Here is a 55,736-nt window from a genome sequence, read left to right on the forward strand (position 1 = left end):
AGATGTGTATAAGAGACAGGCTCCGGCTCGGTCGGGGTCTGGGGTTCGGGCTCGGTCGAGGTCTGAGGTTCCGGCTCGGTGGAGGTGTGTGATTCCGGTTCGGTCGGGGGAAGCGCGTCCTCCGCGGTTGCCGCGGGCGGCTCGGTTGCCGGAGGCGGCTCCTCGGCCGTCATGGGTGCCGTGGGCTCTGCGACGGCCGGGGCGTCCTCAGGTGACGGCGTGGTGGGCACGGGGGCGAAGGGGGGCTGGGCGTTCTCCGGGAGCTGGGTGCCCTCCGGAGCCTGTACGACGTCGGGGGCCTCGTCCTGTGCGGGCACGGGCTCGGCCTGCTCGTCGACCGCTGCCGGGGCCTCCGTCTCCGGAGCCTGTGCGGGCTGCTCCTCGACGGGGACGAACTGCCCGCCGGGCGGTGCCTGGTCCACGGCATGCTGCTCAGGCGCCTCGGCCTGCGCGGTCACTTCGTCCGGCGCCGCGTGGAGCGGCTCGGAGGCGGTGGGTTCGGCCAAGGGGGCCTGTTCCTCGGCGGGGGCCAACTCCTGGTCAGGCAGGGGCTGCTGAGTGGGCGCGGTGTCCTGGACGGGCTGCTCCGGCGCGACGGGCGCGGGCAGCGGCTCCTCCGGAGCGGGCACGGCCTCGGCGTCGAGCGGCTGCAGGGCTGCCTCCGCCTGGGGCACGGTCTCCACCTGCGGCGCGGGCCCCGCGTGCGGAGTCTCCGGCTGGGTCACGGGGTCCACGGCGTGGCCGGTCGCGTCCTGGGAGTCCGTGTCCGGAACCTGGGACACGGCGTCCAGCATGTGATCGGCCTGAACGGCGAGTTGAGGGCCCTGCTCCGCGAGCTGCGGCTGTGGCGCGCTCGGGATGCCCTCCACGCCCGTCTCCGTCGCCTCGTCTCCAGGCGTCGCCTGGGCGGCAGGCGCCTCCTGCGCAGGCTGCGGGTCAGGCACCGGCTGGGGCGCCACCACCTGGTCCTGCACGACAATCTGTTCCTGCACAACCACCTGGTCCTGGACGGCGGCAGGCTGGTCCTCAACGGCGGCCTGCTGGTCCTGCGGGGCCGGCTGGTCCTGCGGGGCCGGCTGCTCCTCGACTGCCGCGACGGGCTCCGTCTCCGTCGGCTGTTCGGCCGGCACCTGCGCCGGCGTCTCGGCGGCCGGAGCCGCACCGTCGAACACCTGCGGGGCCTCGGCCACCGGGAACGCGCTCGGGTCGGGGGCCGAGGGATCCAGGGAGCCGTCCAGCGCGTGCAGGGCCTCGGGGTTGTGTACGGCCTCGGGGACCTGGGGCGAGAGCACCTCCCCCCTCACGGCGGGGGCGGGCGCTGCCGGCGACGCCGTACCCGCTGTCTGCCCGCCTGCCGGGACGACCGTTTCTGCTCCCGTCCCGTCCCCGGGCACGGCTCCACCGGCCGCGCTCCCGACAGGCGCCGCAGCGGACGGCACCGTTTCCACGCCTGCCGAAGCCTGCGGAAACCCGGTGGCCAGCGAGGAGGTCACCGGTACGGCCACCCAGGGCGACGCGGCCCGAGGTGCGGCCTCCGCGTGCTGCGGCACGTCGAGATACTCCGGACCCATCGCGGGCGACCCGGCCTGGCGGACCGCGCCGGGCGGGACCGGGGCACCGGCCGGGCCCCGGTCGGCGAGGGAGCGGACCGGGCTGGGGGAGCCGCCCGGGGTCGGCGGGCCGAGATGCAGCGGGCGGCGGGCCACCGGCGACTGCGGCACGGGCGTGGCGACCGGCGCGCGGCGGGGACCTGACGCGGTCGCGACAGCGGGCGCCTCGGGTGTCTCGGGGGCGACGGCGCTCGGACCGGGCGCACGGACGGCACTCACGTCGACGGCACCGGTGTCCCGGCCGTCCATCTCGTGCGGGCCCGGCTCGTGGACGACCTGGACGACGGACTCCGGGACCGGTGGGGTCGCTTCGTGGCCCCACGCGCCCTGCGCGCCCGGCAGCAGCAGCTCATCGTCCACGGCGGCGGTCTCGGAGAGGTAGGTGTACGCACCCGGCGCGTGGACGCCCGGTTGCTCCACCATGCCTGCGTTCTCCGGCAGCCCCTCGGCCGGGACCTGGCCGGTGTCGGTCATGCGTAACCCCTCGCCCATCCGTTAGTGCTCTTCGCCAGCTGGCTCGGAACGGCGCACCGACCGCCCCACAGTGGAGAACGAGCGTGCGTGCTCAGCGGCACGAGACGATCCGCCCGCAAGTCGACAAAGCCATTCCACATGGCATTGTCGCGGTCGTCCCGCCGTCGCGGCAGCTTGATCCGCAATGGCCCGCTGTGGCCTGCGCCACGTTGCGCGCCCTCCCGTTCCGCCGTACCACGACCCGCCCCAAACCGGGCGCGCTTTCCGGACATTGGACTACGAAGCACCTACCGCCCGAGTGCAGTACAACGATCCGCCAGCCTACCTCGCCGGTACGACAACAGGATCACTGGGAACGTCCGCACGGCCGCCCGTTCGCCACCCGACGCCACTCCTCAGCGAGGGGTTTCGCGCCGCGCGAGTTCCCCTGTGAGCAGGAACGCAACGCTCCGCTCCTTCTCCGCCCAGGCCCGCGTGTCGAGTTCGACGGACTGCACGAGGGCGCACTGGACCTCGTATCCGTGCTCGGTGAGGTCCCTGCCGATGAGTTCGGCGGCATCGCGGGTGGCCGCGTGCGTGACGATGCGCTGCGGGCGGCGGTCGGCAACCGCGGAGACGACGCGCGCTCCGCCGCCGCCGACGCGGACGACGTCGGGTTCGGGGAGGTTCTCCAGGATGTGCGGCGCGGTGCCGTGCACCACTTGGAGTTGGACGCCGAAGCGTCGTGCCGCGAGGGTCGTGCGGCCGCAGGCGTAGGGGGTGCGGTCGACGGCGATGACGGCGGCACCGCAGCGTGCGGCCTCGGTCGCGAAAGCGCCGCTGCCGCAGCCGATGTCCCACACGAGGTCGCCCACGCGCGGGCCGAGGCGGGCGAGTTGGGCCGCGCGCAGCAGATCGGTCTCGCCCTCGCCCAGTTCGCCGCCGTACTCGTCGGCGGGCAGCGCCCAGCCGCGCGGTCCGGCAGCGGGGTCGCGTCCGGCGATCCAGCCGCCGCCCTCGCCGGCGGTGACCGGGCCGCCCATGACGATGACGACGTTGGGGTCGCGCCAGGTGTGGTCGGCCGCCTTGTCGGAGGTCAGGATGGTGACCCGTTCGCGTTCGGTGCCGAGTTCCTCGCAGATGACGAAGGTGCGGTGGATTCCGTCGAGGAGCAGGCCGAGTTCGGCGGGTCCCGCACCGGGCGAGGTGAGGACGGCGACCTTGGTGTGGGCGCGGCATACGTTCACCGCACGGCGCAGGGTACGCCGGTGTGCCACGACCACCTGTGCGTCGTCCCAGGGCATCCCCGCGCGCGCGAAGGCGGCGGCGACGGACGAGACAGCGGGGACGACTTCGACCTCCAGGCCGTACTCGGGCGCCCGCAGGGTGCGAACGACTCCGAAGAAGCCGGGGTCCCCGTCGGCGAGGACGACGGCGGTGCCTCGGTGGCCGGCGATACGGCGGGCGGCGAGGGCGACGCTGCCGAGGCGGATGCGCTCGGCATGCGGGGGCACTTCGTCGAGCGCCAGGTGGTGGGCCGCGCCGGCCACGAGCGTGGCGGCACCGAGGGCGGAGCGCGCCGCGGCGGTCAGCGGCGAGCCGTCCCAGCCGATCACCGTGACCCGGTCGGCCATCGTCGTCAGTCTCCAGGGTTCGCGCAGGTTGTCAGGGGCAGCCCGGACAACGGGCTCCGTGAGGGTACCTGGTCGGGCCCGGGGGCGCCGCGCCGGTCGTACGGCAGAGGGCCGGGGAGTACCGGAGGGGCCTGGCCGGGAGAGCCCGAGCGCGTCGCGCCGGCGGTGGCGCGTGGGGCCGTCGTCGTGCCGTGGCGGGCGATGCCCAGGGGTCGACAGGGGGGCCGAGGGGTCAGTTCCAGATCGAGTACGAGGTGAAGCCGCCGGAGTCGGCCAGTTCCTCGCTGACGCCTTCGAGGTCCTCGGGGAGGAGGCTCCAGACGATGTAGTCGGTGCGGATCTCTGCCCAGCCCTCCTCGGTGCGGGCACGCGCTATGCACGCGTTGCGCAGGACGCCCTCGCTGATGCAGCCGATCTTCTGGGCCACCTGCTGGGAGGCGGTGTTGTCAGCGGCCGTACGGAGCTCGATGCGCTCGAACTTCTGGTCCCGGAACAGCCATCGGGCGGTGGCGAGCGCCGCTTCGGAGGCGTAGCCCTCGCCCCGCGCCCAGGGCGCGATGACGTACAGGAGTTCGGTGGACCGCACGTGCCAGTTGGTCTTGGTCAACTGGATGAGGCCGACCAGTCGCTGGGTCAGGAACTCGGTGACGGCGAGGTCGAGTCCGCGGCCCCCGGTGCGTTCACCGGGGGCGTACTCGGTGATCCAGGTGCGGGCGCCGTCCTCGGTGAAGGGCTGGGGGACGTCCGTCCAGGCCATGACCTGCTCGTCGTTCATCATCTCGGCCAGGGCGGGGACGTCGTCCTCGTCGAAGGGGCGCAGCACCAACCGCTCCGTGCTGATGGAGATGTCGGGGAAGGTGGTAGTCATGCGCCGCTCCGTAACTTCGGAAACCTTCGGGCCTGCTGAACTGCCCAGCATGCAGCATGAAAGCACTGAACCGCACGCGCGGGGTCCACTCCCGGTGAGGAGCGGACCCCGTGCGGTGACGTGGTGCGTGTGCCGGAGGTGGCGGGTGACTCAGAACGACGGAAGGACCGAACCGGCGTACTTGTCCTCGATGAACTTCTTCACCTCGGGGGAGGTGAGCAGCTTGGCGAGCTTCGTGACGCGCGGGTCCTTCTCGTTGCCCTCCTTGACGGCGAGGAAGTTGCCGTAGGGGTTGTTCTTCGGGGACTCCAGGACGAGCGCGTCCTCGGCGGGCTTCAGGTCGGCCTCGATGGCGTAGTTGCCGTTGACGACGGCGGCGTCCACGTCGTCCAGGGAGCGGGGGGTCTGGGCCGCCTCCAGCTCCTTGAACTTGAGGTTCTTGGGGTTCTCGGCGATGTCCGCGGGGGTCGCCGAGTTGTCCGCGCCGTCCTTGAGGGTGATGAGACCGTTCGCGGCGAGCAGCTTCAGGGCGCGCGCCTCGTTGACGGTGTCGTTCGGGACGGCGATGGTCGCACCGCTCTTGAGGGCGCCGACCTTCTCGACCTTGTTCGAGTAGAGGCCGAGGGGCTCCAGGTGGACCGTGACGACGGGCACGATGTGGGTGCCGTTCTTCTTGTTGAAGTCGTCGAGGTACGGCTGGTTCTGGAAGTAGTTGGCGCCCACGGAGCCGTCCTCCGTCGCCGTGTTCGGCGTGACGTAGTCGGTGAACTCCTTGACCTCCAGGTCGAGGCCCGCCTTCTTCGCCAGGTTGTCCTTGACGTAGTTGAGGATCTCGGCATGCGGGGTGGGGCTCGCGGCGACGATCAGCGGGCCGTCGGCGGAGCCGGAGTCCTTGTCCGCGCCGCAGGCGGTGAGCCCGAGAGTGAGGGCTCCTACGGCGACGACGGCGGTGGTGAGCTTGGCGGTGTTACGCACGAAAAGTGCCTTTCCTTTTGGGGTGGTACGACCCCGAATTCAAAGGGGGTCGGCGCGCAGCGCTGTCGTTGAGGGGTGGCGGTCGGGCGACGGGTGGGCGAACGGGGGGTCCGAGGTGGGATCTCAGGCGGCCTTGCCGGTGTCCGCGGTCGCGGGTTCCCTGACCTTGAGCAGGCGCAGCTTCGGGGCGGGGCCCGAGCGCCCGCTGCGCCGGTGCAGCCCGCGGGCCGCGTAGTCACCGGCGAACTGGATGAGTGAGATGACGACGGCGAGGATCGCCACGGTGATCCACATGAGCTCGGTCTCGAAGCGCTGGTAGCCGTAGCGGATGGCGATGTCGCCGAGGCCGCCCGCGCCGACCGTGCCCGCCATCGCCGAGTAGCCGATGAGGGCGACGATCGTGGTGGTGGTGCCGGAGATCAGGGAGGGCAGGGACTCCGGTACGAGGACCTTGCGGACGATCGTCCAGGTGTTGCCGCCCATGGCCTGCACGGCCTCGACGAGCCCGTGGTCCACTTCGCGGACGGACGTCTCGACGAGGCGTGCGAAGAAGGGGATGGCCCCGATGGCGAGCGGCACGATGGCGGCCTCACGGCCGATGGTCGTCCCCGTGATCCAGCGCGTGAAGGTCATCAGCGCGACCATCAGGATGATGAACGGCAGCGAGCGGGTCACGTTCACGACCTGCCCGATGACCTTGTTGGCCACGACATTCTGAAGGAGTTCACCGCGGTCGGTGAGCACGAGCAGCACGCCGAGCGGGAGGCCGCCGACGACCGCGATGAGCGTGGACCAGCCGACCATGTAGAGGGTGTCCCAACAGGCCTGCTCCAGCAGGGGCTGCATCTCCGACCAGGTCATTCGACGGCACCTTCCTTCACCAGTGCGGGCTCCTGTTCGCGGCCCAGGACGTCGATCTGGAGGCCCTGTTCACGCAGGAAGCCGATCGGTACGACGTTGTCCTCGTAGCGGCCGGGGAGTTCGACGCGCATACGGCCGATCTGCTTTCCGGCGACGGTGTCGATGGCCGCGCCGAGGATCGAGATGTCGATGTTGTAGGTGCGCGCGAGCTGGGAGATCACGGGCTGTGTGGCCGCCTCGCCGTGGAAGGTGACGTCGATGACGGTGCGGTCGTCCCCGGAGATGTTCCCGCTGACCGGGAAGAGGGCCGCGGCCAGTTCGGAGCCGGGGGTCGCGAGGAGTTCAGTGACCGTGCCGGACTCGACGATGCGGCCCTGCTCCATGAGGGCCGCGGAGTCGCAGACCGACTTGACGACGTCCATCTCGTGCGTGATGAGCAGGACGGTCAGGCCCAGCTGCTGGTTCAGGTCGCGCAGCAGCTGGAGGATGGATCGCGTGGTCTCCGGGTCGAGGGCGCTGGTCGCCTCGTCGGAGAGGAGCACCTTCGGGTCGCCGGCGAGGGCGCGGGCGATGCCGACGCGCTGCTTCTGGCCGCCGGAGAGCTGGGCCGGGTACGCCTTGGCCTGATCGGCGAGGCCGACGAGGTCGAGGAGTTCGAGCGCCTTGCGGGAACGTTCCTTCCCCGACCTGCCGAGGATTTCCAGCGGCAGCTCCACGTTGTCCTGGACGGTGCGCGAGGACAGCAGGTTGAAGTGCTGGAAGACCATGCCGATCCGGCTGCGCGCCGCGCGGAGTTCCCGGCCGGCCCGCGGGCCGCGCCCGGCCAGGGCCGTGAGGTCCCGCCCGGCGACGGTGACCGTCCCGGCGGTGGGCCGTTCCAGCAGATTGACGCAGCGGATCAGCGAGGACTTGCCGGCGCCCGACTGGCCGATGACGCCGTACACCTCGCCTTCCCGTACGTGCAGGTCGACGCCGTCGAGGGCGGTGACCTCACGGCCGCGTGAGCGGTAGACCTTGGTGAGGCCTGATGTGGTGATCACTGGGGGTTTCCATCACTGTCGAGTGCGCGGGCGTGGGTGTGCCCGGGCACGGAGGGGTGAGGTGCGCGCGGGCGGCTTGAGTCACGTACGGCGAACGGCGCACGGACATGCCGCAGCGGCTCGCTTCGGGGCGCGAGTCTCAGGACTGGTGCGGGGGCCCTCTAGAAGGCGCACATTCGACACAGACAACGAGCACCGGGCGTCAGGGTCGCCTCGGTCGCAGGGATGCGGCAGCTCGTCGTGGTCATGCGATCAGTAAACCAGACCCATGGTCCTGACACGGCACTCCTTGTCCGCATGATGGACAGTGATGGACAGCGCGCTCCGGGCCATCGTCCCTGGTCCGCGGGGTCGGTGGGCTGCGTGGGGGTCCGCCGGGTTGTGGTCAACGCCACGGTGGTCACGCCGGTGGCGAGCCCCGCGGCGGGGAGGCCGGGGGCGAGGGCGTGAGGGCTTTTGGCCCGTAATAGGGTCACGGCATGCTTGATGCCCTGACGGTGGCGACCGCCGTTGCCGCGCTGCTGCTCGCTGCCTGGTGCGGCTGGGCCGCGTATCGCGACCAGCCGACCAAGGACTGGCACTTCATCGGGATGGCCGTGGTGTCGGTGCTGGCCGTGGTGCAGCTGGTGGTCGGGATCGTGCAGTTGGCCCGCGGCGAGAAGCCGGACCAGGGCACCACGATCTTCGTGGCGTATCTGCTCGGGGCGCTGGCCTGCGTTCCCGTGGCCGGTTTCATGTCACTCGCCGAACGCACGCGCTGGGGCAGCGTGACCGTCGCGGCCGGCGGCGTGGTGCTCGCCGTGCTCCAAGTACGGCTCTACGACATCTGGGGAGGCTGAGATGGCGACCTCCGAGGAGGCCGGGGAGCGAACGCGGCTCATCAAGGGGCCGGGCATGCTGCTGGTCTGGCTGTACGGCGTGATGGTCGTCGGTGCGGTGTCGCGCTCCGCGGTGCAGATCTCCACGGAGTTCGAGCATGCGCCACTCGCGTACTCGCTGTCCGCGGTGGCCGGCCTGGTGTACGGGTTCATCACGTACTCACTGGTGCGGGGAGGGGAGACCGCCCGCAAGGCGGCACTCGTGTGCTGCGCCGCCGAGCTGTTGGGCGTGCTGGTCGTGGGGACGTGGACGCTCGTGGAGCCGTCCGCGTTCCCGGACGCGACCGTGTGGTCGGACTACGGGATGGGATACCTGTTCATTCCCGTACTGCTGCCGCTTTCCGCCGTGTACTGGTTGCGGAAGGGTGCGCGGTAGGAAGCGCGACCTTACGCCGTCGCCGCGTAGCTCCCCGCAGGGGCCGTCTTCTCCAGGACGATCATCGGGACCCCGTCCTCGCCCTTCGACGTGCCCACCGTCTCGTATCCCACCCGCCGGTACAGCCGCAGGTTCCCTTCGCTGCGGTGACCCGTGTGGAGGCGGAACCTCGTGGCGCCGCGCTCCTCGGCGAGGGCGGATTCTGCCGCGCGGAGGAGCCGGGCGCCTATCCCGTGGCCCTGGAGGCGCGGATGGACGCAGAGCTTGCCGATGGACGCGGCGCCGTCCTCGTCGATGCTGCCGTGGACGGAGCCGACCACCTCGTCACCCAGTCGGGCCACGAACACGCAGTCCGCGGCGACCGCTTCACGGACCGATTCGAGAGGCTGGACGAGCGGCTCGATGCGGTAGTTGCCGTACAGCGCGGCTTCACTCTGAAAGCACAGGTACTGCAGCCTGAAGATCTGCTCGGCATCCTGCTCGGTCGCCACGGAGATGGTCACGCTCATGCCCATGTGTGCACGCCTCCCGCTCACCTGTCGCCTGTTGTCCCCCACTCCTATCCCCGCGGTTCGCGGGCCGCAACCTCCGCAGCGAGCAAACGACGCAGACATCCCAGACATCTGGAACGTTCCGGCCCAAGGCTCCCCTGTGAGATACCCAACTCACCCGCGATCTCACGGTACGTAAGGTCCTGGGGAGACAGGAGCGCCGCGAGCAGCCGGGGACAACGCCCCGGCAGTCGGCGCACCGCCGCGTGAAGCGCCCGGCGGCGGGCGGCGTTGAGGGCCAGTTGCTCGGGGCCGTGGTCGCGGTCGTCGGCGGGCTCGTCGCACTCGCCGTACCGCCGTTCCCTGCGGGTCGTACGGCGGGTGCGGCGCACCTCGGAGCGGACGGCCCGGCGCAGCCACCCCTGCGGGTCCTCGGGTGGCCCCTCCGCGTCGAGGCGCTCCAGGAGGCGGAGCCAGACCGCCTGTTCCAGGTCGCCCGGCTCGGCTCCCCAGGCGTGCGCCTCGGCCGAGGCCTCGGCGGTGAGCAGCGGGCGCAGGGCGGCAACCAGGTCGTGTGTCACAACCGGCACGACGACGGCCGCCCGGGGCAGGGTTGCCCGAGCGGCCGTCTGTCACCCCAACGGGGCCTGTGGCTCAGCCGTTGACGAAATCCTCGCGGGCCAGGAGACCGGTGTCCGGGTTGTCGGTGAAGACGCCGTCGATGCCCGTGGCGAAGTACGCCTTGAAGGCTCCGAAGGCGTCGCCGTAGGCGTCCGCGTCCGTTCCCTTGCGGAAGTTCGCCGGGAGGAACGGGTTCTCGTTGCGCATCGTGTACGGGTGCAGGACCAGGCCCACCTTGTGGGCGTCGGCGACGAGCGTGGTGGGCGTGCCGAGGTTGCCGCTCGCGTCCTTCGGGATGACCAGGTCGAGCGTCGGGCCGATGCCCTGGGCGTAGCCGGCGATCTCCCGCAGGCCCTGGGGCTTGATCAGGTCGGCGACCGTGCGCGGGTCGCCCGTCACGACGAAGTCCCAGGGGCGGGTGTTCGCGCCGGAGAGCAGGACGACGAGGGGGTTGTCGATGAGCTTGTTCAGGCGCTGGACGCTGGTCGGCTCGAAGGACTGCAGGATGACCGGCGCGTTCCGCCTGTCCTTGCCGTACTTGCGCAGCAGTTTGGCGACCCGCTCCTCCAGGCCCAGGCCGAGCTCCCGGAAGTAGGTGGGGTGCTTGAGCTCGGGGTAGATCCAGACCTGCTTGCCGCGCTTACGGGTCTGCTCGTCCTGCCACTTCAGGACCTCTTCGAAGGTGGGGATCTCCCAGCGACCGTTGTAGAGGGTGCTGTGCGGGCGGTTGGCCGGGATGCGCTCGATGGCGCGCAGCGTCTTCAGCTCGGCGAGCGTGAAGTCCTCGGTGAACCAGCCGGTGGTGGAGACGCCGTCCAGCATCTTCGTGGTCCTGCGGCCGGCGAACTCGGGGCGGCTCGCGACGTCCGTGGTGCCGCCGATCTCCGGCTCGTGGCGGCAGACGAGGTGACCGTCCTTGGTGGGCACCAGGTCACCGGCCTCGACGATGTCGGCACCCATGTCGAGGGCCAGCTGGTAGGAGCCGAACGTGTGCTCGGGCCGGTAGCCGCTGGCCCCGCGGTGGCCGATGATCGTCGGCACGGGCAGGCTCTTCAGCCCGCCGCTCGCCGGCCGGGCGTCGGCGGCTCCCGCCGTGCCGGCCAGCCCGAGAACCGCTCCGCCCGCACCGAGCACCGCGGCCCCGAGCAGCGCCCGCCGCCCCGTCCCCCGGTCCTGCTGCTCGTACGACTCCTGCGTCCCCATAACGGCACTCCTTCACAAGACGCCCTGCACCTGTCAAAGCGGGACGATCGTAGGTGGCGCGAGATGACGTACGGGAGACCCGTGACGGAACACCCGGATGACGCTGGATGTCGTCCGGATGCCTTGCGGGACAGATGAGTTGACGCTCCGCCGGCTTGGGCCGGGCGGCCGGGGGTACCCGGCGGAGAACGCGGCGCGATCTCCGTCACACGAACGGCCCCGCCGTGGAAACGCTCATCGGGGCGCAACCGCAGGTAAAACTACGTCAACAGTACGTATCCAGTCCGTGAACCCGATGTGCGAGACCCCGGGAACCGCGAGTATCGTCCTCACCTGCACAGACTCCTATCGAACCCCTTGACACCGGAGGGCCCGTTGTCCCGCTTCGCGCTCATCAAGGCAGTGCTCGGACCGATCATGCGTCTGATGTTCCGCCCACGGGTGGAAGGTGCGGAGCACATCCCGGGGGACGGCCCGGTGATCCTCGCCGGCAACCACCTCACGTTCATCGACTCTATGATCCTTCCGCTGGTGTGCCACCGGCAGGTGTTCTTCATCGGCAAGGACGAGTACGTCACCGGCAAGGGGTTCAAGGGCCGGCTGATGGCCTGGTTCTTCACCGGAGTCGGCATGATCCCCGTCGACCGCGACGGCGGCCGGGGCGGTGTCGCGGCGCTGATGACCGGGCGGCGGGTGCTGGAGGACGGCCGGATGTTCGGCATCTACCCGGAGGGCACGCGCTCGCCCGACGGGCGCCTGTACCGCGGGCGTACGGGCATCGCTCGCCTCACGCTGATGACCGGTGCGCCGGTGGTGCCGTTCGCGATGATCGGCACGGACAAGATTCAGCCGGGGGGTGCGGGGTTGCCGCGGCCCCGGCGGGTCACGGTGCGGTTCGGTGAGGCGATGGAGTTCTCTCGGTACGAGGGGATGGACCGCGACCGGTATGTGCTGCGCGCGGTGACCGACTCCGTGATGGCCGAGGTCATGCAGTTGTCGGGACAGGAGTACGTGGACATGTACGCGACGAAGGCCAAAGAGGCCGCCTGACGCTCCGCTGGACAGGAGACTGCAGGTCGTTCGTCGGCTGCGGGTTCGTTGTAGCTGGTCGCTCCCCCACGTTCTCGGCTTCGCTCGAGCGGGGGAACCCTCATGAACAGGGGGACCCATCGGGGCGGAGCCGCACAATGTCACAGCCCCGCGCCTCTGATGAAGCGCCCCCTGAAGGGGCGCTTCCGTCGGTGGGCTCTCAGGGGCGCGCCCTCTGCCAGAGGCACACCCCCTCCCTCAGGGGTGCTCGGCCCCGTCCTCCAACCGTTGCCCGCGCAGCAGGAACCAGGACGCCACCGACGCTGCCAGCAGTACCGCCGCGCCGCTGCCCGCCGCGAGGGCGAGACCGTCGACGAAGGCCTCGCGGGCCGCCGCCATGAGCGCGTGCGCGCTGTCCGCGGGCAGGGCCGACGCCACCTCGACGGCACCGCCGAGGGACTCGTGCGCCGCGGCCGGGGTGCCTGGCGGGGCCGGGAAGCCCCGGTACACACCGGTGACGATCGAGCCGAGCAGGGCGATGCCCAGGGCCGCGCCCAACTCGTACGCGGTCTCCGACACCGCGGACGCGGCGCCCGACTGTTCCCTGGGCACGCTGGAGAGGATCACGTCGGCGGTCACGGTGAACGAGAAGCCCGCCCCGAGACCGACCACCAGCAGCGCGGTACCGATCAGCGGGTAGCCGGTGGACCGGTCGAGGAGGGTGAGTGCGGCGAGCGCCAGTCCGACCGCCGCGAGTCCGCCCGTGACCACGGACCGTACGGAGAACCTCCGGGCGCACGAGCCCGCGACCAGTCCGGCCACCACCGCGCCGACGGCGGCGGGCAGTTCGGCGAGCCCCGCCTCGAACGGGCGCATGCCCTGGACGAGTTGCAGATACTGCGACAGGAAGAACACCAGCCCCGACAGGCCGAGGACGCTCAGCAGATCGGCGAGCACGGCTCCGGAGAACCCGCGGTTGGCGAACAGCCGCATGTCCAGCAGCGGTGTGGGCAGCGTGAGTTGACGCCGGACGAACCGGTAGAGGGCGCCCGCGCCGAGCGCGGCGGCACCCAGCGCGCCCGGTGACGGGCCGTGGGCCGCAAGCTCCTTCACCGCGTAGACGACGCCGATCATGCCGACGAGCGACAGCGCGACGCTGGTCAGGTCCCAGGGACCGGGAGCCGGATCGCGCGACTCGGGCAGCAGCCTGGCGCCGACGACGACGAGAACGGCCATCACCGGCAGGTTGATCAGAAAGACCGAGCCCCACCAGAAGTGTTCGAGCAGGAAGCCTCCGACGACCGGGCCGACCGCCGCGCCGGCGGAGGCGGTGGCGCCCCAGACGCCGACGGCGAGGCTGCGTTCGCGCGGGTCGTGGAAGAGGTTCCGGATCAGGGCGAGCGTGGCGGGCATCAGGGTCGCGCCCGCGACACCGAGCAGCGCCCGCGCCAGGATCATCAACTCCGGTGTCGTCGCGTAGGCGTTGAGCACGGATACCGCGCCGAAGGCCGTGGCGCCGATCAGCAGCAGCCTCTTGCGGCCGATGCGGTCGCCGAGGCTGCCCATGGAGACGAGCAGGCCCGCGATCACGAACGAGTAGACGTCGCCGATCCACAGCAGCTGGGTGCCCGAGGGCTTCAGGTCCTCGCTGATGTACGGCGTGGCGAGACCGAGGACGGTCGCGTCGACGGCCACGAGCAGCACGGCGAGCACGAGGACGCCGAGCGCGAGCCAGCGGCCCGGGCGCTTCACCACCTCGGTCGTGGCCGCGGCCCGCAGGGCGCTGGTCATGGTTCCTCTCTCCGTAGTGCGCCGCCGAGCAGCAGCTCGACGATCATGAACTGGAAGTCCTTGCCGGCCACCCGGCCGTCGAGTACGGCCCAGGCGGCGGAGGCGATGAGCCCGTACAGGGCCTCTGTGAGCCAGGCGGGGGTGAGGTCGATACGGAACTCGCCGCTCTCCTGGCCGCGCCGGAACAGCGCGGCGATCCGGGCGTCGAGCCGGGCCCAGCCCTCGTTCTGGCTCTCGCCCTCGAACAGCTGGTACTCGCCGTAGAGGAAGGCGAGCAGCCCGGCGGCGGGTTCGAGCTCCCGGACGAGGCGCCGTACGGCGTCGCACGCCGGTCCCTCGTCGAGGCGGGCCGCGTCCAGGGCGGACTCGCACTCCTCGATGCCGAGCGACTCGAGCGCCCGGACGAGGGCGTCGCGCCCGGCGAAGTGGCGGTGCAGCGTGGCCCGGCTGATCCCGGCCGCCTTGGCGACCTCGTCCATGGTGGCGGTGGATTTCCGGGTCAGCAGGGCGGCGGCGCTGCGCAGCACGTGGTCACGATCGAGGGCCATGAGACAACCATAACGCACATGAGACATTGATGTCTCATTGCGGGCATGGGCGTCTCATGACCCTTCGGGCGGGTCGACCTCAGTGCCAGGGCAGCCGGCCGCGCCGCTCCCAGTACACGGCCGGTTCCTCAGTGAGTGCGGCGAGGCGGGCCAGCTGGTCGTCGTCGAGGTCGACGACGGCGGCGTGCAGGTTGGAGGCGAGCTGGACGGCGGTCGCCGCGCCGGACAGCACGACACCCGCCCACGGCTGGCGCAGCACGAGGGCGAGGGCGACCGCGTCGGCACCCAGTCCGGCCTGTTCGGCGACGGCCCTGACCGCGTCGGGGGCGTGCGGTCCGGCCAGGCGCCCGTTGGCCATGCCCTCCTTGACGATCACGGTGAGGCCGGCCTCGTGCGCCTCGGCGAGCGCCGGGGCGGCCGAGGTCTCCAGGGCGTTGTACGTGGACTGCACGGTACGGAAGAGGGGCTCGCCGTCGACGGTCACGGCGAGCGCGGCGCGGATCGCCTCGGCCTGGGCGGGTCCGCTGGTGGAGAAGCCGACCGTGGTGCCCTGCGCCGCGGCCTCGGCCAGCCTGGCGTGGAGCTCCTTGTCGGTGAGGGCCGGGCTGTCCGGGGTCACCGAGTGGATCTGGTACAGGTCGAGCCTGTCACCGAGGAGTGCCTCGCTCTCGGCGCGCTGCCGCTCGTACGTCTGGACGCTGTGGTCCTTGACCTCGTGCTTCTCCGCGTCGGTGCGCCAGTCCGCGGTGTAGGTGTAGCCCCATTTGCTGCCGATCACGACGTCGTCGACGTCGGGGCGGGCCGTCAGCCAGTCGGCGAGGAACTCCTCCGCGCGGCCGTAGGAGCGTGCCACGTCGAAGTAGCGGACGCCCTGGGCGTAGGCGGCGTCGAGGAGTTCGTGGCTGCGGGCGCGCAGCGCGTCGACGGTGCGTTCGGCCGGGAGGTCCTCCTCCCGGCCGAGGTTGATGTAGCCGGGGCGGCCGACGGCGGCGAGACCTAGTCCGATGTGGCAGGTGGGGGTCGTTGTTGAGGCCAGTCGGGCGAAGGGCATCGCGGGCTCCGTTCGGTCGGCTCCATACGGCTACCGACCAACGTAACCCGCGATGACCTTTCGGCTCCCGCCTCAGAACCTGGTTCGCACGGGGCTCTGGCGGGTGCGGCTCCGTCGTGGCTTGTCGCGCCCACGCGGCGGAGCCGCACATTGTTACAGCCCCGCGCCCCTACGGCTTGGCCTTGGCTGTCGCCCACGCGTGCTGCGCCGCCACGTCCGCCTTGACCTCGGCGAGCTGGACGGCGACCGCGCTGGGGGCCGTACCGCCGCGTCCGTTGCGGGAGGCGAGCGCGCCCGGCACGTTGAGCACCGAGCGGACCTCGGGGGTCAGATGGGCCGAGATCTTGGCGAACTGGTCGTCGGTCAGCTCGTCCAGCTCCTTGCCCTCGGCCTCGGCGGCCTTGACGCACTCGCCGGCGACCTCGTGCGCGACACGGAAGGGCACGCCCTGCTTGACCAGCCACTCGGCGATGTCGGTGGCGAGGGAGAACCCGGCCGGGGCCAGCTCCTCCATGCGCTCGCGGTGGACGGTCAGCGTGGCCATCATGCCGGTGAACGCGGGGAGCAGGACCTCCAGCTGGTCGATGGAGTCGAAGACCGGCTCCTTGTCCTCCTGGAGGTCGCGGTTGTAGGCCAGGGGCAGGGCCTTGAGGGTCGCCATCAGGCCCGTGAGGTTGCCGATGAGACGGCCGCTCTTGCCGCGGGCCAGCTCCGCGATGTCCGGGTTCTTCTTCTGCGGCATGATCGACGAGCCCGTCGAGAACGCGTCGTGCAGGGTCACGAAGGAGAACTCCTTCGTGTTCCAGATGATGACCTCCTCGGCGATCCGGGAGAGGTTCACGCCGATCATCGCGGTGATGAAGGCGAACTCGGCGACGAAGTCACGGGAGGCCGTGCCGTCGATGGAGTTGCCCGAACTGCCGTGCTCGAAGCCGAGGTCCTTGGCGACGGCCTCCGGGTCGAGGCCGAGGGAGGAGCCCGCGAGAGCACCCGAGCCGTACGGCGACACGGCCGTCCGCTCGTCCCACTGGCGCAGCCGCTCGGCGTCCCGGGACAGCGACTGGACGTGCGCGAGGACGTGGTGGGCGAAGAGCACCGGCTGGGCGTGCTGGAGGTGGGTGCGGCCCGGCATGGCGACGTCCGGGTGGGCCTCGGCCAGGCCGACCAGGGCGTCCTGGAGCTCGGCGATCAGACCGCCGACGGTGCGGGCGTGGTCGCGCAGGTACATACGGAACAGGGTCGCGACCTGGTCGTTGCGGGACCGGCCGGCGCGCAGCTTGCCGCCGAGGTCGGGACCCAGGCGCTCCAGCAGGCCGCGCTCCAGGGCGGTGTGAACGTCCTCGTCGGCGATGGTGCCCACGAAGGAGCCGTCGGCGACATCCGCTTCGAGCTGGTCGAGGCCGGCGATCATCCGCGTCAGCTCGTCCTGGGTGAGCAGGCCCGCCTTGTGCAACACGCGCGCGTGGGCACGCGAACCGGCGATGTCGTACGGCGCGAGCCGCCAGTCGAAGTGGACGGAGGCGGACAGCCTGGCCAGGGCCTCGGCGGGACCGTCGGCGAAACGGCCGCCCCAGAGCCGTACGTCACCGCTGTTGCTGCTCACTTGCGTTGCTCCTCGAAGGGTGTGGATGTGCCGCCGCCTCCTCAGGTGTGGGTGAGTAAGCGGCCAAACAGATTAGCTAAACGTAGCGATCACATGGCAGAGTGTCACGTGCACGCCCTACGCCCAGGCGACGTCGGGCACCCTCCTTGGTGCGGTCACATGACCTCACCGACCAGCGTCCGGAGGGACGTGCCACGCGGACTGACGGCTCCTGCCGTTCAGCACCAGGGCACGAAGGCGATTGGCTCACATCCTGGCAACACTCAGACTCTCTGGCCAATCAGAGACGCTAGTGCGTGTGAGGTTCACGCCGGGCGGACCTGGCTTACGTCAGGTCCCGCTTGGCCGCGATCTTCGACGACAGGCTGTAGATGTCGATGAAGCCCTTGGCCGCGGACTGGTCGAACGTGTCGCCGGTGTCGTAGGTGGCGAGGTTGAAGTCGTAGAGCGAGGACTCGGAGCGCCGGCCGGTGACGACGGCTCGGCCGCCGTGGAGGGTCATCCGGATGTCGCCGTCGACCTGCTGGTTGGCCTCGTTGATGAAGCCGTCCAGGGCGCGCTTGAGCGGGGAGAACCACAGGCCGTCGTAGACGAGTTCGCCCCAGCGCTGCTCGACCTGCCGCTTGTAGCGGGCGAGTTCGCGTTCGACGGTGACGTTCTCCAGTTCCTGGTGGGCGGTGATCAGGGCGATGGCGCCCGGAGCCTCGTACACCTCACGGGACTTGATGCCGACCAGGCGGTCCTCGACCATGTCGATCCGGCCGATGCCCTGGGCACCCGCGCGTTCGTTGAGCTGCTGGATGGCCTGGAGGACGGTGACGGGCCTGCCGTCGATCGCGACGGGGACGCCCGCCTTGAAGGAGATGACCACTTCGTCGGCCTCGCGGGGCGTGGCGGGGTTCTGCGTGTACTCGTAGATGTCCTCGATCGGGCCGTTCCAGATGTCCTCCAGGAAGCCGGTCTCGACGGCGCGCCCGAAGACGTTCTGGTCGATGGAGTACGGGGACTTCTTGGTGGTCGCGATCGGGAGCTTCTTCTCCTCGCAGAACGCGATCGCCGTGTCGCGCGTCATCGCGTAGTCACGGACGGGGGCGATGCACTTGAGGTCGGGGGCGAGGGCGACGATGCCGGACTCGAAACGGACCTGGTCGTTGCCCTTGCCGGTGCAGCCGTGGGCGACGGTGGCGGCGCCGTGCTTCCTGGCGGCGGCGACGAGGTGCTTGACGATCGTCGGCCGGGAAAGCGCGGAGACCAGCGGGTAGCGGTCCATGTAGAGGGCGTTGGCCTTGATCGCCGGGAGGCAGTACTCCTCGGCGAACTCGTCCCGGGCGTCCGCGACCTCGGCCTCGACGGCACCGCAGGCGAGCGCGCGCTTGCGGATGACGTCCAGGTCCTCGCCGCCCTGGCCGACGTCGACCGCGACGGCGATGACCTCGGCGCCCGTCTCCTCGGCGATCCAGCCGATGGCGACGGAGGTGTCCAGACCGCCCGAGTAGGCGAGTACGACGCGCTCGGTCACGGGTTTCTCCTCCTGCTGCAGTCGTCATGCCACATCGCTGATATGCATGAGTATGCAGAGCTCTGCATGATTCGTCAATCTGGGGTGCGTGACGCGGCTGCGGGCACATCCGGGCCGGGGGCGGGCTTTCGGGCGCCGACCAGGGCATTCGCGCACATCCGCGGCGTCGGGCGCGGCCGGATTGAAAGAAGTTGAACGGAAACTTCGGAAGCCGTTGAACGATGGAATGCGCTTTCTCGTACCTCTCCCCGAACGCAGGCGCCGCGTTTGTAAGCAGAGGAACCAGAGGACCGGGCCGTTTCCGCTGACCGACGGACGGCCCCCACCCCCCGACCCCGAGTGAGGCATCCGCATGTCCAGGGCTCTTCCGAAGTACCACAAGCGCCGCGTCTTCATGATCGGCGGCGCCGCCGCTGTGGTGTTGTCAGGGGCGGTGATCGCCGGGTCCGCCTTGGCCGGGGAGACGTCCCAGAGCAATGACGGCGCGTCGGCCAACGCCTCACCCGGCACGATCAGCTGCCCGGCGGTGGAGGGCTCCCTGCCGGAGATCCCCGCCTCCGCCCAGGCCGAGGTCGACAGCAACCTCGCGCTCCTCGACACCCAGATCCAGGAAGCCAACCAGCGACTCGTCGACACCGTCGGCCAGGGCGGCGCCAACTTCGTCCAGAACGCCATCCTCGGCCCCCTCGAGGACAAGCGCGTCGCCGCCCTCAACCGCATCGAGACCGCCATCGGCCGCGCCGCCGAGAAGCCCGAGGGCCTCGAAGCCCTCGCTACCTGCACCCTCGACGCCGCCGGGGGCGCGGCGGCCGGCGAGGAGGCGGGAGCCGGCGGGGACGCCGCGGCCGAGCCGGGCGGGGCGGCAGGCGACGCGGCCGGCGGCGACGCCGCGGGGGAAGCAGGTGACGCCGGGAACGCCGGCGGTGCCGCTGACGCGGGCGACGCGGCGGGTGGCGGTGCCGCGGACGCCGGAGACGCGGCGGGCGGTGGTGCCGCGGGCACGATCAACTGCCCGGCCGTGGAGGGCTCACTGCCGGAGATCCCCGCCTCCGCCCAGGCCGAGGTCGACAGCAACCTCGCGCTCCTCGACACCCAGATCCAGGAAGCCAACCAGCGACTCGTCGACACCGTCGGCCAGGGCGGCGCCAACTTCGTCCAGAACGCCATCCTCGGCCCCCTCGAGGACAAGCGCGTCGCCGCCCTCAACCGCATCGAGACCGCCATCGGCCGCGCCGCCGAGAAGCCCGAGGGCCTCGAAGCCCTCGCCGCCTGCGAGCTGAACCAGTAACCAGGCTGCCGTGGCCGCCCCGCGCGCCGGCCGGGGCGGCCACGGCGTGGTTCCGCCTGAACCACGACCGCGGGTCTGCCGGACCGCACGTCTGCCGGACCGGGCGGTCCGCCGGACCGCTCGTCTGACAGACCGCCGCCCGTCCGACAGGTCACGCGTCCGCCGACAGCACCGCAAATCGTTAGACAAGCGAAAGGCCTTCCCGGACAATCGTTTGACATGGGAAAGACCTACGAGCGCATCGACGGCCGCCTGCGTACGTTCATCGAGGCCCAGCCCGTCTTCTTCACGGCGACCGCTCCCCTCTCCGCCGACGGCACGGTCAACCTCTCCCCCAAGGGCCTCAAGGGCTCCTTCGCGGTGATCGACGAGCTGACCATCGCCTACCTGGACTTCGCCGGCAGCAACGCCGAGACCATCGCCCATCTGCGCGAGAACGGCCGCGTCACCCTCATGTGGTGCGCCTTCCAGGGCCCGCCGAACATCGTCCGCGTGCACGGCCGCGGCGAGCCCGTCTTCCGTGACGACCCGCGCTTCCCCGATCTGCTCGCGCACTTCCCGGACATCGACCCGACCGTGCACGGCCTGCGCGCGATCATCGTCGTACGGGCCGACCTCGTGCGCGACTCCTGCGGCTACGCGGTGCCCTTCATGACGTACGACGAGGACCGTGACCTGCACGGCAAGCGCTTCGCGCGGGAGGACGACGCCTCGCTCAGCGCCTACTTCGCCAAGAAGGAGCACATCGCGACGAGCCTGGATGGCCTACCCGGGCTGCCGCTGCCGCTGCCTCCCTCTAGCGTCTGAGGCATGCGCCCTGCCGTAGCCGCCGTCCTCGCCGCCGCCTCCCTCCTGCTCGGTGCCGCGCCCCCGGGCCAGGCGCCCCTGCCCGAGCGGATGGCCGACACCGGCGGCGGCACCCAACTGATCACCGCCGAGGCCTCGGACACCTCGTCGACGACGGGCACGGTCACGTGGTGGGACCGGCGCGACGGCGGTTGGGAGAAGGCGGGGTCCGCCGCCGCGCGCTTCGGTGCCAAGGGGCTCGCCGAGGGCGGCTCCCGCACACAGGGGACCAACACGACGCCCACCGGCCTGTACGACCTCCCGTACGCCTTCGGGATCGAGGAGGCCCCCGACGGCACCACGGCCCCGTACCGCCGTGTCCGCCAGGACTCCTGGTGGTGCCAGGACAACGCGTCCCGCTCCTACAACCGCTGGACCGAGCCCCTCGCCCCCGACTGCCGCGCCACCGAGTCCGAGCACCTCGTCACGTACGGCACGCAGTACGCGTACGCCTACGTCATCGGCTTCAACTACGCCCAGCCGGTGCGGGAGCGCGGCGCCGGCATCTTCCTGCACGTCAACGGGAAGGGGCCGACGGCGGGTTGTGTCTCGGTGCCGCGGGACGCGATGCGGCGGATCCTCGCCTGGGCCGACCCGGGGCGGGGGCCGCACATCGCGATCGGCACGACGAGCGGGCCCACGGCGATCACCCGGTACTAGCCGGTCCGAAGGGTCACCCGGTCTGAAGGGTCACTCCGTGCCGGCGGGCAGCCGTACCGTGAACGTCGTCGATCCCGGCCTGCTCTCCAGGGTGACACCGCCTCCGTGTGCCTCCGTCACCGCCGCCACGATCGACAGGCCGAGCCCCGCACCGGCGCCGGAGCCCGCCGTACGACGACGGTCGGCGCGGGCGAAGCGTTCGAAGACACTGTGCCGGACCTCGTCGGGCACGCCCGGGCCGTCGTCGTGGACCGTCAGGACGGCCTCGGCGGCACCGGACTCCAGGGACACGGTCACCTTGGTACCGGCGGGCGTGTGGGCGCGCGCGTTGGCCAGCAGGTTGGCCAGTACCTGGTGGAGCCGGTGGGCGTCGCCCGGCACCGTGAAGGGTTCCTCGGGCAGCTCCAGCGCCCAGCCGTGACCCGGTCCGGCGGCTCGCGCGTCGGTGACCGCGTCGAGGACCAGACGCGTGAGGTCCACGGGGTCCCGCTCCAGCGGCCGGCCCGCGTCGAGGCGGGCCAGCAGCAGCAGGTCGTCGACCATCTCGCCCATGCGTGCCGACTCGGCAGCGATGCGTATCAGCGCCCGTGTGACCTTCGGGGGCACGGGGCCGGGGTGCAGCAGGGCGAGTTCGGCGTGCCCGCGCACGGACGCCACCGGGGTGCGCAGCTCGTGGCTGGCGTCGGCGGCGAAGCTGCGCAGCCGCTCCTCGCTCGCATGGCGCTTGGTCAGGGCGTCCTCGACATGGCCGAGCATCCGGTTGAAGGCGGTGGCGACCTGCCCCACCTCGCCGTGCGGGTCGGACTCGGGGGCCCGTGGCGGCAGGGCCACGTCGCCGCTGGCCAGAGGGAGTTCGCTGACCCGGGTCGCGGTCGCGGTGACCCGCCCGAGCGGGCGCAGCGACCAGCGCACCCACACGGCACCCGCGAGCCCGGTGGTCACCAGGGCGGCGCCGAAGACGATCGTGGCGACCAGCTCCAGGCGGCGGACGGCGGTGTTCACCGGTTCCAGGGGGAGCCCCGTGATCAGTACGTCGCCGTCCGCGCCCTTGTCGGCGACGACCCGGTACTCGTTCAGGGACGACAGGTCGACGGTGTGGCCCCTGCCGTCGACCGGGAGGGCGACGAGTGCCGCCTCGTCCTTCGCGGTCAGGGTGACGTCCAGGCCCGTGGTGGAGTCGCCGGGGCGCACCACCGCCGCGCTGGTGACCACGCCGTCGGCCAGTCGGGCGCCGAACGTGCCCGTCGCCATTCTGCGGGTGTCCCCGTGTTCGTCGCCGTCGTGGTCGGACCGGGAGCGTCCGTTGTGCTCCAGGCTCTCCGGGAAGCGGACCCCGGCCTCGCTGAGCTGCTGGTCGACTCGGCCGGTGAGGAAGTGTTCCAGCTCGACCACGGCGGCGACGCCGACCGCGGCGCAACTGACGGTGAGGAGCACCACCAGTCCGGCGGTGAGCCGTGCCCGCAGTGTGCGGGGCCAGGGCAGCCGTGACGCCAGGCCCTGTGTCGAAAGTGGCGCCTGCCGGGCGACGCCTGGAACGCTCCCCCGCTGCCTCAAGGGCGTGGGAGGTGCCCCCACTCGCCGCACCGGGCGAAGGCCCAAGTACGTCCGGTCCATCAACGGGGTCTTGCGCCCGGCACGCCGAGAGCACGCTCCCCCACGCTCGAACCCGAGCTCGCGCGGGGGGACCCCCATCGCCGCCTCCCGGCCCGCCCTTCGGGCGGACGACGCCACTTTCGACACAGGGCCCAGGCGCCCCACCGCCCGCACACACCCGCGCAGCCACGCCCCCCGCTTCACCGGGCCACCGGTTTGAGCACGTACCCGGCGCCCCGCACCGTGTGGATCATGGGCGGCCGGCCGGCGTCCACCTTCTTGCGCAGGTAGGAGATGTACAGCTCCACGACATGGGCCTGGCCGCCGAAGTCGTACGACCAGACCCGGTCGAGGATCTGGGTCTTGCTGAGCACCCGTCTCGGGTTGCGCATCAGGAAGCGCAGCAGCTCGAACTCGGTCGGGGACAGCCCGATCAGCTCGCCGGCCCGGGTCACCTCACGGGCCTCCTCGTCCATGGCGAGGTCACCGACGACCAGCCGGGGGCCCTCCTCCAGCTGCCGGGCCATGCCCGCGCGGCGCAGCAGTCCCCGCAGCCGGGCGACGACCTCCTCCAGGCTGAACGGTTTGGTCACGTAGTCGTCGCCGCCCGCGGTGATGCCCGCGATGCGGTCCTCGACGGCGTCCCGGGCGGTCAGGAAGAGCACGCAGACGTCCGGTCGCACCGCGCGCAGGGAGCGCAGCACGGCGAAGCCGTCGGTGTCCGGGAGCATCACGTCGAGGACGACGGCGTCGGGCAGCAGCTCGCGGGCCCCGGCGACGGCCGACGCGCCGTCGCCGGCCGTCCGCACCTCCCAGCCCTCGTAGCGCAGGGCGCCGGAGAGCACCTCGGCGAGGTCCGGGTCGTCGTCGACGACGAGGACGCGGACGGGGGTGCCGTCGGGGCGGGTGAGGGCCGGGCGGCCGGAGCGTGCGTTCATGGCGCCTTCCAGCATCACCCCTGCCGGGAGTGTTCCGCGACGCCTCACGCTCTGAGTTTCCTCTGAAGGCGCTGGTCGCGGCCGTCGCTCAGAGCCCGCTCAGAAGTTCGGGCGGCACAGTTCCGGCCATGACGACGTCCATGAGCACGCCCATGGCCCCGCCGCAGCATCCGCCTCCCACGGCGGCCCGGCGCTCTCCCGCGGGCCCCCTGCTGGGGCTCGTGTGGGCCGGGGCCGCGGCTGTCGTCGCGCTGTGGTGGCAGGACACCGGCTCGGTCGTGGGCGCGGCGGGCTGGCTGACCGGGGCGGGACGGATCACGGGGCTGCTGTCCGGGTACGCCTGTGCGGTGCTGGTCGGGCTGATGGCGCGGGTCCCGCTGCTGGAGCGGCGGATCGGCTCGGACCGGGTGGCACGCTGGCACGCGAGAGCGGGCCGGTACACGGTCTGCCTGCTGGTGGCCCACGTGGTGCTGATCCTCGCCGGGTACGCCGCACAGGACGGCTTCTCGATCCTGCGCGAGGCGGTTTCGGTGGTACTCGACTACCCGGAGATGCTCAAGGCCACCGCAGGCACCGTGCTCCTGTTCGCGGTGGGGATCACCTCGATGCGTGCCGTACGCCGCCGGGTCCGCCACGAGTTCTGGTACTACGTGCACCTGCTGACGTACGCCGCCGTTTTCCTCGCGTTCGGCCACCAGCTCGCGCTCGGCGCCGACTTCACCGGCAACGAGATGGCGCAGCTCGCCTGGTACGCGCTCTACCTGGGCGTGGCGGCTCTGGTCGTGTGGTTCCGCGTCCTTACGCCGATACGGCTCAACCTGCGGCACCGGCTGCGGGTGGAGGCCGTGTACGAGGAGGCGCCCGGTGTGTTGTCGGTCGTCATGCGCGGCCGGCGGCTGGACGAGCTGGGGGTGCTGCCGGGGCAGTTCTTCCGCTGGCGGTTCCTCGCGCGGGGGCTGCGCCGCACCTCCACGCCGTACTCCCTGTCCGCTCCGCCCCGGCAGGACCGGCTGCGCATCACGGTCAAGGCGCTCGGCGACCACAGCGCGGCCGTCTCCCTGCTGCGGCCGGGCACCCGCGTGTGGGCGGAGGGCCCGTACGGGTCGCTGACCGCCGAGCGGCGCACCGCGTCCAAGGCGTTGCTCATCGCGGGCGGGGTCGGCATCACTCCGCTGCGGGCGCTGTTCGAGACTCTGCCCGGTGACGTCACCCTCCTCTACCGGGCACGCACGGCCGAGGACCTCGCCCTGGGCGGCGAACTGGAGGCCGTCGCGCAGTGGCGCGGGGCGCGCCTGCTCTACGCGCTCAACGGTCCGCAGGGGCAGCGTCCGAACCTGACCTCCGGGTCCCTGCGGGCGGCCGTGCCCGACATCGCCGAGCGCGACGTGTACTTGTGCGGTCCGCACGGGCTCGCCCGGGAGCTCTACGAGGCGCTGCGCACCGCCGGGGTGCCGGACCGCCGTATCCACCACGAGTCGTTCGAACTGTGAGGCCGACGTGCACGCGCTGAAGAAGAACCGTCCGCTGCGCCGCATCGTGCTGACGAGCGCGGCCACCGTCTCCGGGGTGGTGCTGGTGCTGTCGCTGAAGCCGCACACGGCACCGGCCCTTGCCTCACCGGCGCCGTCACCGTCCACCGGCGCCGTCGCCTTGCCCGCTCCGTCAGGCAGCGCGTCGAGCGGACCGGCCACCGGCACCCGTACCGCCACGGGGGATGCGGCGCAGACCCGGTACGGGCCCGTGCAGGTCCGCGTCACGGTGAAGGACGGCAGGCTCACCGACGTCACGGCGGTGACGTATCCCCAGAGCAGTCCAAGGGACCAGCGGATCAACGGCTACGCCATCCCCCGGCTGGGCAGCGAGGCTCTCAGCGCGCAGGGCGCGAACATCGACGCGGTCTCCGGAGCCACTTACACGAGTGAGGGTTACCGCCAGTCACTTCAGTCCGCGCTGGACTCCCTTGGCCGCTGAACACTCGGGCACCGCGGCACGTATCTCAGGGCCAAGGGATACGCCCCACTCCCTTGCCCGCCACCACGGAGGAACCGTGACCACCACGATCGCAGGCGGCCGCGCCGCGCGGCGCCAGACGATGCGCCGTATCCGCCCCCGACGCTCCCCCGCCGTCCCGCTGTTGCTCGCCGTCTTCGCGGGCGCCGCCGGAGTGATCTGGCTGTGGTGGAGCAACACGCCGTCCCTCGCGGACACCGCCAGCAAGTGGCTGGCCGCGGGCCGGATCACCGGGCTGCTCGCCGGGTACCTGATGGCGTTGGTCGTCTTGCAGATGGCCCGGGTACCCGCGCTGGAGCGCCGGGTCGGCTCGGACCGGGTGGCGCGCTGGCACGCGATGAGCGGGCGGTACACGCTCTCCCTGGTCGTCGCCCACGTCGTGATGACGATGTACGGGTACGCCCTCCAGGCCGGGCTCACGTTCGGCGACATCGTGCAGCAGACGATCGACTCGATCAACCAGCTGCCGGACATGGGCAAAGCCGCGATCGGCACCGGCATCCTGGTGTTCATCGGGCTGATCTCGATGGGGCCGGTGCGGCGGCGGATTCCGTACGACCTGTGGTACCACGTCCACCTGCTGACGTACGCGGCCACGTTCATGACGTTCTGGCACCAGCTGTCCACGGGCAACGAGTTCGTGGTGGAGCCCATCGCGAAGACCGTCTGGTACGCCCTGTACGGGACGGTGACGGCGCTGGTGGTGTGGTACCGGATCCTCACGCCGATCCGGCTGAACATGCGGCACCGGCTGCGTGTCGAGGCGGTCATCGAGGAGGCACCCGGGGTCGCGTCGGTGCTGATGAGCGGGCGGAAACTGCACCGGATGGGTGCGGAGGCCGGGCATTTCTTCCGCTGGCGGTTCCTCGCGCCGGGCATGCGGTTCAGCTCGCACCCGTACTCGCTGTCGGCGGCGCCCCGCCCCAACATGTTGCGCATCACGGTGAAGGCGGCCGGCGACCACAGCTCTGCGCTGCGCGACCTGCAGCCTGGCACCCGGGTGTGGGCCGAGGGCCCGTACGGGGCGATGACGGCGGGCAAGCGCAGCCGCGGCAAGGTGCTGCTGGTGGCCGGCGGCGTGGGCATCACGCCGATGCGGGCGCTGTTCGAGACGCTGCCCGCCGCGGCCGGAGACCTGACGCTGCTGTACCGGGCCAACAGCACCCAGGATCTGGCGCTGTGGGACGAGCTGGCGTCGATCGCCGAGGAGCGCGGGGCCCGGCTGATGTACGCGGTGAACAGCCCCGAGGGGGAGCGCCCCGACATCTCGCCGGACACACTGCGCCGCAAGATCCCCGACATCGACGAACACGACGTCTTCATGTGCGGGCCGCCCGGGTTCGCCCAGCAGGTGTACGAGGCGCTGCGCGGTGCGGGTGTGCCGACGCGCCGCATCCATCACGAGTCGTTCGAGATGTGAGCGACCGGAAGCACGGGACTTACGCGACCTATCGGAGCTAGGAGCTCAGGAGCGATGAAGAAGAGCCATCCCATTCGGCGTGTCCTGCTCGCCAGCGCCGCCACCGTGTCCGGCATCGTGCTGCTGCTGACGCTGAAGCCGTCGTCGGACCCGACTGCCGCTGGGGAGTCGGTCGCGCCCCAGGGGTCGGCGGGTGCCCAGGCCATCGGCAACGGGCAGACGCAGACGCTGACGGGTGATGTCGAGCAGACGGAGTACGGGCCCGTCCAGGTCCGCATCACCGTCAGCGGCGGCAAGATCACCAAGGCCGACGCCGTACAGAAACCGGAGGGCGGCCGCTCCACCCAGATCAGCGGGGATTCCGTCCCCAAACTCAACGAGGCGGCCGTCGCCGCGGGCAGCGCCGAGATCGACGCCGTCTCCGGTGCCACCTACACCAGCGCCGGCTACAAGAAGTCCCTCCAGTCGGCCATCGACAAGGCCGGCAGTGGCGGTGGGCAGGGCTCGGGCAGCGCACAGGCCCAGACCGTCACGGGTGATGTCGAGCAGACGGAGTACGGGCCGGTCCAGGTCCGGATCACCGTAAGCGGCGGAAAGATCACGAAGGCCGAGGCGGTACAGAAACCGGAGGGCGGCCGCTCCACCCAGATCAGCGGAAATTCCGTACCGAAGCTCAACCAGGCGGCGGTGACGGCGGGCAGCGCCGAGATCGACGCCGTCTCCGGTGCCACGTACACCAGCGCCGGCTACAAGAAGTCGTTGCAGTCCGCTCTGGACAAGGCCAAGAGCGCGCAGGGCTCGGGGGCCCAGGAGTCCGGTGGCCAGGAGGCGGGCGCCGGGCAGGAGTCGGGCTCCGCGGAGGCCGGGGCCGGGGCGGGCAGTGCGCAGGCAGAGGGCGAGACGGTCCAGGGCGAGGTCGTCAAGACGGAGTACGGGCCGGTCCAGGTCCGTGTCACCGTCAGCGACGGCAAGATCACCAAGGCCGAGGCCGTACAGATGCCCCAGGGCGGCCGCTCCACCCAGGTCAGCGGCAACGCCATACCGAAGCTCAACCAGGAAGCCGTCGCAGCAGGGAGTGCCGACATTGATGCCGTCTCCGGTGCCACCTACACGAGCGCGGGCTACAAGAAGTCCCTCCAGTCCGCCCTGGACAACGCCGGTGGCTGAGCCCTCCGAGACCCCGGCGCCGGCGCCGGCGCAACTGCGCCACGTCGAGGAGGTCATGGGCACGGTCTTCTCGTTCGACGTGCGCGGTGGAGAGCCCACCGCCATGAGGGCCGCGCTGGACGAGGCCGTGGCCGGACTCCACCGGGTCAACGAGGTGTTCAGCACCTACCGCGACGACAGCCAGATCTCCCGGCTGGCCCGCGGCGAGCTGACCATCGAGGAGTGCGATCCGGAGGTCGCCCAGATCCTGCAGCTGTGCTCCGAGGCCGAGCGGCTCAGCGACGGCTGGTTCAGCGCCACCTTCCAGGGGACCTTCGACCCGACCGGCATCGTGAAGGGCTGGGCCACCGAGCGGGCCGCCCTCCACCTGGTCGCGGCGGGCGCGACCGGGGTGAACGTGAACGGCGGCGGCGACGTACAGCTGTGCGGGGTACCGGGCCCGCAGCGGCCGTGGCGGGTGGGCGTGTCCGATCCGCTGCGACCGGGGGCGCTGGCCGCCGTGGTCTCCGCCGCCGGCACCGCGCAGCTGGCCGTGGCGACGTCCGGCACCGCCGAGCGCGGCACGCACATCGTGGACCCGCGCACCGGCAAATCGGCGATCACCGACCTGGTCGCCGTGACCGTGGTCGCCCCCAAGCTGACCTGGGCCGACGCCTGGGCGACGGCCGCGTTCGCGATGGGCGCGCGGGACGGGCTGAGCTGGCTGGAGTCCCTGCCGGACACCGAGGCCCTGCTCATCACGGCGGGCGACGAGGTCCGCTGCACCGGAGGGCTCGCCGACCGACTGGGCTGAGCCCGCGCACCGGGCCCGGAAGGGCCCACAACCGAAGACCCCCACGCAAGTTCCCCCATGCGAGGGCGGGGCGTACCGGAACTCCGGTACGCCCCGCCCTCGTTGGTGCCGGTGCTCGCCCGCTCAGTGGTTGTTCTGCGCCAGCCGGAGCAGGTGATCGGCGAGTGCCTGCCCCCCGGTCGGGTCGCGGCTGATCAGCAGCAGCGTGTCGTCGCCGGCGATCGTGCCGAGGATGTCGTGCAGTTCGGCCTGGTCGATGGCCGAGGCGAGGAACTGGGCGGCACCCGGCGGGGTGCGCAGGACCACGAGGTTGGCGGAGGCCTCCGCGGAGATCAGCAGCTCCTGCGACAGGCGCCGCATCCGCTCCTCCTTCGCCGACCCGCCCAGCGGCACGCGCGGGGTGCGGAAGCCGCCCTCGCTCGGGACCGCGTAGATGAGGTCGCCCTCGCTGTTGCGGATCTTCACCGCGTTCAGCTCGTCCAGGTCCCGGGAGAGCGTCGCCTGAGTGACGCTCAGCCCGTCGTCGGCGAGGAGCTTCGCCAACTGGCTCTGGGAACGCACCGGTTGCCGGTTGAGGATGTCCACGATCCGGCGGTGGCGGGCGGTGCGGGTCTGCGGCACGGCAGGCCCTGCGGCGTGCTCGTGGTCCTGCGCCTGACTCATCGTCGTCTCATTCTCCGGATCGTCCGGCCTCAACTGTCGCGTGCGCTGCGTCGAGGACGCCGGGCAGCGCCTGGAGGAAGGCGTCCACCTCCGCGTCACCGATCGTCAGCGGCGGCATGAGCCGTACGACATCGGGGGCGGGCGCATTCACCAGGAGACCGGCGTCCTGAGCCGCCTGCTGCGCCTGCGGCGCGAGCGGCTCCGTGAGCACGATACCCAGCAGAAGGCCCGCACCACGGACATAGTCGATCAACGGGTGCCCGAGAGACTCGATTCCACCGCGCAGCTTCTCGCTCGCGGACTTCACGTTCTCCAGCAGCCCCTCGTCCTGGATGGTCTCCAGGACGGCGAGTCCGGCGGCGCAGGCGACGGGGTTCCCGCCGAACGTGGTCCCGTGCTGGCCGGGCCCCAGCAGCTCGGCGGCCCGGCCGAAGGCGACGGTCGCGCCCAGCGGCAGCCCGCCGCCGAGGCCCTTGGCGAGGGTGACGACATCGGGCAGGACGCCCTCGTGGGCCTGGTACGCGAACCAGTTGCCGGTACGGCCGACGCCGGTCTGCACCTCGTCGAGGACGAGCAGCGAACCGGTGGCCGCGGTGATCGCACGGGCGGCCTTGAGGTAGCCCGGGGGCGGCACGACCACACCGTTCTCGCCCTGGACGGGCTCGATGACGACGAGGGCCGTCTCCTCGGTGACCGCGGCGGCCAGGGCCTGCGCGTCGCCGTACGGGACGTGGGTGACGTCGCCGGGCAGCGGCAGGAACGGCTCCTGCTTGCCGGGCTGGCCGGTGAGCGCGAGGGCGCCCATGGTGCGGCCGTGGAAGCCGCCCTGGGTGGCGACCATGTGGGTGCGCCCGGTCAGCCGGCCGATCTTGAAGGCGCCCTCGTTGGCCTCGGCGCCCGAGTTGCAGAAGTAGACCTTGCCGTCGCGGCCGAAGAGCTGGAGCAGCCGCTCGGCGAGCGCGACGGGCGGTTCGGCGATGAACAGGTTGGAGACATGGCCGAGGGAGGCGATCTGCCTGCTGACGGCCTCGACGATCGCGGGGTGGGCGTGGCCGAGCGCGTTGACGGCGATACCGCCGACGAAGTCGAGGTACTCCTTGCCGTCGGCGTCCCACAGCCTGGTGCCCTCACCGCGGACGAGAGGGAGCCTCGGGGTGCCGTAGTTGTTCATGAGCGCGCCCTGCCACCGCTGGGTGAGCTCGGCGTTGGTCCCGCTGCCGGTCATCCGGCATCCCCCTCTTCCGCATCGGGCACGACCATCGTGCCGATGCCCTCGTCGGTGAAGATCTCCAGCAGGATCGAGTGCTGGACCCTGCCGTCGATGACGCGGGCGTTCTGTACGCCGTTGCGCACGGCGTGCAGGCAGCCCTTCATTTTCGGCACCATGCCGGACGACAACTCCGGCAGGAGTTTCTCCAGTTGGGTGGCCGTGAGGCGGCTGATCACCTCGTCGCTGTTCGGCCAGTCCTCGTAGAGGCCCTCGACGTCCGTGAGGACCATGAGGGTTTCGGCGCCCAGTGCCGCGGCGAGTGCGGCGGCCGCCGTGTCGGCGTTGACGTTGTAGACGTGCCCGTCGTCCTGGCTCCGGGCGATCGACGAGACGACCGGGATACGGCCGTCGGCCAGCAGCGCCTCGATCGCGCCCGTGTCGATCTCGGTGATCTCGCCCACCCGCCCGATGTCGATGAGCTCGCCGTCGATCTCGGGCCGGTGCCTGGTCGCGGTGATGGTGTGCGCGTCCTCGCCGGTGAGGCCGACGGCGAGCGGCCCGTGCTGGTTGAGCAGCCCGACCAGTTCGCGCTGCACCTGCCCGGCCAGCACCATGCGGACGACGTCCATGGCGTCCTCGGTGGTGACGCGCAGGCCCGCCTTGAACTCGCTGACGATGCCGTGCCTGTCGAGGGCGGCGCTGATCTGCGGGCCGCCGCCGTGCACGACGACGGGCCTGAGGCCGGCGTGGAGCAGGAACACGACGTCCTGGGCGAACGCGGCCTTCAGCTCCTCGTCGATCATGGCGTTGCCGCCGAACTTGATGACGACGGTCCTGCCCTTGTGCCGGACCAGCCAGGGCAGCGCCTCGATGAGGGTCTGTGCCTTGGGGAGGGCGGTGTGCTTACGCGTACTGCTCATGAGGAATAGGCGCTGTTCTCGTGGACGTAGTCGGCGGTGAGGTCGTTGGTCCAGATCGTGGCGGTGGCGTCGCCGGCGGCGAGGTCGGCCACGATGTGCACCTCGCGGTAGCGCATGTCGACCTTGTCGCGGTCCTCGCCGACGCCGCCGTTCTTGCAGACCCAGACGCCGTTGATGGCGACGTTGAGCCGGTCGGGCTCGAAGGCCGCGCCCGTCGTGCCGATCGCGGAGAGCACACGGCCCCAGTTGGGGTCCTCGCCGTGGATGGCGCACTTGAGGAGGTTGTTGCGGGCGATGGAGCGGCCCACCTCGACGGCGTCGTCCTCGGTGGCGGCACCCACCACCTCGATCTTGATGTCCTTGCCGGCGCCCTCGGCGTCCCCGATCAGCTGCCGGGCGAGGTCGGCGCACACCGCCTTGACGGCCTCGGCGAACTCCCCGTACTCCGGGGTGACTTCGGAGGAGCCGGAGGCGAGCAGCAGGACGGTGTCGTTGGTGGACATGCAGCCGTCGGAGTCGACGCGGTCGAACGTGACCCTGGTGGCGGCGCGCAGCGCCTCGTCCAGTACGGCACTGTCGACGTCGGCGTCCGTGGTGATCACGACGAGCATGGTGGCGAGGCCGGGGGCGAGCATGCCCGCGCCCTTGGCCATGCCGCCGACGGTCCAGCCGTCGCCCTCGGCGACGGACGTCTTGTGGACCGTGTCGGTGGTCTTGATGGCGATGGCGGCCTTCTCGCCGCCGTGCTCGGAGAGCTGGGCGGCGGCCGTCTCGACTCCGGGGAGCAGCTTGTCCATCGGGAGCAGGACGCCGATGAGACCGGTCGAGCAGACCGCGACCTCGATGGCGCCCCGGCCGAGGACCTCCGCTGCCTTCTCGGCGGTCGCGTGCGTGTCCTGGAAGCCCCTCGGGCCCGTGCAGGCGTTGGCGCCACCGGAGTTGAGGACCACCGCGGACACCTGGCCGCCGGCCAGGACCTGCTCGGACCACAGCACCGGTGCGGCCTTCACGCGGTTGGAGGTGAAGACGCCCGCGGCGGCGCGGCGGGGCCCGTTGTTGACCACGAGGGCCAGGTCCGGGTTGCCGTTCTCCTTGATCCCGGCGGCGATGCCCGCCGCCGTGAATCCTTTGGCTGCCGTGACACTCACGGTGCGACTCCGATCGTGGAAAGTCCTGTGGTCTCGTCGAGACCGAGGGCGAGGTTCATGCTCTGGACGGCACCGCCCGCGGTGCCCTTGGTCAGGTTGTCGATGGCGCTGATCGCGATGATCCGGCCCGCGTTCTCGTCGTACGCGACCTGCACCTGAACGGCGTTGGAACCGTAGACGGACGCCGTGGCGGGCCACTGCCCCTCGGGGAGCAGGTGGACGAACGGTTCGTCGGCGAGCGCCTTCTCGTAGACGGCGCGCAGAGACTCTCCGGTGACCCCGTCGCGAGCCTTGGCGCTGCACGTGGCGAGGATGCCGCGGGGCATGGGTGCGAGGGTCGGGGTGAAGGAGACCGTGACGGGCTCGCCGGCGGCCGCGCTGAGGTTCTGGATCATCTCGGGTGTGTGCCGGTGGACGCCGCCGACGCCGTACGGGGACATGGAGCCCATGACCTCACTGCCCAGCAGGTGGGGCTTGGGTGCCTTGCCCGCGCCGGACGTGCCGGACGCGGCGACGATCACGGCCTCGGCCTCGGCGAGCCCGGCCGCGTACGCCGGGAAGAGTGCCAGTGAGGCCGCCGTGGGGTAGCAGCCGGGCACCGCGACACGCTTGGCGCCTTCCAACGCGGCGCGGGCTCCCGGCAGTTCGGCGAGGCCGTAGGGCCAGGTACCGGCGTGCGCGGAGCCGTAGTACTTCTCCCAGTCGGCGGCGTCCTTGAGCCGGAAGTCGGCGCCCATGTCGATCACGAGCACGTCCGGGCCGAGCTGCTCGGCGACGGCCGCGGACTGTCCGTGCGGCAGGGCGAGGAACACCACGTCATGCCGCCGGCCCTGCCCGGTGAGAACCTCAGCGGTGGTCTCCTCAAGGACACGGTCGGCCAGCGGCAGCAGGTGTGGCTGCAGCGCGCCGAGGCGCTGGCCGGCGTTGGAGTTGCCGGTCAGAGCGCCGATCTCGACCTCGGGGTGCGCCAGGAGCAGACGCAGCAGTTCCCCGCCCGCGTAACCACTCGCTCCCGCCACCGCTGCACGTACCGTCATGGAACCCTCCTCTTGAATGGCATGACTATACGTTTCGCTGCACGTTTATGCAATCTTCCATCGACGGGCAGCAGCCCCCGCCCCGTGAGCTACGCAGGCGGGTTTGACGGGACCACTTGTGAGTGGTTAATTACTTTCATGAGCGAGACGAAGGCGCGGCAGCGCTCGACCGCGGATGAGCGCCGGGCCACGGTGATGCGGACGGCCATCAAGGCGTTCGCGGAGCGCGGCTACTACGGCACGTCGACCATGGACGTCGCGAAGGCGGCCGGGATCTCCCAGGGGTATCTGTACCGGCTGTTCCCCGACAAGGAGGCCCTCTTCGCCGCGCTGATCGAGCACTGCTCGACGATCCTCAGGGAGGCGGCCGCTGAGACGGTCGCGAAGGCCGAAAGCAGTGACCCCGAGACCGTCATCGCGGCCCTGGCCTCGTCCTACGGCGACGTCGTCGCCGACCGGGACGTCCTCATGATCCTCATGCACGGCAACTGCGCCGCCTCGGTCCCGGTCATCGGCGAGGCCGTACGCACCTGCTACGCCCGTCAGGTCGAGTACATCCGCGCGGCCTCCGGCGCGTCGGACGAGCAGATCAGGCGGTACTTCGGCGACGCACTGCTCAGCAACGTCCTGCTCGCCGCCGGCGCCGCGGACCTCGACGCCCCCTGGGTCCGCACCCTGCGGGGCTGACGCTCCCCCCACCCGGCAACTTCTCCCCCTGGCCGCTTCGGCGGCCTTTTCTCCGCCCCATTAAGTAAGCGGTCAACCGCTTACATATGAAAGAGGTTCTCTCCATGTCCACACCCAGTCGCGTTCGCGCACAAGGGACCGGGCCGCTGCTCGCCCTGCTCGCTTTCGCACAGTTCATCAGCGCGATCGACTACAACATCGTCTATGTCGCCCTGCCGGAGATCGGCCGTGCGGTCGGCTTCGACGCGCACAGTCTCCAGTGGGTCATCAGCGCCTACGCCGTCGCGTTCGGCGGCTTCCTGCTGCTCGGCGGCCGGGCAATCGACCTGCTCGGCCGGCGCCGGATGTTCACCACCGCCCTCGCCCTGTACGGGCTCTCCTCCCTGGCCGGCGGCCTGGCCACGGAACCCGGCGTCCTGGTCGCGGCCCGTGCCGTCCAGGGCCTGGGCGGCGCCCTGCTCCTGCCCGCCACCCTCTCCCTCATCGCCACGAGTTTCGAAGAAGGGGCTGCACGCAACCGCGCCCTCGCGGTCTGGGGCGGCGCCGGTGCCGTCGGCCTCGCACTCGGCTCGCTGCTCGGCGGGGTCCTGACCCAGTACCTCGGCTGGGAGTCCGTCTTCTACGTCAACGTGCCGCTCGCGCTGGGCGCGGCCGCCGTGGCCTTCACCGTCATCCCGGCCGACGCCGCGCGCGAGCGGGACCGCGGCTTCGACCTCGCCGGCGGGCTGACCGCCACCGCGGGCTTCACCGCTGTCGTCTTCGGCGTGGTGCAGGGCCCGGAGGCGGGCTGGACGTCCGCCCAGACCCTCGTCTCCCTCCTCGCGGGCCTCGCGCTCGTCGGTGTCTTCCTCGCCGTCGAGGCACGCACCGCGCACCCGTTGATGCCGCTGCGGCTGCTGCGCAACCGCAGTCTCATCGCCGCGATGGGCATCACCTTCGTCTTCATGGGCACGTTCGGCGCGCAGTACTACTTCTTCACGGTCTACCTGCAGAACGTGCATGGCTACGGCGCGATGGCCACCGGCCTGGCGTTCCTGCCGTCGGCGCTGACCGGCCTGGTCGGCACGAAGGCGAGCGAGTGGCTCCTGGGCCGCGCCGGTATCAGGACCACGATCGTCACCGGTCTGCTCCTCGGCGCCGCGGGCATGGTCGCCCTCGCGCTCGCCCAGTCCCCCACGGGCGGATACGCGGCCCTGCTGCCCGGCGTCGTCCTGCTGAGCCTCGGCCAGGGGCTCGCCTGGACCGCCATGTTCGCCGCTGCGGGAACCGGTGTCGACGCACGCCACCAGGGCATCGCCTCCGCCATGGCCTCCACCACGCAGCAGATCGGCGGCGCGGTCGGCCTGGCCGTCCTCATCGCCGTCGCCGGAGCCGGCACGGACGCGTCCACGGGGCCCGCGCTCGTCCCCGGGCTGCGCACGGCGGGCTTCACCGCCGCCGCGCTCACCCTCCTCGGCGTGGCCATCGCCCTCACCCTGCGCCGACCGGCCGGCACCGCTCCCGACGACCCGGCTTCCGCTCCCGACGTACGGCAGCCGCAGCGGGTCAACGCCGCCTGATGCCCTGAACGCGGACTCCCACGGGGACAACCGAGCACTGCGGCCGGCCGGTCGGGCCGACCACAGCGCTCGGTCACACCCGCACCGGCCATGACACCGCCGAGTCACCCGGCGGCGAGGGCGACCTCGGTCGACTTGATCAACGCGGTGACGGAGGAGCCGTCCGCGAGGCCCAGATCGGTGACCGCGTCCACGGTGATCGCGGCGGTGAGCTCGCCGCCCTCGATGGCGACCTTGACGGTGGCCATGGCGCCGCCGATGGCGACGCCGGTCACCGTGCCGGGCAGCCGGTTGCGGATGGACAGGCCGTTCACCATGCCGGTGGCCAGTGAGACCTCGGTGGACTTGACCAACGCACGCACGGCGGAGCCCGCCGCCAGGCCGAGCTCCCCGACCGCCTCCCGTGTGATCGCCGCGGTGATCTCCTGGCCGCCGTCGAGACGGAGCCTGACAGTTGCCATGGCTTCGCCGGGCGTGATGGCGGTGACCGTGCCGGGCAACTGGTTGCGAATGGACAGGCTCATAGGGAGGCGCCTCGCAGAGAATGAAGAAGAATGGGTGGACTGGTGAGGTTTTGCCCTTGTTGCGTGCCTCACCGTAGTCCGCGGGGGCGCTGCTGGTGCGAGACCCGTCGCGTGTGCCAGGCGAATGGCATACAGCCCCAGCTCCTGGTCGGGCGGAACGTACGTATGCAGTGTCAGGACGTGGACCGTGTCAAGCGGGGTACGCGTGCGTCTGCGCCGCCTTGACCGTCGCCCAGATCGGTGCGCCCGGGTGGAGGCCGAGTTCGGCCGCGGCGAGCGTGGTGAGGTCGGCGGCGAGGCGGAGTTCGCCGGTGACGTCGACGCGGATCTGGTCGCCGTGGGTCTCCAGGCCGGCCACCTCGCCACGCCAGAGGTTGCGGGCACTGGAGCCGGTGGGCTTCTCCCGGTACAGGGTGACCGCGCCCGGCGGGAACGCCACGAAGACCGGACCGGAAAGCTCCTCCGTGGTCGTGATCACGGGACCGGTGTCCAGGCGCACCGTGTGGCCCTCGGCCTGCCCCTGGTAGAGGTTCAGGCCCACCAGGTGAGCGATGTAGTCCGTACGCGGATGGCGCGCGACGTCGCCCGGGGTGCCCTCCTGCACCACGTGGCCCTCCTCGATGACGACGAGCCGGTCGGCCAGCACCATGGCGTCCAGCGGGTCGTGCGTGACGAGTACCGCGACGGCCTCGAAAGCGGCGAGGTGGCGCCGGAGCCCGGCACGTACCTCCAGCCGGGTGCGTGCGTCGAGGGCGGCGAGAGGCTCGTCGAGCAGCAGCAGCCGGGGGCCGGTGGCCAGGGCGCGGGCGAGGGCGACGCGCTGGGCCTGGCCGCCGGAGAGCCGGCGGGGCCTGGCGCCGACGTGATCGGCGAGGCCCATGCGCTCCAGCCACACGGCAGCCTGGGCACGGGCCTGCGCCTTGGTCGCGCCCTGACAGCGCGGGCCGAAGGCCACGTTGTCCAGGGCGGTCAGGTGCGGGAAGAGCAGGTAGTCCTGGAAGACGACGCCGACCGGGCGCGACTCCGGTGGCATATCGTCCAACTCGGTGCCGTCCAGCAGGAGATGGCCGCTCGTGAGCGGGGTCAGACCGGCGAGCGCACGCAGGGCGGTGGTCTTGCCGGCGCCGTTCGGGCCGAGCAGCGCGACCACGTCACCGGGCCCGGCGGTCAGCGCCACGTCGAGGCGGAAGTCGCCGCGGTCGACGACGAGACGGGCGTCCAGCCCCTCGGCCTCCGGGGCGGGGACGGCTGCGGCCTCCGCCTCAGGTGCGGGTGCGGCCTCGGGTGCGGTCTTCTCGGTGTCGGTCATGTGGCGGTCATCCATCGGTCACGCAGTCCCGCCAGGACCGCGACGGACACGGCGAGCAGCACCAGGCTGAGGGCGATCGCGGCAGCCGGGTCGCTCTGCAGGGCGAGGTACACGGCCAGCGGCATCGTCTGCGTACGGCCGGGGAAGTTGCCCGCGAAGGTGATCGTCGCGCCGAACTCGCCCAGCGCACGCGCCCAGGCGAGCACCGCGCCCGCGGCGATCCCGGGCGCGATCAGCGGCAGGGTCACCCGGCGGAACGCGGTGAAACGGGAGGCGCCCAGCGTGGTGGCGGCCTCCTCGTAGCGCGGATCGGCGGCCCGCAGGGTGCCCTCGACGCTGATCACGAGGAACGGCATCGCCACGAACGCCTCCGCGACCACGACACCCGCGGTGGTGAACGGCAGGGTGATCCCGAACCAGGAGTCCAGCCACTGCCCGACGACGCCGTTGCGGCCGAGTGCCATCAGCAGTGCCACACCGCCCACGACCGGCGGCAGCACCAGGGGAAGGGTGACCAGGGCCCGGACGAGACCGCGTCCCGGAAAGTCGACGCGGGCCAGCAGCCAGGCCAGGGGCACACCGATCACCAGGCTCACCGCGGTGGCCGCCGTCGCGCAGACCAGCGACAGCCGCAGGGCCTGCCACACCTCGGTGCTTGCCAGTTGCTCGGGAAGGCTCGACCACGGGGTCCGCACGAGAAGGGCGATCAGCGGCAGCACGAGGAAGGCGAGACCGATCAGCGCGGGCAGCAGCAGCGGTAGGGGTACGGGGGCACGACGGCCCCGCGCACGCACCCGGCCCCGTCCACCGGCCCCGGCTGGTCCACCGGCCCTGGGTCGTGCACCGGCCCGCAAGCGTCCTCGCCGCGGCCCGCCCGTCGGAACGTCGGCCGCGGCGTCGGACTTGCCGGTCGGGGAGGTCACGGCTTGAGGAACCCGGCCTCGGTCAGCACCTTCTGCCCCTCGGCCGACGAGACCAACTCGATGAACGCCTTCGCCGCGCCCGCGTTGGGGGCGTCCTTGAGCAGGGCGATCGGGTAGTCGTTGACGGCGTCGGCAGACTCGGGGAACTCCACGCCCTCCACCTTGTCACCCGCCGCCTTCACATCGGTCTTGTAGACGACCGCGGCGTCGGCCTCCTTGAGCTCCACCTTGGTCAGGGCGCTCTTGACGTCCTGCTCGTAGGACACCGGCGTGAGCTTGAGACTGCTCGCGTCGAGGGCCTTCTGCACGGCCGCGCCGCACGGCACCTCCTTGTCGCACAGGACGACCTTCAGCCCGGACCTGGTGAGGTCCTTCAGGGACGAGATCCTGTCGGGATTGCCCGGCAGGGTGGCGATCTCCAGCTGGTTGCGGACGAAGGTGGCGGGGGTGCCGGACGCGTCCCCGGCGTCGGTGACGATCTTCATCGTCTTGGGGCTGGCTGCGGCGAACACGTCCGCCGGGGCGCCGCCGGTGATGCCGGCGGCGAGGCTGTCGCTGCCACCGAAGTTGAAGGTGACCTTCGTGCCGGGGTGCTCCTTCTCGAACTCCTTGCCCAGGGTGGTGAAGCTCTCCTTGAGCGAGGCGGCGGCGAAGACGGTGACCGCACCGGACAGCTTCGACGACGAGGAAGCCGAGGAGTCCGAGGAGCCCGCCTTCGCCGAGTCGGAGCCCGTGTCGGAGCCCGAGTCGGAGGAGGAGCAGGCGCTCAGGGCCAGCAGCGCGGCAGCGCCTGCGCCGGCCACCTGCAGCATCCGGCGGGTCCGGCGTGGGGAACGGGTCATCACGGGTCTACTCCCTCTGCTGACGGTCTCTCGACGACCACGTCGGTCGACTTGATCACTGCAACCGCCGGAACACCGGGCTCCAGCTTCGGAACCTCGGCGGCGACGATGCCGAAAAGGCAGCTACGCACCGAGGAACCGCTGTTCACACACACCGATCATACTGACGCATATGCGAGGCGTAAGTCTCCTGTCGCATCGCATGAGCTGGACCTTCGGCGGACTGGGGTGGGCATGTGCGTTTGCACGGGAGCGCTGCCCGGGTACCGTGATGCGGGAGGTGGTGACCCGTGAGCCAGTCACTGACACAGCCGGTCGCCGATCCGGTGGCGGAGCTCGCCCTGACCGGGGACGTCGCGCGCCCGTCCCGGCTGACCGTGTCCGACCTGCTCGCCTGGCCCCAGCACCAGGAGCGGGTCAGCTTCGAGTGCGCCACCAGCGGTGTCCAGCACCACCACTTCGCCGGACCGCTCCTGCACGACGTCCTGTCCGACGCCGGCCCCGCCTTCGACCCCGCCCGGCGCAAGGACCGCCTGCGCTTCCTGATCGCCGTGACGGGCACGGACGGCCATCACGCCCTGCTCTCCTGGGCCGAGATCGACCCGGACTTCGGCCGCGCGCCCGTCCTGCTCGCGGTCAGTATCGACGACACCGCGCTCGACCGCCCGGGACCTCAGCTCGTCCTGCCCCAGGACCGCTGCGGCGCCCGGCACATCAGCGGCATCAACGCGATACACGTCGACGGCGGCTACGCGGCATGGAGATGAAGAGACGGAAGGCCTGCTCCTTCACGGCGTGAGCACAGAGGCCCGCCAGCGATGGCCAGGGCCCTTCTGATGGATATCCGCGGAGGAAGGAGCGGCGTCCGGTGCATGCTCCCCCACTGCCCTAAAGGCGTGGGGGGACCCCCAGGCGTGCGGGGCGGAAGGTCATGTGGCGGAGCCACCTGTCCCTTCGCGGCGTGCGGCATGGGGGTCCCCCGCTCGAGCGAAGCCGAGAGTGGGGGAGTGCGTGCCGGGCGTCGCGACGCCGCGGATATCCATCAGAAGGGCCCTGGCACCCGCCGCTCAGGAACGGTCGATGTGCACGTTCGTCGACTTCACACGGGCGGTGGCCTCCATGCCGACCTCCAGGCCCAGTTCCTCCACGGCCTCCCGGGTCAGCAGCGAGACCAGCCGGTGCGGGCCCGCCTGGATCTCCACCTGGGCCGCGACATCACCGAGCTTCACGGCGGTGACGATTCCGGGAAAGGCGTTGCGGGCCGAGGTGTACGAGACGTCCTCGTCGCCACCGCCCGCGCCGGCCAGTTCCACGGAGAACGCGGCCAGGTCCTTCCCGTCGATGAGCCGTCGCCCGGTCTCGTCACGACGGGTCGCCACCCGCCCCGCGTCCGCCCACCGCCGCGCCGTGTCGGAACTCACCCCGAGCAGCCGCGCCGCCTGGCCGATCGTGTAGGACTGCATGCGCGCCAGCATAGGCTCACCGCCCTCACCCCTCCGTCCGCCGCTCCCCCACCGCACGGGTGGCAGTGCACTCCGCGCACGGCGAGGTGTTCACTCCGGCCGGCGTTTGCGCGCCGCGTACGCCCGCGCCGCCCGCACCCGGTTCCCGCACTTCGTGGTGCACCAGCGGCGGGCCGCGTGGGAACGCAGGAACCAGCGGTCACAGCGCTGTGCGGTGCACTCCGTCAACTGGTCGGCCTCGAAGCCGGTGAGCAGATCCGTGGCGTCTTCGGCGAGGAGGAAGAGCGCGGATCCGACCGGGTTGCCGGTGTCGGGCTCGTCGGAACGGTGCGGACCGTCGGCCGTCCAGGCGAGCCGGGGCGTCGAAGGGGCCGCCGCCAGCGTGGAGTTGAGGGTGGCGAGGGGTTCCGCGGGGGGCACGGCACGGCTCGCCCGCGTCTCGAACAGCGGGCGCAGCGCATCGCGCAGCGCCAGCAGTCGCCCGAACTGCCGGCCGTTCAGCGCCGCCCGGTCCGGTAGCAGCGCGTGCCGTACGAGCCAGAGGTGCGCGGCCTCGGCACCGTCGAGCAGGTCGACCGGACCGTGGCTCAGCGTAAAGCGTGTGTTGACCAGGGCCAACGACGCATAGCGCTCCTCGCCGGGGACCTGGAGCTGGTGCAGGTAGTGAGGGGCTTCGTGATCCACGTCGTCATGCTAGCGAGCCCGGATTCTCACGACAATGCTTGCGATTCTCCGTGAGGCCATCTAGCGTCCCTCACGGAGAATCGACTGCGATGACGTGAGAGGTGACCGCCGTGCCCTTCGACGTGCACGCGCTGCGCGAGGACTTCCCGATCCTGGACCGGACGGTCGGGAGCGGCGCCCGGCTCGTCTACCTGGACTCCGGCGCGACCACCCAGAAACCGCTCCGGGTCCTCGAAGCCGAGCGGGACTTCTACCTCACGCACAACGCGGCCGTGCACCGCGGCGCCCACCAGCTGGCCGGGGAGGCGACGGAGGCGTACGAGGACGCGCGCCGCACGGTCGCCCGGTTCGTCGGGGCCGCCGAGGACGAGATCGTGTTCACCAAGAGCGCGACGGAGGGCGTCAACCTGGTCGCGTACGGGCTGGGCAACGGGCGCCGGCTCGGCCAGGGCGACCGGATCGTGGTGACGGAGATGGAGCACCACGCGAACCTCGTCCCCTGGCAGCAGCTCGCCGCGCGCACGGGCGCCACGCTCGACTGGTTCGGGCTCACCGACGATGGCCGCCTCGACCTGACCCGCGCGGACGAACTCCTCGACGAGCGCACCAGGGTCCTGGCCGTCACCCACCAGTCCAACGTCCTCGGCACGGTCAACCCGGTGCGCGAGCTCGCCGACCGCGCCCACGCCGTGGGCGCCCTGGTGGTGGTCGACGGTGCCCAGTCCGTGCCTCACCGGCCCGTCGACGTGGTCGGGTTGGGCGCGGACTTCCTCGTCTTCTCCGCGCACAAGATGCTGGGCCCGAACGGCATCGGTGTGCTCTGGGGCCGGCGCGAACTCCTCGCGGACCTCCCGCCGTTCCTGACGGGCGGCTCGATGATCGAGGTCGTGGAGATGGACCGCGCGACGTTCCTGCCGCCGCCGCACCGCTTCGAGGCGGGCGTGCCGATGGCGCCGCAGGCGGTGGGCCTGGCGGCGGCCGTGGACTACCTCCAGGCACTCGGCATGCCGGAAGTGGCCGCGTACGAGGATGAATTGACCGCCCGCGCGCTCGCCATGCTCCAGGAGATCCCGGGCGTACGGATCGTCGGCCCCCGGGACGTCACGGACCGCGGCTCGGCCGTCTCCTTCACCGTCGAGGGCATCCACCCGCACGACGTGGGTCAGGTCCTGGACGACCGGGGCGTCGCCGTCCGCGTGGGCCACCACTGCGCGCGCCCGATCGTCCGCCGCTACGGGGTCCCGGCGACCACCCGTGCGACCTTCTACGTGTACAACACCCCTGAGGAAGTGGATGCGTTGGCGGACGGAGTGCGGGCGGCCCAGGCATACTTCGACGCCTGAGCCGCCTGAGCCGCCCGAGTCGCCCGAGTCGCCCGAGTCGCCCGAGTCGCCCGAGTCGCCCGAGTCGCCCGAGTCGCCCGAGCGGCCACCCCTTCGCGGCCCTTCTGGATCAGCCCTTCCCGATCCTCAGGAACGTCACCGAGTTGGCCGGGAAGGTGTACGTGAACGTGTCGGCCACCCCGGTGAACGTGGACGTGACCGGCGCGACCGGCGTATCCGTCTCGGTGTTCACGGCGTCGGGGGCGGCCCGCAGCATGGTCACGCGGGCCTTCGAGGCGACCCTCGCGCCACCGAGGTCGACGGCTGTGCGGGCGTCCACGGACTGGGCGTTGACGACCTTGAGGATCAGGTCACCCGTCCTGGCGTCCCGTGTCACCACCTGCCGGAACGGCTCGGCCGGCTTGTCGTCCCTGAAGCCGCCCCACTCCTGGCCGTCCAGGTAGAGGGTCACCTGACGGCCCCGCACCTTGACCTCGATGTCGTAGGTACGGCCCGTCTCGATGGTCCCCGGCTTGGAGATCAGCGACGACTTGCCGCCGTCCACGGCCTGCTCGACCGCCGACGTGGTGTTGTTCCAGCCGCCGAGGTTCCACCAGTAGTAGTTGCCGGTGTCCTTGACGCCGAAGGCGACCAGGAAGCCCTCCTTGCCGGACTTCTTGGTGGCCTTCACCTTGAGGTCGTAGTCGTGCCAGGCCGGATCGCCCGCCGACACCATGGTGTTCTCGGCGGCCACGTCGGTCTGCACGTACTGTCCGTCCTGGACGCTCCAGTTGCCGCCGCCGGTGTGGTTCCACTGCGAGGCGTCACCGCTGAAGTCGTCGCTGAGCAGGGTCTGCCCGTCCGCGCTCGTGACCTGGACGTCGTCGTACGCCGCCGTGGTCGCCCACGTCGACAGGCCGACGGCGCCCGAGATGGGGGCGGTCGTGGAGGGCGTGCCGGTTGCGGTCGACGGCACCACGCGGTCGCCGACGTTGGTCATGAAGAGCTTCTGCGTCTCGTAGTTGGCCGAGCCCCATGACGCGCGGTTGTTGAACCAGATCATGTCGGGCTGCCACTGCACGTAGTCCTCGTTGGCGAGCAGCGGGGCGTACGAGGCGAGCTTCACGACGTCCGCGTTGCGCTCCAGGCCGGTCATGAACGCGGCCTCGGAGAGGGCGTTCTTGAAGGCGTTGCCCCAGGAGGCGTACTCGCCGAGGAAGACCTTCGGGCCGTTCCTGTCGTAGGAGTCGTAGCGGTCGTTGTTCTGCAGGAACCAGCTCGGGTTGTTGTAGTAGTGCTCGTCGACCATGTCGACGTTCGCCTCGCGGTTCAGCTTCCAGGCGGTGTCGAAGGTCGCACCCGCGTCGTCCGGGCCGGAGTTGGAGACGACCGTGATGTCCGGGTACCTGGCCTCGATGGCGGCGCGGAACTGCTGGAAGCGGGCGAAGAACTCGTTCGGCAGGTTCTCCTCGTTGCCGACCGCGATGTGCGTGAGGCGGAAGGGCTTGGGGTGCCCCATCAGGGCGCGCTTCCTGCCCCACTCGCTCGTCACCGGCCCGCCCGCGAACTCGATCAGGTCCAGGGTGTCCTGGATGTGACGCTTGAGGAGGGCGTCGTCGTCGGTGGCCTTGTTCTGGCCGCAGCCGGTGACGAGGGCGGGGACGACGGGCAGCGGCATCGCGCCGACGTCCTCGGAGAACTGGAAGTACTCGTAGTAGCCGAGTCCGTAACTCTGGTTGTATCCCCAGAAGTTGGAGTTGGTGGCGCGCTGCTCGACCGGGCCGATGGTGTCCTTCCACTGGTACGAGCGCTTGCGCTCCCAGCCCGAGGCCTCGCTGTAGTCCTGCATGGAGCCCGTGTTGACCAGGCAGCCGCCGGGGAAGCGGACGAAGCCGGGGTCGAGGGCCGCGATCTTCTCGGCGAGGTCCTTGCGCAGGCCGTTCTCGCGTCCCTTGAAGGTGTCGCGCGGGAAGAGGGAGACCATGTCGAGGGCGGCGGGACCGCCGGTGGCGACGGTGAGGCGTCCGGTGGTGCTGGAGCGGGTCGCGGTGAAGTGTGCCGTGTACTTGGCCCAGCCGCCGCGCACCGTGATCCGGCGGGCCTCGGCGAGCGTGGCGTCGGCGTCGGTGAGGGAGACGGCGAGACGTGTCCCCTGGTCCGCCCGGGCCCAGACGGAGAAGTCGTATCTCTTGCCTCTCTCGACCCTGATGCCTGTGTTGTAGCCGGAGTTGGTGACGGACGAGTCCGCGCCCAGGGCGAGGTAGGTGCGGTTGCGGGCGTTGAGGCGACCGTCGTCGTTCACGGCTTTCGCGGTGCCGTCGACGGCCCAGGAGGTGAGGGGCGTGTACGAGCTGTTGTCGGCGGTGGAGTACTCGAAGGAACGGTTCTGGACGAGTTCGGCGTACAGGCCGCCGTCTGCGGCCCGGTTGATGTCCTCGAAGAAGACGCCGTACATCGTGTCGTCGATCTTCGCGCCCTGGGTGGTGGGGTCGACGGTGATCGCATAGTCGGTGACGTCCTCGGCGTGTGCGGGGCCCGGGACGATGGCCGAGACCACCAGGAGTGCTGTGGCAGTGAGCCCCAGTCTCCAGCGGGGTCCGGTCGTCCGTGTGCGGGTGCGGGTGCGGGTGCGGGTGCGGGTGCGGGTGCGTGACATGGATACTCCGCGGCTCTCTTCTGCGAACCCATTACATGTTCGAAATTTCGGACATTGATCAGCACTGCGAACGGCAACATAGGGAGGGGACTGAGGTGCGTCAATGGGGCGTGCAGCGACGGCGGTGACAGGGGAGCGGGACGGAATGGGCGAGTTCTGGCCAGTACGGGACGTACTGGCGTACCTGGCCGGGAGTTGGCGGGTGCGCCGGTCGGTGCGGGATCTCGCGAGCGGCGACGAGGGCGAGTTCACCGGCACGACCGGGTTCGGCCCGCTGGACGGCGGCGGGTTGCTGCACCGGGAGTCCGGCACGTTCGTCTGGCAGGGCGTCGCGCGTCCCGCGGAGCGGACGCTGCGTTTCCTGCCGGGCACGGCTCCGGGGACCGCGGATGTACGGTTCGCGGACAGCCGTCTCTTCCACGACCTGGACCTCACCGCGGGCCACTGGGTCACGGACCATCCGTGCTCGGCGGACCTCTACCGGGGCGAGTTCAGCGCGTACGACGCGGACCGCTGGCGCACGGTGTGGCGGGCGCGCGGCCCGGCCAAGGACCTGCTGCTGACGACCGACTACACGCGAGAGTCCTAGGACGGACACAGGACCGCCCGGCCCTGGGACGGCCCCAGGACCGCCCTAGGTCCGCCCCACCGTTCCGCCCAGGCTCACGTTCCAGCGGCCGGAGCGGCCGGTGACGGTGACCGTCGACAGGGGGCGGACGTCGAGGTTCCAGTAGGTCGCCGGCGGGGCCTTGAGCGCGTAGACGATCGCGGCCCGGACGACCGAGGGTTCGGCCACGGCGACGACACCGCCGCCGTCGTCGACGGGCCGCGTGTCGAGCCAGCCGCCGACGCGGCTGATGAACGCGTGCAGGGACTCCCCGCCGTGCGGGGTCGCCCGCGGATCGGCGAGCCACGCGTCGACCGCCTCCGGCTCCCGGGCCATCGCCTCGCCCAGCGTGAAACCGCGCCACCGGCCCATGCCGCAGTCCCGCAGCGCGGGCTGGGCCAGCGGCGCGTAGCCGAGGGCATCACCGGTGGCCCGGCTGCGCCGCGTGGGCGAGCAGTAGCGCAGCTCGGCCGCCGCCAGCGGCAGGAGCTCGTGGGCGGCGCGCTGCACCTCGTTCCAGCCCGCCTGGTCCAGCGGCCGGTCGTCCTCGAAGCGCTCCGCGAGCAGCGCGGCGCTGCGCGCGGCGGCGACGAACGTGACCCGAAGATGCATGGGGCGATCGTGGAACGCGACGCTGCGCGGGTCAATGGGTGCCGCTCACCATGACCCAGGGTGCCCCGGCGCTCACGGAGCCCCGTCGGCATCCCTGCGCATGTCAGCTGTGCGCTGTAGTCCCCTCCTGCGCCACCCTCAGCCTCCGCACCCCCTCGGCGATCTCCCCCACTCCCGCGACGCCCGCGAAGCTCAACCGAACGTGCGCCGCCGGGGGCTCGGCACTGAAGTAGGGCCTCCCGGCAATGACCGCGACGCCGGCCCGGAGGGCCGCGGTGACCAGGGCGGACTCTCCCCCAGAGCCGAAAGCCTGGGAGGTGCCCCCAGTGCCGTCGGGCAGGCGGAGCCACAGGTGGTAGCCGCCGGAGGGGATGTGCGGCAGCGAGTACGCGGGGAGTTCCAGACGCAGGGCGGACGTCATCGCGTCCCGGCGGCGCCTCAGCTCCGCCGACACCGCCCTCAGATGCCGCAGCCACGCCGGGGAACCCACGAGTTCCAGGGCCGCCTCCTGGAGGGGGCGCGGCACGAAGAAGGTGTCGACGACCTGGATGGCGCGCAGCCGCTCCAGCACGGGACCACGGGCCGCGAGGGCGCCCACCCGGAAGCTGGGCGAGGTCGCCTTGGTGAGCGAGCACACGTGGACGACCACACCGTCGGGGTCCTCCGCCGCCAGAGGACGTGGCAGCGGCCCCGCGTCCTCGTGCACGAGCCGCCGTACGAAGTCGTCCTCGACCACGAACGCGCCCGCCTCGCGCGCGATCCGCAGCACCTCTCCCCGCCGCTCGGCCGAGAGCAGGGCACCCGTCGGGTTCTGGAACAGCGGCTGGCAGACGAACACCCGCGCACCGGTCGCCCGGAACGCGTCCGCGAGCAGCGCCGGCTTCACTCCGTCCGCGTCCACAGGGACGGGGACGGGCCGCAGCCCGGCCGCCCGCGCGATCGCCAGCATGCCGGGGTACGTGGGCGACTCGACGAGCACCGGGGCGCCCGGCGGCGCGAGGGCGCGCAGCGCGGTGGTCAGCGCGGACTGGCCGCCTGCCGTGACGAGCACCTCGGCCGCGGTGACGGCGCCCCCGATGCTCCGCGCGAACCACTCCCGCAGCTCGGGGACCCCCTCCACGGGCGGCCGTGCCCACACTCCGGGGCGGCGCCCCGCCCGCGACAGGGCCGCGCCCATCGCCTGCTCGGGCTGCAACGAGGGGTGCAGATAGCCGCTGTTGAACTCGATCACGCCCGGTGGCGGGGCCGCGAGCGAGACCAGTACCCCGGAGGCGTCCACGGTCCGCGGTACGAGGTCGGCGGCGCCGTCCGCGCTCAGCGCGACCTCCTGCCAGGAGGTGTCCCCGGCGGGAGCGGGGGCCGTACGGGACTCGGCGCGGAAGGCACCCGCGCCGGGCCGCGTGACCACCAGCCCCTCGGCCGCCAGTTGCGCCAAGGCACGCGAGACGGTCACCGGGCTGACCCGGAAACGTTCGACCAGCGCACGACTCGACGGCAGCTTTCCACCGTGAGAGTAGCGGTCGAGCTCCTGTCGCAGCTGGTTCACCAGCTCACCGACGCTGCTACGCTCATACATGAGAGCTCACGATAGCGCTACTGCCCCCACCCCGATAGCGGTCAGCACTCCACTCGGGAGTGCCCCAAGGGAGAGCCCCGGTGCCGTCGGCATCCTCATGGCGGCCCTCGGTGTCATCGCCTTCTCCCTCACCTTCCCCGCCACCGCATGGGGCCTGGAGGGCTTCGGCCCGTGGTCGCTGGTGGCCGTGCGCACCGTCCTCGCCGCCGTGCTCGCGGGCGGCTGTCTGCTGGCGGTGGGGGTGCCCCCGCGCGAGCGAAGCCGAGCGTGGGGGAGGGTCCCGCTGCCCGGTCGCCGGCACTGGGCGGGACTGGCGGTCGTCGCCGCCGGAGTCGTCCTGGGCTTCCCGCTCCTGAGCACCCTCGCCCTGCGGACGTCGACCACCGCGCACGCGGCCGTCGTCGTCGGCCTCCTCCCACTGACGACCGCGCTGTTCTCCGCCCTGCGCATGGGCACCCGCCCCTCCCGGACCTTCTGGGCGGCGGCCCTCGCGGGCGCTGCCGCGGTGGTCGCGTTCACCGTGACGCAGAGCGGCGGGGCTCTCACAGCGGCCGATCTGTACCTGTTCGGAGCACTGCTGGTGTGCGCGGCCGGCTACACCGAGGGAGGCAGGCTGGCCCGGGAGATGCCCGGCTGGCAGGTGATCGGCTGGGCGCTGGTCCTGTGTCTGCCGCTCACCGTGCCGGGTGCGCTGGTGGCGCTGTCGTACGAGCCGGTCCAGCTGACCGCGCACAGCGTCACCGGGCTGCTGTGGGTCGCCGCGGGCTCCCAGTTCCTCGGTCTGGTGGTCTGGTACCGGGGCATGGCCGCGATCGGCATCCCGAAAGCGAGCCAGTTGCAGCTGGCACAGCCTCTGCTCACACTGGTGTGGTCGGTGCTGCTGCTGGGTGAGCAGCTCACTCCCGCGGCGCCCGTGACGGCAGCGGCCGTCCTGGTCTGCATCGCGGTCACGCAGCGAGCACGTGGCTGAACCGCACGACCGCGGTGCCCGTGCCGGTCCCATCCGGTGCCATCCGCCATAGACTGCGAATACGGACCACTCCTGTGCGAACGAGGAGGCCCTCCAGATGCGTGCAGACGTAGGCGACATCCTGCTCGTGCACGGCCGGATCGTCGGGCAGCACGACAGGACCGCGATGATCGTCGAAGTCCTGGGACCGAACGGCACTCCCCCGTTCCGGGTCCGTTTCGAGGACGACGGGCACGAGGCCCTGATGTCACCCGGACCGGACGCGGTCGTCCGCCACCGCGGGGAGCCCGCACACTAGCCCAGGCCTCCGCCCACCGGCCGTCGGCACCCGGCGCGCCGCCGAAGACGGTTGCCCGGGTGCCAGTGAGGCGCGCCCACGGGGGCACGGCGCGTCAGCTCGGCGGATTCACCCGTCGCTTGTAGTGGTCGGCGACCACACGTGCCATCGCGCCGATCCTGTCCTCCCTGACCTCCTTGGCCGAGAAGAACACATGCCCGCGCACCTGCGGGTAGTCACGGGCGAAGGTGAGGTGCCGGGACAGTTCCCCGGGCTTCTGCCAGGCCGCGGGCTGTGCCGGGTCCCCGGCCTTGTACAGCGCCTCACCCACGTACAGCCGCGTTCCGCTGCCCTTGGCGACCTTCGCCCACCAGGGGAGCAGCTTGGCGTAGTCGGCGGCGGTGAAGCCGATGTTCCAGTACAGCTGCGGGCAGACGTAGTCGATCCAGTGCTTGCGGACCCACTTACGGGTGTCCGCGTACAGGTCGTCGTACGTCTGCACCCCGGCCTTGGTGTCGGAGCCGAGCGGGTCGGTGGACGCGTTGCGCCACACGCCGAAGGGGCTGATGCCGAACTGGGTGCCGGGCCGGATCTGCTTGATCTTCGCCGCTGTCTCCCGCACCAGCTTGTCGATGTTGTCTCGCCGCCAGGCGGCCCGGTTCGGGAAGCCGCCGCCGTGCTCGTCGTACGCCGCCTTGTCGTCGAAGGTCTGGCCCGCGACCGGGTACGGGTAGAAGTAGTCGTCCCAGTGCACGGCGTCGATCGGGTACCGGCGCAGTGCGTCGAGCATGGCCTTCTGGACGAAGGCGCGCACTGCCGGGATGCCGGGGTTGTAGTAGAGCTTGCCGCCGTAGGCGACGACCCAGTCCGGGTGCTTGCGGGCGGGGTGCGAGGCGACGAGCTTCTTCGGGTCGTCGTGGGCCGCGACGCGGTACGGGTTGAACCAGCCGTGCAGTTCCAGCCCGCGCGCGTGGGCCTCCTTGACCGCCGTGCCCAGCGGGTCCCAGCCGGGGTCCTTGCCCTGGGTGCCGGTGAGGTACTGCGACCAGGGCTCGTACGGGGACGGCCAGAGCGCGTCGGCCGCGGGGCGGACCTGGAAGATCACCGCGTTGAGGCGGCGCTTCACGGCGGTGTCGAGATGCGCGATGAGTTCGGCGCGCTGCTGTTTGGCCGTCAGGCCGGGGCGGGAGGGCCAGTCACGGTTGGCCACGGACGCCACCCACATGCCGCGCAGCTCGGTGGCGGGCGCCCCGCGCCGGGCCTCGTCGCCGCTGTCGTCGTCCTTTCTCGTGACCCCCCAGGCGGCCGCGCCTCCGGCCGCGACCAGCCCGCCGAGCATCGCTCCGGAGAACAGCCGCCGCGACATCCGACTCATTCCCATGCCTCCCTGTGCTGTGTGGTTCCGCTCGCCTCCGGGGCGCCGGAGCCTGTGCCGGGACCGCGACCGTACTCAGCGAGCCGTGTCCGAAAAGCCTGCCATGTTCCACCCGCAATACTGATCAGTAGCCGCCGAAGGTAACGTGCGGGTTTGGCACAAGCCCTGCTCCTCGGGTTTGCTGCGATGATCCGCATGCTGGCGAAAGGGACGATGTGACCGACAGTTGGGTAGATATCGCACGAGTCGGAGTCGTGGGCTGCGGCCAGATGGGTGCGGGCATCGCCGAGGTGTGCGCCCGCGCGGGACTGGACGTGAAGGTCGCCGAGACCACCGGCGAGGCCCTGGAGATCGGCCGAACCCGGCTGTTCAACTCCCTGTCCAAGGCTGCCGAGCGAGGCAAGATCACCGAGGAGGAGCTGGCGGCGACGCAGGCGCGGCTCGGCTTCACCACCGACCTCGGCGAGTTCGCGGACCGCGACCTGGTGATCGAGGCCGTCGTCGAGAACGAGCAGGTGAAGACCGAGATCTTCCAGGTGCTCGACCAGGTGGTGACCCGTCCGGACGCGATCCTCGCCTCCAACACCTCGTCCATCCCGCTGGTGAGGCTGGCCGTCGCCACCTCCCGGCCGGATCAGGTCGTCGGCATCCACTTCTTCAACCCGGCACCCGTGCAGCAGCTGGTCGAGCTGATCCCCGCGCTCACCACCTCCGAGGGCACTCTGAGCCGGGCCCAGCTCTTCACCGAGAAGGTGCTGGGCAAGCACGCGATCCGCGCCCAGGACCGGTCCGGCTTCGTGGTCAACGCGCTGCTGATCCCGTATCTGCTCTCCGCGATCCGGATGTTCGAGTCGGGCATCGCCAGCCGCGAGGACATCGACAACGGCATGGAGATGGGCTGCGCCCACCCGATGGGCCCGCTGAAGCTGTCCGACCTGATCGGCCTGGACACGGTGGCCTCGGTCGCCCACTCGATGTACGAGGAGTACAAGGAGCCGCTGTACGCCGCTCCCCCGCTGCTCCAGCGCATGGTCGACGCGGGCCGGCTCGGCCGGAAGTCGGGGTCGGGCTTCTACACCTACGCGTGATGACGCGTCAGCCTGATCTCCGGGCCAGATACCCGGCCTGACCTCTCGGCCTGACCTCTCGGCCTGATGTCAGGTCAACATGATTACTTTCCGTAGAACTTGAGATCTCCGTGGGCCCGGCACCGAGAATAGGTGCCGGGCCCACCGATTTCACACACCGTGTGCGCGCCGGGCACGCATATGCCCTTCGCACACGCTCCCCACGCGCCCACCAGGCGAGTTGACTGCTCGTGCGCGCGCAAGTGATGAGACGACTACAGAAAGGAGTGGAAGTCGTGGCCACCGACCCCGAACATCCCGTGGTCCACGGTGAACTCGCAGAGTTACGCCGCCGCCTCGACGTGGCGCATGCCCGCGTGGAGGGAGGGATCACCCTGCTCAGTCACCAAACCGAGCAGACCGCCAAGGAGGTCGACGACCTGAGCGCACGGATCGTCGCCCTGGAGCACACCCGCTGGCCGCTGCCCACGGTGGCGGCGCTCACGGCCACGGGCGCGCTCGTCGTGACGATCTGGCAGGCTGTCGGCCGCTGACTCGCCGGACGCCGTGGGGGATCAGGGCAAGGCGTCCTGTCCGAGCCTCAGGTGATGCAGGAGGAGCAGCGCGGCCGCCATGTTGGCGGCCGGGACCTCGCCGCGGGCGACCATGTCGGGAACGAGCTTGAGGGGAACCCACTCCCGGCGGTCGGACTCGAAGTCGTCCACGGGGTGGCCGACATAGGTGCCCTCGTCGGCCCAGTAGATGTGGTGCCGGGCGTCGGTGAGCCCGTTGGAGGGCTCGACGCTCATCAGGTGACGCAGAGGTCCCGGCCGCCAGCCGGTCTCCTCCTCCAGTTCGCGGGCCGCGGCCTCGGCGATGTCCTCGCCGTCCTCGACCACACCCGCGGCGAGCTCCCATCCCCAGCTGTCGGTGATGAAGCGGTGCCGCCACAGCAGCAGCACCTCGCTCGCCTCGTTCACCACCGTCGCCACGGCCACGGGCCGCAGCCGGATCAGGAAGTGATCGAGGTGCCGCCCGTCAGGCAGCTCCACATCTGCGAGATTGACGCTGAACCAGCGATTTTCATAGACAGTTTGTTCGTTCTGTTTCGTCCACTGCACGGTTCTGCCACCTTCCGCCGAGTAAGTGGCAATATCGCAGCAGGAGAAGCCTGACAGCAGGCGTACGGTGAGCGCATGGCGGCCTGCTCGCGGCACAGCGGAGCGCGCGCCGTGTTCGCGTACGTTCCGGGCTCGGACGCGCCGAGGGCTCGGTCTTCCTCGGCACGGCCTCCACGCTAGAGCGGTACGCGCAGTGCCCCGTCGATGAGTTCGGCGGCCTCGGCCGTGCCCGCGCGGCCGCTGCGCGCCAGGTGCTCGCGCACCGCCCGCAGTCTGTCGCGCAGCCGCTGTGACTCCATCCCTCTCGCCGTCTCGGCCATTTCGACGGCGGTCGCGACCGCCTTGTCGGCGTTGCCCTGTCGCAGCTCGATCTGGCTGAGCATGGCGAGCCGGTGGACGCGCCCCCGGTCGTGCGCCGGCGTGCCCACCGCGGCGGTGGCATGCTCGGCGGCGGCCGTCAGGTCGCCGAGGCTGAGCAGGGCCTCCGCCACCTGCACGTTGACCAGGCCGGGCTGGACATAGCCGGTCTCGGCCGGCTCGTACCCGCGCCGGATGCGCTCGGCGGCCTGCTCGGCACGCCGGATGCAGGACAGCGCGCTCGTGCCGTCGCCGAGGTGCGCGTACGCCTTGGCCTGCATCGCGTACAGGTCCGAGGCGAGCGCCGGTGTGATGTGCTTGCCCGCGGCGCGCAGCGCGGCCTCCGCGAAGGCGACCGCCTGCCGGTACTCCTTCATGAACAGCGCCTGGTTCACGAGCAGCGCTATCACATACGCGCCGAGCCCCCGGTCCCCGCTGGCCTTCGCGAGCCGCAGCGCCTGGTGGAAGTAGCGCTGGGCGAGTCCATGGGCGTCGGAGTCGTATGCGCAGATACCCGCGACGGCCACCAACCCGCCCGTGGCACGGTGGAGTTGACGCCCCGTGGCATCGGTGTAGCTGCCCCGCAACAGCGGCGCGGCCTCGGCGTTGAGGAAGCCGACGATACGAGTACGCGTCGCGATGCCGCCCGCCTTGCGGTACATCTGCTCGTAGTGGGTGCGGGCCGCGCGCAGCATCTCGATGTCGGCCATGCTGACCTGCTGCCGGCCGCCGCGCGAGACGTCCACGTCCTCGGGCGGGTTCTCCCACTCCCACACAGGCATCACAGCGGGGGTTCCGGTGACGGCCGGGGCGCCGAGGATGTGCGGGCGCTGCTGTTCGTCGGAGCGCCACAGCGCGGTGGCACGCTCCACGAAGCCGGAGAGCGACGAACTGTGGGAACTGACCGGCTCTCCGGGGATGCCGAGGCCGATGTCGTCGAGGGTGACGGTGCGGTGCAGCCGGGCGGCGAGCACCTCGCAGATCAGGTCGGGCACCTGTCCGCGCGGGCGCTGGCCCTTCAACCACCGTGCCACCGCGGTGTGTTCGTACCTGAGTGCGAGACCGCGTGCCCGCCCTGCCTGGTTCACGTGTGCGGCGAGGCCCGCGTGGGAGACCCCGGCCTCGTCGAGGATCGAGTCGAGCAGCGTGTTGGGCTGCATGGGTGCCCTCCGGTGGCTCGGTACCGGCCGCTCAGCAGCGTAACGCTTTCCCGTTCACACGGGGTGTGAAGCGAGTGCTCGCATCCGGGCTGTGTGCGCGCTGTCGCGGAGAGTTTCGGACCGGTTGACTGAAATGCCTCGAAAGAGGCCGACCGGGCCGCCGGCTCCCCCCTCATACAGTGCGGTGGCCCGTATCGACGCCGTCCGCCCAGCTGCCTGCCCGAACTCCGTGGCGGGGCGGACGGCGTGCCGGCGTTGGCGCTCCGCGGACATGCCGAGTGACTACATGTGAGGGCGCGCATCTCGCCGTCGCGCCGGATCTCCAGCAGCCGTACCGTCACGAACTCCTCGGCGGCCGGGCTGTTGGAGTCCGGTCCCACGATGGTCCGCTCGCGCAGGTG

Annotated in this window: 52 protein-coding genes and 1 pseudogene; 20 read left to right on the forward strand and 33 right to left on the reverse strand. The window is 71.2% G+C overall.

Annotated features, from left to right (window positions below; genetic code table 11):
* The 6 genes and pseudogenes from FPZ41_RS08995 to FPZ41_RS09020 form a co-directional block, all read right to left on the reverse strand.
* Positions 1-2,084: pseudogene (locus FPZ41_RS08995) on the reverse strand (hypothetical protein); the annotation flags it as partial.
* Between the two features lie 395 nt (positions 2,085-2,479).
* Positions 2,480-3,697 carry a precorrin-6y C5,15-methyltransferase (decarboxylating) subunit CbiE gene (gene cbiE / locus FPZ41_RS09000; protein ID WP_152860823.1) on the reverse strand — a complete coding sequence of 406 codons (1,218 nt, stop codon included), beginning with the start codon at positions 3,695-3,697 and terminating at the stop codon, positions 2,480-2,482.
* Between the two features lie 232 nt (positions 3,698-3,929).
* The gene (locus FPZ41_RS09005; RefSeq protein WP_152860825.1) at positions 3,930-4,565 is read right to left on the reverse strand and encodes a GNAT family N-acetyltransferase; all 636 of its coding nucleotides are present in this window, start codon (positions 4,563-4,565) and stop codon (positions 3,930-3,932) included.
* A gap of 150 nt (positions 4,566-4,715) precedes the next feature.
* Positions 4,716-5,540, reverse strand: coding sequence for a MetQ/NlpA family ABC transporter substrate-binding protein (locus FPZ41_RS09010; RefSeq protein WP_322619990.1), 825 nt, complete (start codon positions 5,538-5,540; stop codon positions 4,716-4,718).
* Between the two features lie 123 nt (positions 5,541-5,663).
* Entirely contained in the window at positions 5,664-6,401 is a 738-nt protein-coding gene (locus FPZ41_RS09015) for a methionine ABC transporter permease (RefSeq protein ID WP_152860827.1), read from the reverse strand.
* A complete protein-coding gene (locus FPZ41_RS09020) occupies positions 6,398-7,441 on the reverse strand; it encodes a methionine ABC transporter ATP-binding protein (RefSeq protein WP_322619991.1) in 1,044 nt (347 codons plus the stop codon). Before FPZ41_RS09020 ends, FPZ41_RS09015 begins: the two co-directional genes overlap by 4 nt.
* 479 nt (positions 7,442-7,920) lie before the next feature.
* On the opposite strand from FPZ41_RS09020, the gene FPZ41_RS09025 reads away from it, so the two are divergent.
* Positions 7,921-8,280, forward strand: coding sequence for a hypothetical protein (locus FPZ41_RS09025; protein WP_131568339.1), 360 nt, complete (start codon positions 7,921-7,923; stop codon positions 8,278-8,280).
* 1 nt (position 8,281) lies between these two features.
* The gene (locus FPZ41_RS09030) at positions 8,282-8,695 is read left to right on the forward strand and encodes a hypothetical protein (RefSeq protein WP_152860829.1); all 414 of its coding nucleotides are present in this window, start codon (positions 8,282-8,284) and stop codon (positions 8,693-8,695) included.
* Positions 8,696-8,706: 11 nt separating this feature from the next.
* On the opposite strand, the gene FPZ41_RS09035 is transcribed toward FPZ41_RS09030, so the two are convergent.
* The 3 genes from FPZ41_RS09035 to FPZ41_RS09045 all read right to left on the reverse strand — a co-directional run bounded on the left by FPZ41_RS09035 (position 8,707) and on the right by FPZ41_RS09045 (position 11,010).
* Positions 8,707-9,210 carry a GNAT family N-acetyltransferase gene (locus FPZ41_RS09035; protein ID WP_152860831.1) on the reverse strand — a complete coding sequence of 168 codons (504 nt, stop codon included), beginning with the start codon at positions 9,208-9,210 and terminating at the stop codon, positions 8,707-8,709.
* Between the two features lie 44 nt (positions 9,211-9,254).
* A complete protein-coding gene (locus tag FPZ41_RS09040) occupies positions 9,255-9,767 on the reverse strand; it encodes a sigma-70 family RNA polymerase sigma factor (protein WP_322619992.1) in 513 nt (170 codons plus the stop codon).
* Between the two features lie 73 nt (positions 9,768-9,840).
* On the reverse strand, positions 9,841-11,010 hold the full coding sequence (locus tag FPZ41_RS09045; RefSeq protein WP_152860834.1) for a glycerophosphodiester phosphodiesterase: 1,170 nt from the start codon (positions 11,008-11,010) through the stop codon (positions 9,841-9,843).
* A 375-nt stretch (positions 11,011-11,385) separates the two neighbouring features.
* On the opposite strand from FPZ41_RS09045, the gene FPZ41_RS09050 reads away from it, so the two are divergent.
* Complete coding sequence (locus FPZ41_RS09050; protein WP_152860836.1) at positions 11,386-12,060, forward strand: lysophospholipid acyltransferase family protein; 675 nt, start codon at positions 11,386-11,388, stop codon at positions 12,058-12,060.
* A gap of 237 nt (positions 12,061-12,297) precedes the next feature.
* Here the strand turns inward: FPZ41_RS09050 and FPZ41_RS09055 are convergent, their stop codons facing one another.
* The 5 genes from FPZ41_RS09055 to FPZ41_RS09075 form a co-directional block, all read right to left on the reverse strand.
* On the reverse strand, positions 12,298-13,830 hold the full coding sequence (locus tag FPZ41_RS09055; protein WP_152860838.1) for an MFS transporter: 1,533 nt from the start codon (positions 13,828-13,830) through the stop codon (positions 12,298-12,300).
* Entirely contained in the window at positions 13,827-14,378 is a 552-nt protein-coding gene (locus tag FPZ41_RS09060; protein ID WP_228022615.1) for a TetR/AcrR family transcriptional regulator, read from the reverse strand. The genes FPZ41_RS09055 and FPZ41_RS09060 overlap by 4 nt, the downstream gene beginning before the upstream one ends.
* A 79-nt stretch (positions 14,379-14,457) precedes the next feature.
* The gene (locus FPZ41_RS09065; RefSeq protein WP_152860844.1) at positions 14,458-15,429 is read right to left on the reverse strand and encodes an aldo/keto reductase; all 972 of its coding nucleotides are present in this window, start codon (positions 15,427-15,429) and stop codon (positions 14,458-14,460) included.
* A gap of 169 nt (positions 15,430-15,598) precedes the next feature.
* Positions 15,599-17,032 (reverse strand): argininosuccinate lyase, encoded by a 1,434-nt coding sequence (gene argH, locus FPZ41_RS09070; protein ID WP_322619993.1) that lies wholly within the window; start codon positions 17,030-17,032, stop codon positions 15,599-15,601.
* Between the two features lie 325 nt (positions 17,033-17,357).
* On the reverse strand, positions 17,358-18,551 hold the full coding sequence (locus tag FPZ41_RS09075; RefSeq protein WP_322619994.1) for an argininosuccinate synthase: 1,194 nt from the start codon (positions 18,549-18,551) through the stop codon (positions 17,358-17,360).
* 352 nt (positions 18,552-18,903) lie between these two features.
* Here FPZ41_RS09075 and FPZ41_RS09080 point away from each other — a divergent pair, with 352 nt between their 5' ends.
* The 3 genes from FPZ41_RS09080 to FPZ41_RS09090 all read left to right on the forward strand — a co-directional run bounded on the left by FPZ41_RS09080 (position 18,904) and on the right by FPZ41_RS09090 (position 21,345).
* A complete protein-coding gene (locus FPZ41_RS09080) occupies positions 18,904-19,839 on the forward strand; it encodes a hypothetical protein (RefSeq protein WP_152860849.1) in 936 nt (311 codons plus the stop codon).
* 219 nt (positions 19,840-20,058) lie between these two features.
* A complete protein-coding gene (locus FPZ41_RS09085; RefSeq protein ID WP_152860851.1) occupies positions 20,059-20,646 on the forward strand; it encodes a pyridoxamine 5'-phosphate oxidase family protein in 588 nt (195 codons plus the stop codon).
* Positions 20,647-20,649: 3 nt separating this feature from the next.
* Entirely contained in the window at positions 20,650-21,345 is a 696-nt protein-coding gene (locus FPZ41_RS09090) for a L,D-transpeptidase family protein (protein ID WP_152860853.1), read from the forward strand.
* 30 nt (positions 21,346-21,375) lie between these two features.
* Here FPZ41_RS09090 and FPZ41_RS09095 read toward each other — a convergent pair whose 3' ends face one another.
* Together FPZ41_RS09095 and FPZ41_RS09100 are read right to left on the reverse strand one after the other, a co-directional pair.
* Positions 21,376-22,782 carry a sensor histidine kinase gene (locus FPZ41_RS09095; RefSeq protein ID WP_322619995.1) on the reverse strand — a complete coding sequence of 469 codons (1,407 nt, stop codon included), beginning with the start codon at positions 22,780-22,782 and terminating at the stop codon, positions 21,376-21,378.
* 356 nt (positions 22,783-23,138) lie between these two features.
* On the reverse strand, positions 23,139-23,876 hold the full coding sequence (locus FPZ41_RS09100; protein ID WP_152860857.1) for a response regulator transcription factor: 738 nt from the start codon (positions 23,874-23,876) through the stop codon (positions 23,139-23,141).
* Between the two features lie 128 nt (positions 23,877-24,004).
* Here FPZ41_RS09100 and FPZ41_RS09105 point away from each other — a divergent pair, with 128 nt between their 5' ends.
* The 5 genes from FPZ41_RS09105 (at position 24,005) to FPZ41_RS09125 (ending at position 29,266) form a co-directional block, all read left to right on the forward strand.
* On the forward strand, positions 24,005-25,366 hold the full coding sequence (locus FPZ41_RS09105; protein WP_407698765.1) for a ferredoxin reductase family protein: 1,362 nt from the start codon (positions 24,005-24,007) through the stop codon (positions 25,364-25,366).
* A gap of 7 nt (positions 25,367-25,373) precedes the next feature.
* Positions 25,374-25,847, forward strand: coding sequence for an FMN-binding protein (locus FPZ41_RS09110; RefSeq protein WP_322619996.1), 474 nt, complete (start codon positions 25,374-25,376; stop codon positions 25,845-25,847).
* A gap of 76 nt (positions 25,848-25,923) precedes the next feature.
* Entirely contained in the window at positions 25,924-27,306 is a 1,383-nt protein-coding gene (locus tag FPZ41_RS09115) for a ferredoxin reductase family protein (RefSeq protein ID WP_322619997.1), read from the forward strand.
* 54 nt (positions 27,307-27,360) lie between these two features.
* On the forward strand, positions 27,361-28,473 hold the full coding sequence (locus tag FPZ41_RS09120; RefSeq protein WP_152860859.1) for an FMN-binding protein: 1,113 nt from the start codon (positions 27,361-27,363) through the stop codon (positions 28,471-28,473).
* Positions 28,474-28,528: 55 nt separating this feature from the next.
* Positions 28,529-29,266 (forward strand): FAD:protein FMN transferase, encoded by a 738-nt coding sequence (locus tag FPZ41_RS09125; RefSeq protein ID WP_228022621.1) that lies wholly within the window; start codon positions 28,529-28,531, stop codon positions 29,264-29,266.
* Between the two features lie 123 nt (positions 29,267-29,389).
* Here the strand turns inward: FPZ41_RS09125 and FPZ41_RS09130 are convergent, their stop codons facing one another.
* From FPZ41_RS09130 to argC, 5 genes are read right to left on the reverse strand one after another with little or no spacing between them, the layout of a single operon-like run.
* A complete protein-coding gene (locus tag FPZ41_RS09130) occupies positions 29,390-29,929 on the reverse strand; it encodes an arginine repressor (protein ID WP_134039151.1) in 540 nt (179 codons plus the stop codon).
* Positions 29,930-29,936: 7 nt separating this feature from the next.
* Positions 29,937-31,154, reverse strand: coding sequence for an acetylornithine transaminase (locus tag FPZ41_RS09135; RefSeq protein WP_152860862.1), 1,218 nt, complete (start codon positions 31,152-31,154; stop codon positions 29,937-29,939).
* Entirely contained in the window at positions 31,151-32,059 is a 909-nt protein-coding gene (argB, locus tag FPZ41_RS09140) for an acetylglutamate kinase (protein WP_152860864.1), read from the reverse strand. The genes FPZ41_RS09135 and argB overlap by 4 nt, the downstream gene beginning before the upstream one ends.
* Positions 32,056-33,207, reverse strand: a complete 1,152-nt coding sequence (argJ, locus tag FPZ41_RS09145; RefSeq protein WP_322619999.1) for a bifunctional glutamate N-acetyltransferase/amino-acid acetyltransferase ArgJ — start codon at positions 33,205-33,207, stop codon at positions 32,056-32,058. Before argJ ends, argB begins: the two co-directional genes overlap by 4 nt.
* Positions 33,204-34,244: an N-acetyl-gamma-glutamyl-phosphate reductase gene (gene argC / locus FPZ41_RS09150; protein ID WP_152860866.1), complete on the reverse strand. Its 1,041-nt coding sequence runs from the start codon at positions 34,242-34,244 to the stop codon at positions 33,204-33,206. Before argC ends, argJ begins: the two co-directional genes overlap by 4 nt.
* Positions 34,245-34,382: 138 nt before the next feature.
* Here argC and FPZ41_RS09155 point away from each other — a divergent pair, with 138 nt between their 5' ends.
* Positions 34,383-34,931, forward strand: a complete 549-nt coding sequence (locus FPZ41_RS09155) for a TetR/AcrR family transcriptional regulator (RefSeq protein WP_152860868.1) — start codon at positions 34,383-34,385, stop codon at positions 34,929-34,931.
* A 104-nt stretch (positions 34,932-35,035) separates the two neighbouring features.
* Positions 35,036-36,490, forward strand: coding sequence for an MFS transporter (locus FPZ41_RS09160; protein ID WP_152860870.1), 1,455 nt, complete (start codon positions 35,036-35,038; stop codon positions 36,488-36,490).
* 104 nt (positions 36,491-36,594) lie between these two features.
* Here FPZ41_RS09160 and FPZ41_RS09165 read toward each other — a convergent pair whose 3' ends face one another.
* The 4 genes from FPZ41_RS09165 to modA form a co-directional block, all read right to left on the reverse strand.
* Positions 36,595-37,014 carry a TOBE domain-containing protein gene (locus FPZ41_RS09165; protein ID WP_152860872.1) on the reverse strand — a complete coding sequence of 140 codons (420 nt, stop codon included), beginning with the start codon at positions 37,012-37,014 and terminating at the stop codon, positions 36,595-36,597.
* A 190-nt stretch (positions 37,015-37,204) separates the two neighbouring features.
* The gene (locus FPZ41_RS09170; protein WP_152860874.1) at positions 37,205-38,323 is read right to left on the reverse strand and encodes an ABC transporter ATP-binding protein; all 1,119 of its coding nucleotides are present in this window, start codon (positions 38,321-38,323) and stop codon (positions 37,205-37,207) included.
* On the reverse strand, positions 38,320-39,246 hold the full coding sequence (locus FPZ41_RS09175; protein ID WP_322620000.1) for an ABC transporter permease: 927 nt from the start codon (positions 39,244-39,246) through the stop codon (positions 38,320-38,322). The genes FPZ41_RS09170 and FPZ41_RS09175 overlap by 4 nt, the downstream gene beginning before the upstream one ends.
* Positions 39,243-40,088, reverse strand: coding sequence for a molybdate ABC transporter substrate-binding protein (gene modA, locus FPZ41_RS09180; RefSeq protein ID WP_152860876.1), 846 nt, complete (start codon positions 40,086-40,088; stop codon positions 39,243-39,245). The genes FPZ41_RS09175 and modA overlap by 4 nt, the downstream gene beginning before the upstream one ends.
* Before the next feature lie 290 nt (positions 40,089-40,378).
* Between modA and FPZ41_RS09190 the strand changes: the two genes are divergently transcribed.
* The gene (locus tag FPZ41_RS09190) at positions 40,379-40,855 is read left to right on the forward strand and encodes a molybdopterin-dependent oxidoreductase (protein ID WP_322620001.1); all 477 of its coding nucleotides are present in this window, start codon (positions 40,379-40,381) and stop codon (positions 40,853-40,855) included.
* A 300-nt stretch (positions 40,856-41,155) separates the two neighbouring features.
* Here FPZ41_RS09190 and FPZ41_RS09195 read toward each other — a convergent pair whose 3' ends face one another.
* Positions 41,156-41,551 carry a TOBE domain-containing protein gene (locus tag FPZ41_RS09195; protein ID WP_131561015.1) on the reverse strand — a complete coding sequence of 132 codons (396 nt, stop codon included), beginning with the start codon at positions 41,549-41,551 and terminating at the stop codon, positions 41,156-41,158.
* 90 nt (positions 41,552-41,641) lie between these two features.
* Entirely contained in the window at positions 41,642-42,235 is a 594-nt protein-coding gene (locus tag FPZ41_RS09200; RefSeq protein ID WP_322620002.1) for an ABATE domain-containing protein, read from the reverse strand.
* Positions 42,236-42,345: 110 nt separating this feature from the next.
* Here FPZ41_RS09200 and FPZ41_RS09205 point away from each other — a divergent pair, with 110 nt between their 5' ends.
* The gene (locus FPZ41_RS09205; RefSeq protein WP_322620003.1) at positions 42,346-43,578 is read left to right on the forward strand and encodes a cysteine desulfurase; all 1,233 of its coding nucleotides are present in this window, start codon (positions 42,346-42,348) and stop codon (positions 43,576-43,578) included.
* Between the two features lie 109 nt (positions 43,579-43,687).
* On the opposite strand, the gene FPZ41_RS09210 is transcribed toward FPZ41_RS09205, so the two are convergent.
* Entirely contained in the window at positions 43,688-46,213 is a 2,526-nt protein-coding gene (locus FPZ41_RS09210) for an alpha-L-arabinofuranosidase C-terminal domain-containing protein (RefSeq protein ID WP_152860878.1), read from the reverse strand.
* Between the two features lie 145 nt (positions 46,214-46,358).
* Here FPZ41_RS09210 and FPZ41_RS09215 point away from each other — a divergent pair, with 145 nt between their 5' ends.
* The gene (locus FPZ41_RS09215) at positions 46,359-46,802 is read left to right on the forward strand and encodes a DUF6314 family protein (protein WP_152860907.1); all 444 of its coding nucleotides are present in this window, start codon (positions 46,359-46,361) and stop codon (positions 46,800-46,802) included.
* Between the two features lie 45 nt (positions 46,803-46,847).
* Here FPZ41_RS09215 and FPZ41_RS09220 read toward each other — a convergent pair whose 3' ends face one another.
* Positions 46,848-47,432: a histidine phosphatase family protein gene (locus tag FPZ41_RS09220; protein ID WP_152860880.1), complete on the reverse strand. Its 585-nt coding sequence runs from the start codon at positions 47,430-47,432 to the stop codon at positions 46,848-46,850.
* A 103-nt stretch (positions 47,433-47,535) separates the two neighbouring features.
* Positions 47,536-49,008, reverse strand: coding sequence for an aminotransferase-like domain-containing protein (locus FPZ41_RS09225; protein ID WP_152860882.1), 1,473 nt, complete (start codon positions 49,006-49,008; stop codon positions 47,536-47,538).
* Between FPZ41_RS09225 and FPZ41_RS09230 the strand changes: the two genes are divergently transcribed.
* Positions 49,007-49,978: a DMT family transporter gene (locus tag FPZ41_RS09230; protein ID WP_152860884.1), complete on the forward strand. Its 972-nt coding sequence runs from the start codon at positions 49,007-49,009 to the stop codon at positions 49,976-49,978. The genes FPZ41_RS09225 and FPZ41_RS09230 overlap by 2 nt on opposite strands.
* Before the next feature lie 97 nt (positions 49,979-50,075).
* Positions 50,076-50,276, forward strand: coding sequence for a DUF1918 domain-containing protein (locus FPZ41_RS09235; RefSeq protein WP_131567686.1), 201 nt, complete (start codon positions 50,076-50,078; stop codon positions 50,274-50,276).
* A 94-nt stretch (positions 50,277-50,370) separates the two neighbouring features.
* On the opposite strand, the gene FPZ41_RS09240 is transcribed toward FPZ41_RS09235, so the two are convergent.
* Positions 50,371-51,621: a glycoside hydrolase family 10 protein gene (locus FPZ41_RS09240; RefSeq protein WP_407698766.1), complete on the reverse strand. Its 1,251-nt coding sequence runs from the start codon at positions 51,619-51,621 to the stop codon at positions 50,371-50,373.
* A gap of 224 nt (positions 51,622-51,845) precedes the next feature.
* Here FPZ41_RS09240 and FPZ41_RS09245 point away from each other — a divergent pair, with 224 nt between their 5' ends.
* Complete coding sequence (locus tag FPZ41_RS09245) at positions 51,846-52,718, forward strand: 3-hydroxybutyryl-CoA dehydrogenase (RefSeq protein WP_322620004.1); 873 nt, start codon at positions 51,846-51,848, stop codon at positions 52,716-52,718.
* A gap of 275 nt (positions 52,719-52,993) precedes the next feature.
* Positions 52,994-53,251, forward strand: coding sequence for a hypothetical protein (locus tag FPZ41_RS09250; RefSeq protein ID WP_322620005.1), 258 nt, complete (start codon positions 52,994-52,996; stop codon positions 53,249-53,251).
* Between the two features lie 21 nt (positions 53,252-53,272).
* Here FPZ41_RS09250 and FPZ41_RS09255 read toward each other — a convergent pair whose 3' ends face one another.
* Together FPZ41_RS09255 and FPZ41_RS09260 are read right to left on the reverse strand one after the other, a co-directional pair.
* Positions 53,273-53,818: an NUDIX domain-containing protein gene (locus FPZ41_RS09255; protein WP_131567693.1), complete on the reverse strand. Its 546-nt coding sequence runs from the start codon at positions 53,816-53,818 to the stop codon at positions 53,273-53,275.
* A 176-nt stretch (positions 53,819-53,994) separates the two neighbouring features.
* Positions 53,995-55,335 carry a transcriptional regulator gene (locus FPZ41_RS09260; protein WP_131567695.1) on the reverse strand — a complete coding sequence of 447 codons (1,341 nt, stop codon included), beginning with the start codon at positions 55,333-55,335 and terminating at the stop codon, positions 53,995-53,997.
* Between the last annotated feature and the right edge of the window lie 401 nt (positions 55,336-55,736).

It is taken from the genome of Streptomyces acidicola, from assembly GCF_009377235.1.
In the GTDB taxonomy this organism is placed as follows: domain Bacteria; phylum Actinomycetota; class Actinomycetes; order Streptomycetales; family Streptomycetaceae; genus Streptomyces; species Streptomyces acidicola.

What these genes read in the sequence shown, in the direction of transcription:
- FPZ41_RS09065 (WP_152860844.1), bottom strand. Translation starts at nt 15,429, where the DNA reads ATGCCCTTCGCCCGACTGGCCTCAACAACGACCCCCACCTGCCACATC.
- FPZ41_RS09130 (WP_134039151.1), bottom strand. Translation starts at nt 29,929, where the DNA reads ATGAGTCAGGCGCAGGACCACGAGCACGCCGCAGGGCCTGCCGTGCCG.
- FPZ41_RS09170 (WP_152860874.1), bottom strand. Translation starts at nt 38,323, where the DNA reads ATGACCGACACCGAGAAGACCGCACCCGAGGCCGCACCCGCACCTGAG.
- FPZ41_RS09125 (WP_228022621.1), top strand. Translation starts at nt 28,529, where the DNA reads ATGGGCACGGTCTTCTCGTTCGACGTGCGCGGTGGAGAGCCCACCGCC.
- FPZ41_RS09235 (WP_131567686.1), top strand. Translation starts at nt 50,076, where the DNA reads ATGCGTGCAGACGTAGGCGACATCCTGCTCGTGCACGGCCGGATCGTC.
- FPZ41_RS09090 (WP_152860853.1), top strand. Translation starts at nt 20,650, where the DNA reads ATGCGCCCTGCCGTAGCCGCCGTCCTCGCCGCCGCCTCCCTCCTGCTC.
- FPZ41_RS09085 (WP_152860851.1), top strand. Translation starts at nt 20,059, where the DNA reads ATGGGAAAGACCTACGAGCGCATCGACGGCCGCCTGCGTACGTTCATC.
- FPZ41_RS09045 (WP_152860834.1), bottom strand. Translation starts at nt 11,010, where the DNA reads ATGGGGACGCAGGAGTCGTACGAGCAGCAGGACCGGGGGACGGGGCGG.
- FPZ41_RS09135 (WP_152860862.1), bottom strand. Translation starts at nt 31,154, where the DNA reads ATGACCGGCAGCGGGACCAACGCCGAGCTCACCCAGCGGTGGCAGGGC.
- FPZ41_RS09015 (WP_152860827.1), bottom strand. Translation starts at nt 6,401, where the DNA reads ATGACCTGGTCGGAGATGCAGCCCCTGCTGGAGCAGGCCTGTTGGGAC.
- FPZ41_RS09155 (WP_152860868.1), top strand. Translation starts at nt 34,383, where the DNA reads ATGAGCGAGACGAAGGCGCGGCAGCGCTCGACCGCGGATGAGCGCCGG.
- argC (WP_152860866.1), bottom strand. Translation starts at nt 34,244, where the DNA reads ATGACGGTACGTGCAGCGGTGGCGGGAGCGAGTGGTTACGCGGGCGGG.
- FPZ41_RS09220 (WP_152860880.1), bottom strand. Translation starts at nt 47,432, where the DNA reads ATGCATCTTCGGGTCACGTTCGTCGCCGCCGCGCGCAGCGCCGCGCTG.
- FPZ41_RS09060 (WP_228022615.1), bottom strand. Translation starts at nt 14,378, where the DNA reads ATGGCCCTCGATCGTGACCACGTGCTGCGCAGCGCCGCCGCCCTGCTG.
- FPZ41_RS09240 (WP_407698766.1), bottom strand. Translation starts at nt 51,621, where the DNA reads ATGTCGCGGCGGCTGTTCTCCGGAGCGATGCTCGGCGGGCTGGTCGCG.
- FPZ41_RS09225 (WP_152860882.1), bottom strand. Translation starts at nt 49,008, where the DNA reads ATGTATGAGCGTAGCAGCGTCGGTGAGCTGGTGAACCAGCTGCGACAG.
- FPZ41_RS09035 (WP_152860831.1), bottom strand. Translation starts at nt 9,210, where the DNA reads ATGGGCATGAGCGTGACCATCTCCGTGGCGACCGAGCAGGATGCCGAG.
- argB (WP_152860864.1), bottom strand. Translation starts at nt 32,059, where the DNA reads ATGAGCAGTACGCGTAAGCACACCGCCCTCCCCAAGGCACAGACCCTC.
- FPZ41_RS09100 (WP_152860857.1), bottom strand. Translation starts at nt 23,876, where the DNA reads ATGAACGCACGCTCCGGCCGCCCGGCCCTCACCCGCCCCGACGGCACC.
- FPZ41_RS09105 (WP_407698765.1), top strand. Translation starts at nt 24,005, where the DNA reads ATGACGACGTCCATGAGCACGCCCATGGCCCCGCCGCAGCATCCGCCT.
- FPZ41_RS09120 (WP_152860859.1), top strand. Translation starts at nt 27,361, where the DNA reads ATGAAGAAGAGCCATCCCATTCGGCGTGTCCTGCTCGCCAGCGCCGCC.
- FPZ41_RS09055 (WP_152860838.1), bottom strand. Translation starts at nt 13,830, where the DNA reads ATGACCAGCGCCCTGCGGGCCGCGGCCACGACCGAGGTGGTGAAGCGC.
- FPZ41_RS09030 (WP_152860829.1), top strand. Translation starts at nt 8,282, where the DNA reads ATGGCGACCTCCGAGGAGGCCGGGGAGCGAACGCGGCTCATCAAGGGG.
- FPZ41_RS09005 (WP_152860825.1), bottom strand. Translation starts at nt 4,565, where the DNA reads ATGACTACCACCTTCCCCGACATCTCCATCAGCACGGAGCGGTTGGTG.
- cbiE (WP_152860823.1), bottom strand. Translation starts at nt 3,697, where the DNA reads ATGGCCGACCGGGTCACGGTGATCGGCTGGGACGGCTCGCCGCTGACC.
- FPZ41_RS09210 (WP_152860878.1), bottom strand. Translation starts at nt 46,213, where the DNA reads ATGTCACGCACCCGCACCCGCACCCGCACCCGCACCCGCACCCGCACA.
- modA (WP_152860876.1), bottom strand. Translation starts at nt 40,088, where the DNA reads ATGACCCGTTCCCCACGCCGGACCCGCCGGATGCTGCAGGTGGCCGGC.
- FPZ41_RS09215 (WP_152860907.1), top strand. Translation starts at nt 46,359, where the DNA reads ATGGGCGAGTTCTGGCCAGTACGGGACGTACTGGCGTACCTGGCCGGG.
- FPZ41_RS09080 (WP_152860849.1), top strand. Translation starts at nt 18,904, where the DNA reads ATGTCCAGGGCTCTTCCGAAGTACCACAAGCGCCGCGTCTTCATGATC.
- FPZ41_RS09025 (WP_131568339.1), top strand. Translation starts at nt 7,921, where the DNA reads ATGCTTGATGCCCTGACGGTGGCGACCGCCGTTGCCGCGCTGCTGCTC.
- FPZ41_RS09260 (WP_131567695.1), bottom strand. Translation starts at nt 55,335, where the DNA reads ATGCAGCCCAACACGCTGCTCGACTCGATCCTCGACGAGGCCGGGGTC.
- FPZ41_RS09165 (WP_152860872.1), bottom strand. Translation starts at nt 37,014, where the DNA reads ATGAGCCTGTCCATTCGCAACCAGTTGCCCGGCACGGTCACCGCCATC.
- FPZ41_RS09195 (WP_131561015.1), bottom strand. Translation starts at nt 41,551, where the DNA reads ATGCAGTCCTACACGATCGGCCAGGCGGCGCGGCTGCTCGGGGTGAGT.
- FPZ41_RS09160 (WP_152860870.1), top strand. Translation starts at nt 35,036, where the DNA reads ATGTCCACACCCAGTCGCGTTCGCGCACAAGGGACCGGGCCGCTGCTC.
- FPZ41_RS09230 (WP_152860884.1), top strand. Translation starts at nt 49,007, where the DNA reads ATGAGAGCTCACGATAGCGCTACTGCCCCCACCCCGATAGCGGTCAGC.